Below are 56,322 nucleotides of genomic sequence, written 5' to 3'. Positions count from 1 at the left end.
CACGGGCCGCCCATGCGGCGAATTCGGCGCGGCTCCATTCGAATCGGTGATCCGAGTGCCGGAAAGCGCCGTCCGCCATGCCCTCGTAGAGCGCGTTGTACTCCCCGTTCGGTGTCGTCACGATGACCGCTCCGGGTCCGGCGGCGCCGAATACCGCCTGCTCCAACGCGTTCAGCCGGGTCAGGTCGACGTGCTCGATCACCTCCATGAGCACCGCCGCGTCATATCCGCGCAGCGAGGCGTCGGTATAGGTGAGCGCACCCTGCCGGGTGGTGACCCGCTGCGTCTGCCACAGCGGGAGCCGCCGCATCCGCCGCTCGGCGATCCGCAGCGATCGCACCGAAACATCAATGCCCACAATCTCGTCGAAGGATCGATCCGCGATCAGCTCGCGCAGCAGCGCACCCTCCCCGCAGCCCAGATCCAGCACCCGCCGCGCCCCGACGGAGTGCAGCGCACCCACGACAGCGGATCGCCGCATCACCGCAAGCGACAGCACCGGCGCGTCGGCCTCCGAGGTGGCCGTGCTCTCCGAAGTCGCCTCGCCCTGCGCGAGAGCACTACCTGCGGCGGCTTCCGATTCGGATTCCCTTGCCGCGGTGGAGTTCGCGTCCTGCGCCATACCTTCCCGCTCGGCGGCTTCCACCTCCGCGGCGGCGGCCGCGACATCCCGGGCCAGCTCGTCGATATTCAGATCGACCGCCCCGAACTGCTCGGGCTCGAGATCATCCAGTTCGGCCAGTCGTGCCAGCGCGGTCCGCACCAGCGAATGTCGCCGCGCCAGATACCGCCGCGTGATCCAATCCCGCGCCGGATGCGTATTCAGCCACCCCGCCCCGAATCGCAACAGCTTGTCGACCTCACCCGCATCCAGGAAGTAGTGCTTGTTCCCATCGAGCACGGGCAGCAGCACATACAGATGTGACAGCGCGTCCGACAGTCGCATGGCGCCGGTGAGCGCCAGCCGCAGATAGTGCGAATTCCCCCACTCGGGAAAGGCGGGGTCCAGTGGCAGGGGAGTGGCCTCGACCGCCCACCCCAGCGGACCGAAGATCTGCTCGGCGGCGTCCGCCCCACCCTTGCAGGGCACCGCGGGCAGCTCGACGCACAGCGGCAACGAGCTCTCCACCAGCTCCGGTCGTTGCGCACAACGCCCGTGCAGCGCGGACCCGAATACCGTCGAAATGGCTACCGACAGCAGCGAGGACGCTGCGTACGGCCGATCGTTCACATACTGTCCGAGACTGAATTCCATTGCGCCCTTGGTCTTTCCGCGCACCAGTCGCACCGGATCGATCTCCAGCAGCAGCGCCGCCGTGCACCGTTCCTCGCCCGCCTCCGGGTACAGCACATGCGCCACCCCGTACGACTGCTCGAAGGTCTGCGCCTTGCCGGGGTTCTTGTGCAGCAGGTATCCCAGTTCACTCGCCGCCCAGGCGGCGCCATCGGGTCGGGTACAGGTAATTGTCAGCAGCACCCGGTCGATGCTCCCGTACCCCCGCAAACCCGGCAAACGCATTTCCGCACGACCGTGTAGTTTCGGCGCGGTGCCGCAAGGCTTGCGGCGTCCGGTGACTGGGCAGGAGCGGGTATGCGCGTGGTGGGCAAGGTCGGTGCGATCGGCGCGGTGGCGGCCGCGGTGCTGGTGATGGCGGGCTGCGGGAGCGGTGACGACTCCGAGGCGGATACGACGACCACGGCCAAGGCCACGACTTCGGCTGCGGCACAGCCGCAGTCGGCGGCGCAGACCCAGTCCAAGGGCCGCGAGTGCACCGCCGACGACATCAAGGTCGACGGCGCCTTCGGCAAGGCTCCGACCATCACGATTCCGGACGACTGCGATGCGCCCAAGACGCTGATCACCAAGGACCTGACCCCGGGCAGCGGGCCGGGCGCGCAGGCCGGTCAGAAGCTGACCATGAACTACTCCCTGATCACCTGGTCCGATAAGAAGAAGCTGGACAGCTCCTTCGACCGGGGTGAGCCGTTCACGCTCACCCTCGGCGCGGGCGAGGTCATCAAGGGCTGGGATCAGGGTCTGGTCGGCGTGCAGCAGGGCGCGCGCCGACTGCTGATCGTCCCGCCGGACCTGGGCTACGGCGCGGGCGGCCGCGGGATGAAGCCGTACGAGACCCTGGTCTTCGTGACCGACGCCGTCAAGGTCGGTTAGCTGTCACCAGGCCGTCCACCTGCGGGGGATGAGACGGCCGACCCGCCGCGCCGGTGTGGCGCGGCGGACTTGCCATGACCGGTTATCAGGGCACATCGACCGTCGACTACCCTGGTCGGGATGCCTGTGGGGGGAATGAACATCATTCCACGAACGAACAAGGAGCATGTCCGTGAAGAGCACCGTCGAGCAGCTGAGCCCGACCCGGGTCCGGATTAACGTCGAGGTGCCCTTCGAGGAGCTGAAGCCGGATTTCGACAAGGCATATAAGGCGCTCGCAGGGCAGATCCGCATCCCCGGCTTCCGTCCGGGCAAGGCGCCCGCGAAGCTGATCGAGGCTCGTGTGGGCCGCGGCGCGGTGCTGGAGCAGGTCGTCAATGACGTCCTCCCCAAGCGCTACAGCGACGCTGTGATCGCCACCGAGGTCAAGGTCATCGGCCAGCCGGAGATCGAGATCACCAAGATCGAAGACGGCGAAGAGCTGGCGTTCACCGCCGAGGTCGACGTCCGCCCGGAGATCACCCTCCCCGACTTCTCGACCATCGCCGTCACCGTCGATCCGATCGAGATCAAGGACGAGGACATCGAGGAGCAGCTGAGCTCGCTGCGTCAGCGCTTCGGCACCCTGACCTCGGTCGACCGCGCCATCGCGGACGGCGACTTCGTCTCCATCGACCTGTCGGCCACCGTCGACGGCGTCGAGGTCGAAGAGGCCAGCACCACCGGCCTGTCGCACGAGGTCGGTTCGGGCCAGCTCATCGAGGGCCTCGACGAGACCCTGATCGGTCTCAAGGCGGAGGAGTCCAAGGATTTCACCTCCAAGCTGGTCGCCGGCGAGCACGCGGGCAAGGAAGCCGTCATCACCGTGACCGTGCAGTCGGTCAAGGAGCGCGAGCTGCCCGAGGCGGATGATGAGTTCGCCCAGCTGGCAAGCGAATTCGACACGATCGACGAGCTGAAGGAAGACCTGAAGGGTCGCGTCGAGCGCACCAAGAAGGTCGAGCAGGCCGGCGCCATCCGCGACAAGGTCCTCGAGACCCTGCTGGAGACCGTCGAGATCCCGCTGCCGGAGAAGGTCGTCCAGGCCGAGATCGACGCCGTGCTGCACGACGCCGTGCACGGTTTCGACCACGACGAGGCCAAGCTGGCCGAGGCGCTCGAGGCGCAGGGCTCCTCCCGCGAGGAGTTCGACAAGGACACCAAGGAGTCGGCCGAGAAGTCGGTCAAGACCCAGCTGCTCCTGGACGCCGTCGCCGAGGCGGAGAACACCCAGGTCGGCCAGGACGAGCTGTACGAGCGGATCATCTTCCAGGCGCAGCGCTACGGCATGTCGCCCGATCAGTTCATCCAGCAGATCCAGCAGGCCGGTCAGCTGGGCGCGGTCTTCGCGGACGTGCGTCGCGGTAAGGCCCTGGCCGGTGTGGTGGTGCAGGCCGCCGTCACCGATACCGCGGGCAACACCGTGGACACCACGGAGATGTTCGGCAACCCGGCCGAAGAGGCCGAAGAGGTCTCCGCCGAGGAGCTGGCCGAGGTCGCCGACGCGACCGAAGCCGCCGAGGTCGAGGCCAAGTAAAGACCGAGGTCAGTGCCGGGCAACCGGATTCGGCTCAGGCCGGGTAGGTTGCGGAGGCGAAGACCCCGTAAGTTTTGCGCTGTGAGCGAAGCAGGGTGGTACCGGGAGTTCGGTGCCGCCCTGTTTCGTTAGGGTCAGTGTCAGCGAATCAGTAGGGGCTTGGTGGGACCGAGCCGGTGAGAGAGGGCAGGTATCCGTGACAATCAATCAGGCAGGGGTGCACATGACATCCGCGACTGCTGGTCTGAACCTCAGTGATTCGGTCTACGAGCGCCTGCTGCGCGAGCGAATCATCTTCCTGGGCACTCAGGTCGACGACGACATCGCCAACAAGCTGTGCGCGCAGATCCTGTTGCTCTCGGCCGAGGATCCGACCAAGGACATCTCGCTCTACATCAATTCGCCGGGTGGTTCGGTGACGGCCGGTATGGCCATCTACGACACCATGCAGTTCGCCGAATGCGATATCCGCACGGTCGGAATGGGTTTGGCCGCGTCGATGGGTCAGTTCCTGCTCGCCGCGGGCACCAAGGGCAAGCGTTTCGCCCTGCCGCACGCCCGGATCATGATGCACCAGCCGTCCGCCGGTATCGGTGGTTCGGCCGCGGACATCGCCATTCAGGCCGAGCAGTTCGCGTACACCAAGCGTGAGATGAACGAGCTCCAGGCGCAGTTCACCGGCAAGTCCATCGAGCAGGTTACTGCCGACGCCGACCGCGACCGCTGGTTCACCGCCGCCGAGGCGCTCGAGTACGGATTCATCGACCGAGTGATCTCCAGCGCCGCGCAGACCAACAACTGAGTCGCCCACCGACCTGACTTTTTTGGAGACGCATATGTCGAACATGATGGATCCGCGCTCCGCGGGCATCACCTTCGCTGCTGCCGGTTCTCAGATGCCGCAGTCGCGCTACATCCTGCCGTCGTTCGTCGAGCACTCGAGCTTCGGTGTCAAGGAGTCCAACCCGTACAACAAGCTGTTCGAGGAGCGCATCATCTTCCTCGGCGCGCAGGTGGACGACACCTCCGCGAACGACATCATGGCGCAGCTGCTGGTGCTGGAATCCCTTGACCCGGACCGGGATATCACGATGTACATCAACTCGCCCGGTGGCTCGTTCACCGCGCTGATGGCCATCTACGACACCATGCAGTACGTGCGCGCCGATGTCGCGACCGTCTGCCTGGGCCAGGCCGCTTCGGCCGCCGCGGTGCTGCTGGCCGCCGGCGCGCCGGGTAAGCGCGCCGCGCTGCCGAACGCCCGTGTGCTGATCCACCAGCCGTCCACCTCGGGCGGTATCCAGGGTCAGGTCTCGGATCTGGAGATCCAGGCCGCCGAGATCGAGCGCATGCGCCGTCTCATGGAGACCACGCTGGCGCACCACACCGGCCGGGACGCGGATGTCATCCGTAAGGACACCGATCGCGACAAGATCCTCACCGCCGCGGAGGCGAAGGACTACGGGATCATCGATCAGGTCTTCGAGTACCGCAAGCTCAGCGCGCAAAAGTGAGGCGGGCGGGTGGCGAGGTTCGGTGCGTCTCGCCACCCGGACAGGGGTGAGTCCACGCACATGTCCGATGAGAAACGTGCCCAAGTTGTCGACCTCGGTCGCGGATAACGGGTACGGTCACTCTAGGGACCTTTGCTCGTGGTTGTCGGCACCCGCCGCACCGGCCGTACCCGCAATCACTGGGGACGGCATACGCTTTATAGGTGGCACTTCGCCGACAACCGAGACAGATGGTTGCACGCGGACAAGGAAGTAGGGACCCAGGAGATGGCGCGCATCGGTGATGGCGGCGATCTGCTCAAGTGCTCTTTCTGCGGGAAGAGCCAGAAGCAGGTCAAAAAGCTCATTGCGGGACCAGGGGTGTACATCTGCGACGAGTGCATCGATCTGTGCAACGAGATCATCGAGGAGGAGCTCGCTGAAAGCAGCGAGGTCAAACTCGATGAGCTGCCGAAGCCCGCGGAGATCCGCGACTTCCTCGAGCAGTACGTGATCGGGCAGGACGCCGCGAAGAGAACCCTGGCAGTGGCTGTTTACAACCACTACAAGCGAATTCAGGCCGGGGACAAGGGCCGCGACTCCCGAGGCGAATCGGTCGAGTTGATGAAGTCCAATATCCTCATGCTCGGCCCGACGGGCTGTGGCAAGACCTATCTGGCGCAGACGCTGGCCAAGATGTTGAACGTTCCGTTCGCCATCGCCGACGCCACCGCCCTCACCGAGGCCGGTTATGTCGGTGAGGATGTCGAGAACATCCTGCTCAAGCTGATCCAGGCCGCCGATTACGATGTGAAGCGCGCCGAGACGGGCATCATCTACATCGACGAGGTCGACAAGATCGCCCGCAAGTCGGAGAACCCGTCCATCACCCGTGACGTCTCTGGTGAAGGTGTGCAGCAGGCGCTGCTGAAGATTCTGGAGGGTACGCAGGCTTCGGTGCCGCCGCAGGGTGGTCGTAAGCATCCGCACCAGGAGTTCATCCAGATCGACACCACGAATGTGCTCTTCATCGTGGCGGGCGCGTTCGCGGGCCTGGAGCGCATCGTGCAGGACCGAGTCGGTAAGCGCGGCATCGGTTTCGGCGCGGAGGTCCGCTCCAAGTCCGAGATCGACACCGCCGATCACTTCGCCGATGTGATGCCGGAGGATCTGATCAAGTTCGGGCTCATCCCCGAATTCATCGGTCGTCTGCCGATCGTCGCCTCGGTCACCAACCTGGACAAGGAATCCCTCGTCCGGATTCTGGCCCAGCCGAAGAACGCACTGGTCAAGCAGTACGTGCGCCTCTTCGAAATGGATGGCGTGGACCTGGAATTCACCCAGGACGCCCTGGAAGCCGTTGCGGATCAGGCGATTCTGCGCGGTACCGGCGCCCGTGGCCTGCGCGCCATCATGGAGGAGGTCCTCCTCCCGGTCATGTACGACATCCCCAGCCGCGACGATGTCGCCAAGGTCGTCGTCAACGAGGCCACCGTAAACGACAACGTCCTGCCGACGATCGTTCCCCGTAAGCGTCAGTCGCCCGAGCGCCGCGAGAAGTCCGCGTAGTTCGAGCCCTGCGAGCGGCCCCGCGAGAATCCTTCTCGCGGGGCCGTTTTGCGTTGCACGGGTTTTCGCCCAGGTTAACGGTGATTGCCGCGCTGCGCGCCCTGGATCTGGTTGGTACGGGGAGTATTACGCTCGAACGCGGGTTCGGCGGTGGTGGCCGCCATCGCGGGCAAATGGCGTGTGACCGCGAGTTCGCTCGCACAGTTGGGGATCAATCTGACCGGAATCGTGCTGGCCGGAGTGGCGGTATCGCTACTCCGGCCGCGAGCCGCCGTCAGGCCCAGGGGACTCGGCAGGAATCCTGGCTGAAGCCCTGATCGGTGATCCCGAGCGCGTGATAGCCGCGAGCGCGGGAGTTCTCCAGCGCGATCTGATAGGTCAGCTCCATGACGCCCTTGCTGCCGAACCGCCGCTTCAGATCGGTGACCTGCTCATCGGTGACGGTCGGCGGGGTCGCGGTGACCGCATCGGCGTAGGCGATGGCGGCCCGCTCATCCTCGCTGTACGCCGGATGTGTTCGGTAATCGTCGATGAACCGCAGCTTGTCGATATCCAGATCGTCCAGGCGCATGAGCATGGTCCCGAAATCCACGCACCAGGAGCAGCCGACGGTTCGTGCCACCTGATAGACCGCGATCTCGCGAATATTGGCGGGCAATACGGTGGATGCCCGCTCGACCAGGCCCTCATGAATCGAGGAGGCCAGGAAAATGCCGGGATGATTGGCGGCGACGGCGAACGGCTCGGGCACCACGCCGAAGCGGCGCTTCATGTACCAGTACAGGATCCGGGTCAGCGGTCCGGCCTTATCGGGGCCGACGGCGGGGATGCGGGTGACGCCCATGATGGTCTCCTTCGATCCGAGGGTGCTGCCCCTTGGACGAGGCAGCCCCGCGAAACGTGACGGGGCGTGGAGATGGGCTGTGTCACACCGGGTGTGGAGTTGTGCGTGGAAACGGTGACGATCGAGCGGATCGATCGCGCCCGGGCCGGGAATCGCCTTTGACTCCCCGTGGTTCGCCATTGAACCTTTATCCCTTTGCTATGAAAATCGGCGCCTGTGCTTCACCTGTTACGACGGTGTGGGGCAGCGAAATTCATCGCGGTGGTCGCGACCCCGACCTGCCGCGACGCGGAAATCTCAGGGTGAACGGGGCGGGTTCGGGAATCGGCCTGCGCTCACGCGGGGCGACCAGTACGCAGGCCACGCCGAGCGCGGGTAGCGCGAAGGCGGCGATCACGCTGAGCGTGAAGCTCACGGTGCTCATGGCCTCGGGCCGGTGGAAGGTGTGATAGAGCAGGTGCGGGATGCCGAAGACCAGCCAGCCCGCGCCCGCCGCCCGCGCCAGCAGGCTGTCCATGAACCACAGCGCGACCCCCGTCACCGCGGCCATGGCCAGGAAGAACGCCCCGACATCGGAGGCGAGGTGATGGTTGTATGGACCGTCCATACCGACCCAGCGCATACCGAAGCCCGGGAAACTGGTGTACCAGGAGTGCGGGGCGAACACCGCCCACGCGCCCACGATCAACCCCTGTAGCGCGAGTATCGCCAGCATGATCTGTAGTGCCAGCCAGCGGCGTCGATTCACCTCGAGGCGCACACGCACCCGGATGCCATCCCCCGTGCCGTGCAAGGAGATTCGCATCGGCCCTCCCGTTCCGTTGCCGAATCTTGCGGTGCGCCCACCGTAATTCGGCAATCGGAAGGGGGCAATAGGCCGCCGCCGACTAGGCCGGACCCATCACCATATTGTCCGGACCCCAGTACGCCTTCATGGAGACGATCTTGCCTTCGTCATCGAACTCCATGATGTCGATGGGCGAGAGCGTCATCTTCTGATCGCCGAAGTGCCCGACCAGGGTGAAGGAGACCGCGGCGTGCTTACCCGCGACCTTGATCGAGTGCACCTCGGTCTCGCGGCCCTGCATATGCTCCAGCGCGGCGTACATCTCGCGGATGGCGTCGTGGCCCTTGCGCGGTTCGCTGCCGATCGGGTCTTCCACCACGGCATCGGCGGTGTAGAGGTTCACCACGTCATCGGTGGGGCCGCTGGCCACCAATTTCACATACTGCTCGACCACATCGCGGACCTGCGCTGCCATGGCATCTCCCGTAAGAATTGAAACGTGTTCTAGCTCGGAGCGTAGCAGCCGACCCCGGCCCGGCACCCCCGTCTGCCCCGCTCTCCGAGACCCTTTCCGGGAGACCCCCTCGGGGTGGCGTCTACACCGAGATGCGATGGGTCGCGGAGTAGACATTCATCGATTCACCGCGCAGGAATCCCACCAGGGTCAGATCCGAGTCGGCAGCCAGATCGACGGCCAGGGAGCTGGGGGCGGAGACCGCGCCGAGCAGGGGAATGCCCGCCATGACGGCCTTCTGGACGAGTTCGAAGGAGGCGCGGCCGGAGACCATGAGAATGAGATCGTGTGCGGGGATACGGTTTTCGCGCAGTGCCCAGCCGATCACCTTGTCGACGGCATTGTGGCGGCCCACGTCCTCGCGCACCACCACGGCCTCGCCGTCGAGGGTGAACAGTCCCGCGCCGTGCAGTCCGCCGGTGGCGTCGAAAAGGTCCTGGCGGGAACGGAGTTCGGTCGGGAGCGTGGCCAGCACGCTCGGCTTCACCTCGATACCCGTGCCGGGGATGGGATGGCGGGTGCGGGTACGGACCTCGTCCAGCGCGGTCTTACCGCAGAGCCCACACGCGCTGTTGGTGAGGAAATTGCGCGGCCGCACCGGAATCGGGTTGCGGAACCGCACATCCAGCACGTTGTAGGTGTTCTGGCCGTTCTCGTCGGTGCCCGCGCAGTAGCGCGCGGTGTGGATATCCTCGGCGGTTTCGATGATCCCCTCGGTGAACAGGAAACCGTGGATGAGGTCGATATCCGCACCGGGCGTGCGCATGGTGACGGTCAATGCCTCACCACCGGTACGGATTTCGAGCGGCTCCTCCACCGCGAGGGTGTCGGGGCGCTCGACCGTACCGGTGGGGGAGATGCGCAGGGTGCGGCGGCGGGCGGTTACTCGGCTCACGACGTCCTATGGATGTGACGCTCCAGGCGTACGGTGACCGCCTTGGAGACAGGGGTATTCGAGCGCCGCGCGACATGGTCGAGGGGGACCAGGGGATTGGTCTCCGGATAGTAGGCCGCGGCATTTCCGCGCGGGGTGGCGTAACCGACCAGCCGGAAGCCCTCCACCCGGCGTTCGGTGCCATCGGTCCATTCGGAGATCACATCCACGAGATCGTCCTCGGCGAAACCGAATTCGGCGATGTCCTCCGGGTGCAGCAGTACCACCCGGCGGCCATTGTGGATACCGCGGTAGCGGTCGTCCAGACCGTAGATGGTGGTGTTGTACTGGTCGTGACTGCGCAGGGTCTGCAGGATCAGTCGCCCCGCGGGGACCGGCAGCCAGTGCAGCTCGTTGACCGCGAAATTGGCCTTACCGGTGGTGGTCCGGAATTCGCGGGAGTCGCGCGGCGGGTGCGGGAGCTGGAAGCCATTGCGGCCCCGGACTTTCGCGTTGTAGTCTGCGCAACCCGGCACCACGGCGGCGATGGCGTCGCGGATCTTGTCGTAGTCCCGCTGGAACTCCGCCCACGGCACCGGATGTGAGGGGCCGAACAGGGCCCGGGCGAGTTCGCAGACGATCGCGACCTCACTGCGCAGTTCACCGCTGACCGGCTTCAGCCGGCCCGTGGACAGGTGCACCATGGACATCGAGTCCTCGACCGAAACCTGCTGGCGCGCACCGGCTTGCATATCCTCATCGGTGCGGCCGAGGGTCGGCAGGATGAGCGCGGTTCGCCCGTGTACGACATGGCTGCGATTGAGCTTGGTCGAAACCTGCACGGTGAGCGCGCAATTGCGCAGCGCGGTCTCGGTGACCTCGGTATCGGGGGTGGCCGAGACGAAATTACCGCCCATACCGAAGAAGACCTTGCCGCGCCCGTCCCGCATGGCGCGAATGGAATCGACCGTATCCATACCGTGGGCACGTGGGCTGGTGATGCCGAATCGCGCGTCCAGGGCATCGAGGAAGGCGTCCGGCATCTTCTCCCAGATGCCCATGGTGCGGTCACCCTGTACATTCGAATGCCCGCGTACCGGGCATACGCCCGCGCCGGGCTTGCCGATCATGCCGCGCATGAGCAGCAGATTGGTGGCCTCCTCGATGGTGGCGACTCCGTGTACCTGCTGCGTCAAACCCATTGCCCAGCAGATGATCACGGCCTTGGATTCGGCCAGCAGCGCCGCGGTGCGATCCAGGTCGGCCCGGGTCAGGCCGGTGGCCTCCTCGACCACGCCGAGATCGACCGCGCGCGTCTGCTTCTCGTATTCGGCGAATCCGGCGGTGTGCGCGGTCACGAATTCGTGGTCCACGACCGTGCCCGGGCGGCGGTCCTCGGCCTCGAAGAGCAGTTTGCCCAGCCCCTGGAAGAGCGCCATATCGCCGCCGAGGCGAATCTGCAGGAAGTCGTCGGCGATGGTGATGCCGGAGGTGAAGCCCTTGATGGTCTGCGGATCGCGGAAACCGATCAACCCGGTCTCGGGGAGCGGATTGACCGCGATCACCTTCGCGCCGTGCGCCTTCGCCTCACCGAGCGCCGACAGCATGCGCGGATGATTGGTGCCCGGATTCTGCCCGGCCACGATAATCAGATCGGCCTTCTTGAAATCGTCGATCGTCACCGAACCCTTGCCGATGCCGATCGAGGAGGTCAGCGCCGCGCCCGAGGACTCGTGGCACATATTCGAGCAGTCCGGCAGGTTGTTCGTGCCGAAGCCGCGCACCAGCAGCTGATACAGGAATGCCGTCTCATTGGCGGTGCGGCCGGAGGTGTAGAACACCGCCTCGTCGGGGGAGTCCAGCTCGCGCAGATTCTCGGCGATCAGCTGGTAGGCGTCATCCCACGAGACCGGGGAGTAGTGGGTGTCACCGGGGCGCAACACCATTGGATGGGTGAGGCGGCCCTGCTGTCCGAGCCAGTAACCGGATTTACCCGCCAGCTCGGCGATCGAATGCGCGGCGAAGAACTCCGGTGTGACGGTGCGCAGCGTGGCCTCTTCGGCGACCGCCTTGGCCCCGTTCTCACAGAATTCGGCGGGGCGGCGTATACCGGTCGGCTCCGGCCAGGCACATCCCGGGCAATCGAAGCCGTGGCGTTGATTCACCCGGGTCAGTGTGCGGGCGGTGCGGATGACGCCCATCTCCTCGACGGCGCGTTCCAGGGCCACCGTGACCGCCTTGACGCCCACCGCCTCGGTTTTCGGAGGGGTGACGGTCAGCGCGGCCTCATCGATGTCTTTCTTCGGCGCGGCACGATGCATGACGACCATTCTCCTCTGCGGCGCGAGCGGGTGACCCGAGTGGTCCCATGAATTCTAGGTCGGTGAACGCTCGGCGTCCCCTCCGCGATAACCGGAGGACGGAATCATGTGCGCGACGGGGGGCGCTGGGCCGTACCATCTAACCAGCGAGGTTACGCCGGATGGACACACCTGCGGTATTCGGTCCGCGTGCCGGAGCAGAGCGACGGCGTGCGAAATTTCCACGCGGCGTACGGAATTCGGGCCGCATTCGAGGGCTTTTCGCGGTGTTCTTCGCGGTGCTGGCGCTGGCTCTGACCTCCGGAATCGGTGGTGCGGACCCGATTCTCGCGACATCCGATCCGGTCGGTCTGCTCGCGCCCGCCAAAATACCTCCCGCACTATCGGATTCGCCGGTGACCACGCCCGCGCCCGGACCCACCTCCGATCCGGGGTACAACGGCTGCGATACCTCGGACTGCACCGGTACCCATGACGGCACCGGCTCGACACCCAAGCAGTACTGTCCGGATGGCTCGGAGAAGCCCGCGAACGGCACCTGCGCCCCGGCGGTCCAGTACTGCCCCGACGGTTCGCGGAAACCGGCGCACGGCCACTGCCCGATTACCTACTGCCCGGATGGTTCGGTGAAACCGACGGGTGGGACGTGCCCGACGACCACTCCGATCGAATACTGTCCGGACGGTTCGATCAAACCCACCGGTGGGACATGTCCGACGACCAGACCGGTGCAGCGCTGTCCGGACGGTTCGGTACGGCCCGAGAGCGGCGTCTGCCCGACGACCAAGCCACCGGAGCCGTGTCCGGACGGTTCGGTGAAGCCGGCGAACGGGGTGTGTCCGACCACGAAGCCACCGGAGAAGTGCCCGGACGGCACGGACAAACCGGCGAATGGGGTATGCGCGACGACGAAACCGCCCGAGAAGTGCCCGGATGGCTCCGACAAACCCGCCGGCGGGGTCTGCACGACTACGCCTGCGCCGGAGAAATGCCCCGACGGATCGGTGCAGCCCGCGAGCGGCAAGTGTGAGACCGGCGGCGGTAACCCGAATCCCGGCGGTGGCAATCCGAATCCCGGTGGCGGGAAGCCGAATCCGGGCACCACGAATCCGCCGACCACGAATCCGCCCGACAATCCGAGCGAAACCGTGGTCCCGCAGCCGGATCCGGGTACCGGACAACCCGCGAACCCGAAGTCGAATGACGTGTTCCCGGCGAATACCGGCCTGTCGGTGAATCCGGTCGCGGTATCGCCCGGTTCGACGGTGACGGTGAGCGGGCGCGGCTGTGATCCCAATGCCGAGGTGAAGCTCTCCATCGGCGGTGCGAACGCCATCGATACCCGCGCCCGCGCCGACGGTGGTTTCGATGCCACAATGTCCACGGGCACAACGGATATCGGTCATCATGAGGTGACCGCGGAGTGCGGGCCGAAGCTCGCGGCCGCCCTGGATGTCGTACTGGTCAGCCAGGTCGGCGGCAATGCAGCCACCGCGACCGTGCTGCTGTTCTTCCTGCTCATCGGCGGCTGGTTCTTCGGCCACCGACTGGTATCCCATCTGCCCGCCCGGAGGCCCCGATGAATATCCGTCGCAGCAGCCGCGCCTGCACCGGTGTGATGGCCGTATTACTCGGTGGCACAGTGCTTTTCGGTGCTGGAGCGGGTTCGGCGGCGGGCGGTGTCACGGCCAACGCGACCATCGAGGGGCGCGCCATCTCCGGGGCCGATGCGCGCAATCCCGTTCGCTTCGATCCGGCCGAGGTCAGTCAGGTGGTGGTCGAGGTCGTCAACGGCACCGCCGAGCCGGTGACGGTGCGCCGTGTCGACCTGGCCGGGCACGTGCTGGGGCTGAACTTCTTCTCGTACTCCACCTCGGTCGAATTGACCGTCGCGGCGGGCAAATCCGATAAGTTGACCTACCGTCTGGACCCGGCGGGACTCGATGGCCAGGCCACCGGTCTGATAGGCGCCGATCTGACGCTGATCGGCGCCGACGGTGAACCGCTCACCAGTACACACACCGTGGTGGACGTGCGCGGTTCACTGGCGTCCGTCTATGGACTCTTCGGCATCATCCTCGCCGCCCTGACCGCTCTGGCCATTGCCGATGCGGCCTTGACCGTTGCCAGGCATCGCCTTTCGGTGAACCGCTGGCAACGTGGCCTTCGGCTGCTGGCCCCCGGTATCGGTATCGGTCTCATGATCGGCTTCACCGCCTCGGTGGCCCGCTGGTGGGTTCCGGGCACCGCGCTCTGGCTGGCTTTGGCGGGCGTGACCGCCACCGTGTTCTTCCTCGCGGGATATCTCTCGCCCACCCCGCGCCCACCCGGCGACCTGGACTTGGATGCCGAAGACCTCGCTGCGGCAAGGGAACTCGACGCCCACGGCTACCCCGATTCGAATCCCGAACCGGCCCGGTATCCCACCCCGTACCCGACTCCGTTCAACCCCGGGAGAACTCCCAGCCATCCGATGCCGGTTGTCGGCGGCTATGCGCAGCAGCACCGCTCGGTGGGACCCGCGCCCATCGTGCGCGGTCCCGGCGGCACTCCGATTCTCGCGCCCGACCAACTCGAAACCGTCGTGTCTCAGGGCCCGGGCGGCCCGGTCGTGCGGCCGGAGGGTTCGGTCGAGGAGGAGACGATCGGGCGGGAGCCGGTGGAACGCAAGCCGGTCCCGGCCGCCGAGGATGAGCCGACCATTCGGAATACACCGGGGGAGTGGCGGTTTCGGCCCGGAGGTGCGGGGAGATGAGTGTGCGGGATCTGACGCGGGACGATATCGCGCGGGTGCGCGCGGCCCTGCCCGGATATGTGGTGGACGGGCAGGTGGGGCGGGGCGGCTGCGGGGTGGTGCTGGCCGGGACGCATCGCGGATTGAATCGGCGGGTGGCGATCAAACAGATTCCACCGCAGTTCGCCGACGATACGCAGGTGCGACGACGCTTCGTCGCCGAGGCGAGAGTTATAGCGGCGCTGGATCATCCGCATGTGGTGCCGGTGTACGACTTCATCGAGCACGAGGATATGTGCCTGCTGGTGCTCGAGTACCTGCCCGGCGGAACCGTCGAAAGCCGGTTCGTCACAGCGGGATTCGAGGCGACTGCGGCGGTCGCGGTGGCACTCTCCTGCGCCGCGGGCCTGGACGCGGCGCACCGGAACGGCATTCTGCACCGGGACGTGAAGCCGTCCAACCTCATGTTCTCCGTCAACGGCACCCTCAAACTCACCGACTTCGGTATAGCCAAGATAATCGGCGGCGAGGAAACTCTCGTCACCCGCGCGGGCGAGATCATCGGCACCCCGTCCTATATCGCCCCCGAACAGGTTCGCGGCCAGCAACTCTCACCGTCCACCGACGTCTACGCCCTGGCCGCCATGCTCTACCAACTGCTCTCCGGCACCCTGCCCTTTCCGCCCGGTGCCGACGCCATGGCCATGCTCTTCGCCCACGCCTACGGCGACCCCGTCCCCCTCGACTCGGTCGCCCCCACCGTCCCGCGACCCATAGCCGAAGCGGTCATGCGCGGTCTCGCCCCCGATCCGGCCGAACGCTTCGACACCGCCGAACACTTCGGTATCGCCCTGGCCGAACCCGCCGCCCACTGCTGGGGCGCCAATTGGTTGACGCCCGTCGGTATTCCGCTGATCGGGGCCGACACCATTGTCGCCGCGGCCACCGGTGGCGCTCGGCCCTTCACACCCCAACCCTTCCCCCGCCCCGATCGGCGGCCGGGGTCTGATCCGTACCCCTCGGGCGGGGCCGGGCCGACCCCGAATCCCGCACCGCGCAGGGATAACGGCGTGACCCGCGACTCGCCGCAGCCGTCGGGGACGCCCGCGCCTCATGAACTCCGCCCCGGTTTCGGCCGAGGCTGGCGACCGACACCGAACCCGTCGGGTGGATTCGAGGGCGAACGCCGGACCCCACCCGGACCGAACCGACCGCCGGACCCCACCCTCCGCAATGGCCGGCCGTCATATCCCTCGACCCGGGCATACGGCGGCGAACGATCGGGGCCGCGGCTTCCGACACCGGCTGCGCCGCAGGGCATGCGGCCGCGGGATCGCAGCCGGGAACGGGCTGCCGCGGGGTGGATGAGTGGGTCGATGACGCGGGTGCGGCCGTTGGAACCCCTTCAGCACAACGGGGTTCGACTCGTCGACGTGGATCGCAAGGATCTGGTGCCGGTGCAGCGGGTCGTCACACTGCGCTCGCCTCGGCTGCCGTTCGTGGCGGCGGCGGTGCTGACCGTCATGGTCGGCGGGGCTGCGGTACTGGGGATCGGGTCCGGACCCGGGCGGGAGATTCCGGCCGCGGGGACCGTTCGGATTGCGGGCGTGGACCCGGCCGCGGTGAGCCGCGTGCAGTTGGACCTGTCCAAGCCTGTGCCGCTGACGGTGACCGGGGTGGAGGCGGATTCGGCTCGACTGTCCCTGAATATGTTGGGGGCCAAGGTCGGTGGCGCGACCACCGACTTGCCGCCGGGCACTCAGGTCGAGGTATCCCCACCGGTGAATCCCTATGTACTCGCCGGTGACTTGACCGGCGAACTGACCCTGTCCCGCAATGGTTCCGAGGTAGCGGCCTATCGCATCGGGGTGCACTCCACCCAGCGCGCCACCACGACCGCCACCGCGATCGGCCTGCTGCTCCTGCTCCTGTTCGCGGCCGCCTACGCCGAATCGAACGCCCGCACCCTGCGCCATGGCAGCTCCCGCATCGCCGCCACGGTCGGGTTGACCCTGAGCGCCGGACTGCTCGGGACGGCGATGGTCGGCGCGGCCTGGGTGCTACTCGGTCAGGAACCCGCCCTCGTCACCGTAATCGTCTGTGCCGCAGCGGGAGCCGCCGCCGGCGCCGCCCTCGCCATCGGCTGCCGCCGCGTCGGCAAACGCTTCCGCTACGTCCGTGTACTCCGCATGCGCGAACGGGCCTGATGCGGGGTCGCGGGTCAGTGGCGGGCGGGGTTGGGGCGGTAGGTGAGGATGCGGTCGCCCACGCGCAGGCTCCAGCCGGGCTTCAACTCCATCGGTCGCTGGCCGACGCGGATCCAGTCCTGAGCACCCGGCGCGGCGAGGTAGGTGCCGCCGGGGGTGGCGGCGTCGCGGACCAGGACCGTGCCCTTGTCGATGAAAACGTGGGCGTGGACGCGGGATACGTGGCGGTCGCGGGGGATGACGATGGGTGCGGCGGCGGCGCGGCGGACCGATTCGTCGATCATGGGGTCGCGGCCGATCACGTAGGGGCGGTCGAGCGGGTAGACCGCACCGTCGACGGTGGTGAGAGCGCCGGGGCGGCCACCGAGTTTGTCGGTTTCCGGTTCCGGTTGACCGGTAATCGGTTTCACCTTGGGGGGTGGTTCCTCCTCGGCGGCAGCGGCTTTCGAGTCGTGGGCGGCGGTGGGTGGCTGATCGGCGGCGTCCAGATGTGTCTCCGCCGCGGCCGAATTCGCCGGAGTCCCGTTGTGCCGCACAGCCTTCGTGAGGTTCGGTAGATCCGCCGCGGCCCGCGATTCCTCGGCCTCCAAGGCCGAAATGGCCTGCGTCTCCTCGGGTGGCGGCACCGCGGGTGTGGTGGCTGCCCGCCGCCGATTCCGCTCCGAATCGTCCGGCGTGGGCCGGACCGGCTCGGAGGCGCCCGCCGCGCGGCGGATCGGTTCCGAATCACCGGAGGTGTGGCGCGTCGGGGTCGAGCTCTCGATATCGGCGGCGGAATCGCGTTGCAGCGCTTCGGAACCGCCGGGGGAGGAGAAGCGGGTGTGCGATGGGGTGGGGATGGGGGCGCGTTTGGTCGAGTCGTAGGTCGGAGTGGCGGGATGGGTTTCGGGTGGGGCGGGTTTGGGTGCGGCGGTGGCGCGCGGCTGAGTGGTGATGCCGGACGGTGGGGCGTTCACGATGAATCCGCCCGCCGCCACCACGCCCGAGCGCAGGTCGGTGTGTGCGATGACGGTGCCCGGATCGGTCTCCGCCGCGACCGCGAGTTTGCGCACCGGATCGCGCAGGATCTCGTCGACCCAGGTCATGGCCCGCACTCCGGAGAGCTGTCGCGTCCCCTCCGGTCCGTCCACGACCGCGCGGATCGGTCCGCGCAGCAGCACCAGGATTCCGCCCGCGGTCGGTGCGACCACCCCGAATGACGGTGGTTGCGCCGATCCGCTGCTGAATACGGTCGCCGCCAGCCGCTGCGCGATCGCCACCCCGGGATCGGCCGCGGTCGCCGCGGTCTCGGCCGCACCGAGTATCCGTTCCGTCGACGGACTCGCCCCGGCCAGATAGATGACCACATTGCCGAACCGTGCGACCAGCCCATCCCCGCGCATCAGCCCGACAGCGGTCGGAATCCGCCCCATTCGCGCCTCCTATTCCGGCGCTCGCCAATATCGCAGCCCAGCATAGGTCCGTTCGCGCCGATCCCGCAGCGGTCGCGAATTGTCCCGACCGGTTCGCGCCTCCCAGGTCCGCGTGTGCGCCGGGAGGTCCGGACCGGACTGGTCGCCACCGACACTCCTCGGGAGGCAGCGGACTCGCCAGATTTGCGGCAATACTCCGCGCGGGCGGGTGCGGCGCGCGAGGATCGGAAGATCGTTCCGGTGCATCCGGCTCCGGCACACCCGATGAGGACCGAACCCTATGGGCACGATCACCAGGAACAGGCGCGCCACCCGCCCGGTCGCCGCCACCCACAGCGCGGTCACCCTCCGTGCGAGGGCCAGCCGCGAGAGGGTCACCCACCGCGCGCTGGCAACGCTCCGAACAATGGCCGTCCCCGCGGGTATCGGCGCGGTCGCCCTCACCGTGCTGGCCGCGCCCGCCGCCGCCACCGCCACCCAGGTCGGCGCGGAGCCCGGTCCGAGTTTCGGCTCGGCGACCAATTACGGGACCGGTTGCAGCTATGTGATCAACGGTTATGTGGACGACCCGTCCACACCTGTCGTCTTCTACGACAATGGCATCCAATTCGCGGTGGCCGAACCCACCGGGGCGCATGCGACAGGCCGCTGGACCCCCGCCACCCCGGGGGCGCACCGCATCACCATCGTTCAGCACACGGCCCCTGGTGAGGACGTCATTCCCTGGCTCGACCTCACCGTGGGCACCGGCCTGCCCACCGGCTCCGGCTGCAACGTCTTCTTCTGAGAGCGGCTGGTTCTCTGTCAGGTGTGGATCCCGGCCAAACCCATGCCGGGATGACGGGGGCGAGGCGGTCTCGAAGGTGACCGGGTGGCGGCCCCCGGATGGCCGTGTGCGCGTGGTTTGGTTCCGGGGGCGCGGATTCAGTCGGGGTGAGGGAAAGCGGCTTCGGCGGCGGGGGTGGCGGCTTTGCGGTCGGAGTCGACCAGGCCGATGCGGGTGCGGCGGTCCAGCAGGTCGTCGATGTCCAACGCGCCCTCGTGGGTGGTGGCGAAGACGAATTCGGCTGCGGTGACGTCGATTCCGGGGGCGACCGGTTCGGCCAGGGCCGGATTCTCCTCGATGAGTTCGAGAATGGCGGTCGCCTCGCTGCCGTAGCGCTCCACCAGCAGGTTCGGGGCTTCGATACCGTCGCGGGCCCTACCCGAGACCGCGCCGACCAGGGGCAGATCGCGGGTGCGGCAGGGGGCGGCGGTGAGGTGGGCGTGCGCGATGGCGGCGTCGACGGTGTCCTGCGCCATCTTCCGGTAGGTGGTGAGTTTGCCGCCGACGACGGTGATCACCCCGGTGGGGGAGGTGAGGACCGCGTGCTCACGGGAGATATCGGCGGTGCTGTCGCCGCCGGTGCGCAGCAGCGGGCGCAGACCCGCGTAGGTGCCGCGAATATCGTTGCGGGTGAGGGGTTCTCGCAGCACCGTATTGACGGTATCGAGCAGGAAGTCGATTTCGCTCGCGGTGGCGTGCGGGACATCGGGCACCGGTCCGGGTGCCTCTTCATCGGTGAGCCCCAGGTAGACGCGATTGTGCGCGGCCGGGAACGCGAAGACGAAGCGACTGGTACTGCCGGGAATCGGCACCGTCAGCGAGGCGGTGAGTCCACCGAAGGCGGCGGCGTCGAACACCAGATGGGTGCCGCGCGAGGGCCGCAGCTCGATACTCGGGTCCACCTGATCGGCCCAGACCCCGGTGGCATTGATGACCGACCGCGCTGTGACGGAGAGGGTTTCACCGGTCAGCTGATCGGTGAGGATGGCCGAGGTCCCGGTGACCTCGGTCGCCGCCACCCGGGTGAGAATCGAAGCCCCGTGCAGAGCGGCCGTGCGCGCGATGCCCACCACCAGGCGGGCGTCATCCACGAGCTGTCCATCCCAGGCGAGCAGTCCACCGCGCAATCCGGACCGTCGCACGGTCGGCGCGAGCCGCAGCGCCTCGGCGGCCGCCACCCGTCGCGACCGCGGCAGCACCGCGGCCGCGGTCCCCGCTGTCCGGCGCAGCACGTCCCCGGCCAGGAATCCGATCCGCACCAAAGTCTTCTGTGCCACACCGATATTCGGCAGCAGCGGCACCACCTGCGGCAGCGCCCGGGTCAGATGGGGCGCGGTGCGGGTGAGCAGGATATCCCGCTCCACCGCGCTCTCATGCGCGATACCCACCCCGCCGCTGGCCAGATACCGCAGCCCGCCGTGTACGAGCTTGGAGCTCCACCGGCTGGTCCCGAACGCCAGGTCGTGCTTCTCCACCAGCACCGTACGCAGCCCGCGTGCCGCGGCGTCCAATGCCACACCGGCCCCGGTGATTCCGCCGCCGATAACCAGCACGTCGATGGTCTCGCCCGCGCCGAGCTCGGCCCATTCCCGTTGCCGCCGAGCGGCATTGAGCGCCGAATCGGACCGAGTCGAAGTGCCGTTCATCAGAAGCCCTTTCGCTGTTCGACCGGTGCCAGGTACCCGTCGATGGCCCGGGTGAGCTCGCGGTCGAGTTGATCGGAGTCGAGGAAATCGGTGACGGTGCCCGCGGATTGGACCGCGGACTGCGCCAACAGCAGCAGCATGGCCGCGAGCTGTTCGGGCTCGCCGTCGCGAACGGACCCGTCCCGCTGGCCTTCTCGAATGGATTCGGCGAACAGCGCGATCAGCGCGCGCTGATTACGCCCCAGTCGTTCGAAGACATAGGTGAGCATGACATCGGCGTCGGTGCGGAAGATCTTGGCGAACAGCGGATTCCGCCGCATCATCGATCCGCCGCCGACAATCGCGCCGACCAGCCGGGCGCGCGCAGTGCCGCCCGCGGGTATGGCCTCGGCGATGATCTCGCGCAATTCGCGCACCAGCAGATCCGCCACCAGCGACCCGGTATCGGCCCAGCGCCGATAGACGGTCGGCCTGCTCACACCCGCACGCCGCGCGACCTCGGTGAGCGTGGTGCGGCGCACCCCGAACTCGGCCACACAGGCGCGCGCCGCATCGAGGATGGCCCGATCGACGGCGGTGGCTGGTTCGGTCGAGGCCATGGCTGCCACCATCCTTGGGAGGGTTTCGTTACTGCTTGACATTCTATGTCAGACTGTAACGCATGGTCGACACACGAGCAGCCTCCGCATCGACGGAAAACCCGGGCGAGCCCCAAGCCCGCGCGAGTATGGTGTGGGACGCCTGGGGCTCCCCGTCCGGACATAAACCGTTGCCCGAACAAATTCGGGGACTGCTCGCGCAGGTATTCGGGGTGTCCGGTGAGCCGGCGACCCGTCGCGATGAGGGCGACGTGCCGCTGCGCGCATCGGCTCTCTCCCCGGAACAGCATGCCGGGCTCGGCACGGTGGTCGGTGCGGAGAATATTTCCCTCGACCACCGTGACCGCCTACGCCACGCGGGTGGCAAGAGCACCCCCGATCTGCTGCGCCGCCGCGATACCGCTCCCCAGGACGCCCCCGACGCGGTCGTATTCCCCGCCGACCACGATGAGGTCCTGGCGCTGCTCGAATACTGCAGCGCGAGTGGGATTGCCGTGGTTCCCTTCGGTGGCGGCACCAGCGTCGTCGGCGGATTGGACCCGGCCCGAGGCATTTTCGCCGCCGTCATCGCCCTGGACCTGCGTCGCCTCGACACCATTACCGAGATCGATCCGATCAGCGGCACCGTCACCCTGGGCGCGGGTCTCACCGGACCGCGCGCCGAGGAACTCCTTGCCGAACAGGGACTTTCGCTCGGCCACTACCCGCAGAGCTTCGAATACGCCACCATCGGCGGCTTCGCCGCCACCCGCTCCTCCGGTCAGGCGTCGGCCGGTTACGGCCGCTTCGACGATATGATCCAGCGGCTCCGAATCGCCACCCCCGCGGGCAGTCTCGACCTGGGCCGGGCACCCGCCTCGGCCGCCGGTCCGGATCTGCGCGAACTCTTCTCCGGCTCCGAGGGCGCCCTCGGCATCATCACCGCGGTCACCCTGCGCGTGCACCCGGTCCCGGAAACCACCGCGTACCAGGCCTGGTCGTTCCCGGACTTCGCCACCGGCGCGAACGCGCTGCGCACGGTGATCCAAGCGGGCGCGGCACCCACCGTGATGCGCCTGTCCGATGAGGCCGAGACCGGACTCAACCTGGCCCGCGCCGGGGATATCGGTGGCGCGCCGGTCGGCGGCTGCCTGGCCGTCACCACCTTCGAGGGCACCGCGGCGCATGTCGCCCATCGTGGTACCGAGGCCGCGGATCTGCTCACCGCCGCCGGTGGCACCGCACTCGGCGAGAATCCCGCCCGGGAGTGGGAGCACGGCCGCTTCGCCGCCCCGTATCTGCGAGACGCACTGCTGGACAGCGGAATCCTCTGCGAGACCCTCGAAACCGCTACCGGTTGGTCGAATCTGGCCAACCTGAAGGCGAAAGTCACCGCCGCGCTGACGGACTCGCTCACCGCGCAGGGCACTCCCGCCCTGGTCATGTGCCATATCTCGCACACCTACCCGACCGGGGCGTCGCTCTACTTCACCATTGTGGCCAAGCAGGCGCAGGATCCGATCGCGCAGTGGGCGCAGGCGAAGCATGCCGTCGGCGATGCCATTGTCGCGGCCGGTGGCACCATCACCCACCATCACGCGGTGGGCGCGGACCACCGTCCGTGGATGACCGGCGAAATCGGTGATCTCGGCGTCCAGGTGCTGCGCGCGGTGAAGAATGCCGTGGACCCCGCCGGAATCATGAACCCTGGGAAGCTCATTCCGTGACAGAGATTCGCTCCATCCTGCTGGTGACCAATCCGCTCTCCGGTCACGGCAAGGGCGTGCAGGTCGCGATCAGCGCCGCCAACCTGTTCACCGAGCGTGGGGTACAGGTCACCGAGATCCGTGGCGATTCGGCGGCCGATACCGAGGATCGCGTGCGAAAGGCGCTCGCGGACCCCGCGATTCATGCCGATGCCGTGGTGGCGGCGGGCGGTGACGGCCTGACCTGCGTGGTATTGCAGGCCCTGGTCGGCACCGGCGTACCGCTCGGGCTGGTCCCCGGCGGCACCGGCAATGACCTCGCCCGCGAGGTCGGCATTCCGGATGACACCGTCGCCGCGGTCGATCTGGTGCTGCGCGGCAATAGCCGCACCATCGACCTGGGTACGGTGCAGGCCGAGGCGGCCATGCGGCCCATGTGGTTCGCCACGGTCACCGGCACCGGACTCGACGCCCGAGTCACCCTGCGCGCCAATGAGATGCGCTGGCCGAAGGGGCCGCTGCGGTACACCGTCGCGGCCCTGCTCGAACTGGTCGGCAAGCTCGCGGTGCCGTACCGCATCGAACTGCACGGATCGCCCGATCATCCGGACGGCACCGTGATCGAGCAGGACGCCATCATGGTCGCGGTCGGCAATACCCGCACCTACGGCGGCGGCATGCTCATCGCCCCGGACGCGGTCATCGACGACGGTCTGCTGGACCTCACCGTGGTGGGCGCCATGCCGCGCCGAGATCTGGTGCGGCTCTTGCCCGCACTGTCGGCGGGTAAGCGGATCGAGCATCCCGCCAGCACCCAGTACCGCGCGGCCCGGCTCATCCTCACCGCACCCGATGCCCCCGCCACGGCGGATGGGGATCCGGCGGGCATGCTGCCCGCCACCTTCATCGCCCGTCCGGGCGCCCTGGAGATCCTGGCTCCCTGACCGGAGACCGCCTCGCGCGCGGCCACTTCGGCTGTGCCCCGCACCGGAGAGTGTGGGGCGCGGCCGTTTCGGCGTTCACGCCCGCCGCGCGGCGGTCTCCTCGTAGCGGATGTCGTACTTCGCGGCGATCGGATTGATCTTCACCGGGTCGAGCGCGCCATCGGTGAGCGCGCTGGGACCGGCCTCGAAGAGGTCCTCGAGATAGCACTCCCAGCCACCGGGGGAGGAGATCTGCAACAGGCGCGGGGGTGGGGTGGAGCCGCAGCGCAGGGCCTCGAGGTCGAGTTCGACGATCGCGTCATTCGTGCCACCGCGGGCATGTTCACCCCGTGGCGAAACCCGTTCCCGGCTCGAGGCGGTGATCAGCGAAATCATCGCTCGAGATCAAGCGGCGGGCACCCTGCGCCCGGACTGCACGGTCCGCGATGTCTACATGCTCGTGGGCGCGATCTCGGCGACCATCCGCACCGGCAGCGGGGATTGGGAGCGGCTACTGGACCTCACCTCCTCGGGGTTGCGGCCTCGATGAAACGTGCCGGGATGACGAGTGGCACCCCGGGGTGATGAGGGGGTACGCCGCGATATGCGGAGGAGGCGGATCTCAGGCTGCGAAGGAGACCTCGTCGAGGGCGGTGACGGCCGCACGGTCGAGAATCACCACCGAATCCGGTGCGGGCTCGGGCATTACGCCCGCTCCGGCGCGGTCGATCAAGTGCTGCCAGCGCATGCAGTGCCATTGGAAGCTCAGCCGGCCCACCGTGCGGCCGCGTGAGATCTGGCCCGCGCGAGCGAGTTCGGCGGGGGCGTCGATCATGATCAGGTGAATGGACCGGCCGTTGGCGCGTGCCCAGGCCGTGACGAGGCGGCGCACCCAGTTCCGGGTACCGCAGTCGTGGATGACGACCGGACCGTCCGCGTGTCGCAGTGCGGTACGAATGCGCAGGTAGTGCGTGAAATGCACGATCGGCAGCAGCAGTGGATACGGCACGGCGCGCACCCGGTGCTGCCACCATTTGCGGGACTGCTGGGAATCGACCAGTACCGCGCCCGAGGGGCTGCGGGCGGGCAGATGCGAATCCGGGTAGTCGCCGAACAGTTTTCGCAGGGCGGTGCTCTTCCCGGCGCCCGGCACACCGGTGAAGATCACGGCCGCGCCTGCGGGATAACGCAATTCGCGGATGGTGCGGCCGCGCAGGTCATGCACCCGGTGCGGTGCCATCATGCGCGGCCCGGGATACTCGGGATCGGTATCGGCGGCGGTCGCGGATTCGAGTGGGGGAGTCACTCGTCCAGCATCGGCAGTGGAATCCATTCGGACAACCGGGATTTCCCCCGATATTTCCCCGAATCGAGTATCAGCCGCAGGGTGCGTGCCGCCTCACCAGCACACCGGCAGGGTGCGCAGCCCACCGGTGAAGACCTCGTCCCGCATCAGCAGGGTCTCCTTCTCCACCGCCAGCCGCATCTGCGGAAATCGCGAAACCAGTTGTCCGAAGGCCGCTTGCAGCTCGATTCGTGCCAGCGGCGCACCGATGCAGTAGCGCACCCCGTACCCGAAGGTGAAGTGCGAGCCCTCCTGCCGATCGAAGTTCACCCGGCTCGGTTCGGTGAAGACCGTCGGATCATGATTGGCCGAGGTCAACCCGAGTAGCACCAGATCACCCGCGGCCACCCGCACCCCGTCCAGCTCCAGATCGGTGCGGGCATAACGCGGCAGATCGGTGGGCTCACAGGCCCGCAGCAGCTCCTCGGTGGCGGTGGCCAGCTGTGCCGGATTCTCGTGCAGCCTGCGCCACAGCGCCGGTTCGCCGAGCAGCATGAGCGCCCCGACCCCGATATGCACCACCGAGGTCTCGTGCCCCGCGAACAACAGCATCATCGCGAAGGTGGCGATCTCCTGATCACTCAATTCGGGATCGGCGCACAGCCGCGAGGTGACATCATCGCCTGGATCACGACGCTTGCGCTCCACGGATTTTCGGCAGTACTCGAAGAGTTCGGCCACACCCCATTCGACCTTCGCGCGATCGGAGACATTGCCGACCGCGCTCACCCACTCGCGGAAGCTGTCCCGATCCTCATACGGGACACCGAGCAGTTCGCAGATCACCAGCAACGGTAGCGGAACCGCCAGTGCGGTATGCAGATCCGCCGGTGAACCCTGCGCCTGCATCTCATCGAGCAGCCGCGCGGTGATCGCCTCCACGCGCGGCTGGAACTCCCGCATGCGGCGCACCGAGAAGTGTGGCTGTAAAAGGGATTTCATCCGCAGATGATCGGCGCGCTCACTGGCGAAGTTCCCGACCGGACCACCGAAGAACGCGGATTCACCCATGCGGGAGGCGGTTTCGGGATGCGGATGCGAACGCCCCAGATTCGGTTCGGTGAACAGCTCCCGCACCAGGTGGTATCCGGTGGCCAGCCAGGCCGGATCACCGGTCGGCGTCTGTGTCCGGCTCATACCGGAAGCCGCGGCCGCGGTGTCCGTCACGGGGCAGGACGCGGGCGCGGAGTCGGAGCGGGTCATGCCGCGACCTCCGCCGCGCCCGCGAGGATCGAATACCACTGCGTCATGCCGTAATGCCTTTCATTGCTGAGTAATTCGCGTCCGTCAAGGCGTCCGCATGCGTGTGCACCTTGTGCAAGGCGGTGAGGATGTCGTCGATATCGGTGCGCGCACCGAGCAGCACGCTGTGGTGCATGAGCAGGGTGTGCTCGCGGTAGTGGTCCGCGGCGGGGAACTCGCGCCCGGCCGCTCGCTTGGCATCCCAGAAGCGCGCGAAACCTGGTTTGGATTGCGGGCGCAGGAGATTACCGCGGGGGAGTGGCACGCGTGGCGGATATATCTTGGTGCGCAGCTCCGCGCTCAGGGCCGCGGCGACGCGTTCTATCGGTGCGCCGTCGAAGGCATTCGGATCGAAGCGGACCCCGTATTCGTAGATCGCGCGCCGATCCACCTGTGCGGGAACGGGAATCGGTGAAAGTCCCGGGATCCCGGCCAACCCGTCCTCCAACTGTGCCGCTCGGATCCCGCGCCGCGCGTGCTGACCATCCAGGCGCGGCAATTGATCGAGCAGCACCCCGGCGGTCAGCTCCGACATGCAGTAATTGCCGCCCATGATCTCGCCGAGCTCGACCAACTCGTACTCTCCGGCTCCGGGTGGCCCCTCGGTGTAACCCCGAGAATCCGCGCGCAGCATGAGCATTCGCCGATACAGTTCGAGGCTGTCGGTTATCGCCGCTCCCGCCTCACCCGCCGCCAGCGATTTGGCCGCTCCGAGGCTGAACACCCCGATATCGCCGAAGGTGCCGACCGCGCGCCCCGCCCAGCGCGCGCCGTGCGATTGCGAACAGTCCTCGATCAGCGCGATACCCGCCGCAGTGGTCACCGCGACCAGCTCATCGATGCGGGCCACGGTGCACGCCAGATGAACCGCGATCACCGCCCGGGTGCGCCCGGACAGCGCCGCGCGCACCTGATCCGCTGTCAGGCAGCCGGTTTCAGGGTCGACGTCGACCAGTACCGGAAGCGCCCCGACTCGCAAGACGGCGGTGGCGGGCGCGACCCAGGTCAGCGCGGGCACGATGACCTCGTCACCCGGACCGATACCCAGCGCCTCCAATGCGATGACCAGCGCGCTGGAACCGTGATCGACGCTCACCCCGTACGCCGCCCCGTTGTACCGCGCGAACGCCGCCCCGAACAACCGCTCCCGGGACTTCCCGCCCTCGGGCGCGTACCAACTCACCGACCAGCGCGAAGACCGCAGCGCGGCAAGCAGTTCCGCCTCGGTCCGCTCGTCATACTGTGGCCACTGTGGCCAGGCCGCCGCGCCTCGCACAGGCGTGCCACCGTGAATCGCGAGCATGATTCTCCTAAACGCCGACGGCCGGCGCGGACCCGGACGGGGCAAGCCGGGCGGAGGGCTTGGCGATGATCTCGAGGGCCTCGCGAATCTCGGGTAGTGATACGTGGACCAGCGGAAGCTCACCCGTCATCGCGGGACGGCCGAGTCCGCGCAGCAGGACGAACGGCAGCGCATCGGGGCGCGCGGTGAGATAGCCCTTCTTGTTGTCGTCGTCCACTACCGCGAGCACGTCGGCTATCGAAACCGTGGGCGGCAGGCCAGGTTCCACGCCCAGGCCGGTGATGATCTCGTAGTGGGCGCTCACCTCGTCGTCGGAGAGCCAGCCGCGCGCGTGCGAGATATGCGCCGCCACGAGCATTCCCACGGCTATCGCCGCGCCGTGTGCGATCCCGGCCGCGCCGCGCACCCGATAGTCACAGATTTCGATGGCGTGGCCGACCGTGTGCCCGTATTCCAGCACCAATCCGGAGCGGCGTTCGTAGGTGTCATCCCGGGTGACAGCGGATTTGGCGGCAATGCTGGCATTCAGCAACCACGACAATGCGGCGGGTGTGGCCAATTCATCGGCCGCGATGTACGCCCGCAGCCGATCCAGTTCCACCGGTCGAATGGCCAGGCAATTCTTCGCCATTTCGCAGTAGCCCGAACGTAATTCGTCCTCGGGCAGCGTCGCGAACAGTCGCACATCGACATAGACGGCCGTCGGCGCGTAATAGGTGCCGAGGTGATTCTTGCCGACGGGGGAGTTGATCGCCTGTTTCAGCGACAGCACCGAATCCATGGCGGCAATGGTGGTGGTCGGCACATGCACCAGCCGCACGCCCCGGAACAGCAGATTGGCCATCAGCCCGGCCAGATTTCCGGGGACACCGCCGCCGAATGCCACCACCACCGAGCGCCGGGTCGCTCCAGCCCGCAGCGCGGTCTCCAAATGTTCGGTCAGGCAGGACAGCGTCTTCATGGATTCGCCCGCACGGTGGCTCAGTACCAGCGCCGGAGTATCGCCGGACAACCGCTCGACGACCGTGCGGTACAACCCGAGCACCGTATCGTCGGTGACGAAAATCAGTGTGTCGGCGTGTAATCCGGCAATACCGTCCGCTATTTCGGTGAGGCAGTCCTCACCGAAGGAATACGGATAGGTCCGCTCGCCGATCCGAATGGTGCGCGAAGTGATGCCCATGCTCTAGCTCCTGCCCGGTCTCGCTGCTGCCCCGAGCCAAATATCGATGGGTGAGCCGAGCATCGGCAACCGCTGGGATACCCCAGTCAAGATTCACGCCGCGTACCGGTACCACTCGCCGGGACACCCGCTTGTCCAGGTGCCACTGGCAGGGGTAGCGGCACCACGCCGCATGGGCTGGGAGAGCGCGGCACCGCCCGGTAGGGTGCGATTCGGGGATCGAGCAGGAGCGGAGAACTGTTGTCCGACAATGACATCGCGGTGACGACCGCGGAGCCCCTGCGCGCCCCCACCCTCGCTGAGTTCGTCCGTGAGCGCCGCACCGGTCCCACCCCGAAGCATCCGGCGGGCCTGACCCGCAAACAGCTGGCCGAGGCCACGCACGCCAGCCTCGGCTATATCGCCAAGATCGAACAGGGTGAGGCGCTCAATCCCGGTCCCGCCATTCTGGATTCGCTCGCCGGAGTGCTCTGCCTGGACCCCGCCGAACGCGTGCACCTCTACCATCTGGCCCAGCAGCGCCCCACGCCGCCGATCCCGGAGCCCTTGCGGCCCGACACGACTGCCGCGCGCATTGTTCGCATCACCCTGGACGCGCTGCTACCGCATATGGCCGCCGCACTCGACGACGGCTGGTACGTAGTGGACTGCAACAGCGCCTTCGACGCGGCCTTCCCGGGCCTGGGCCGCGGTGGGCACGTACTGCGCTGGCTCTTCACCGATCCGCGCGCCCGCATAGTGATAGAGGAGTGGGAGCAGGAGGCCCGGCTCATGGTCGGCCGCTTCCGCGCCTACGCCGCCGATGCCGCCGATCGCGACGAAATCGAGCTGCTGCTGGGCGATCTCGGCGAGCATGCCGATTTCCGACGGCTCTGGGCGGACGCGCATGTGCGGATCGGCCGCCCCGAATCCCAGTTCCGACTGCGAAATCCGCAGACCGCCACCGTCTTCGATGTCATCGTGCAGCGGTATCGCAGCACCACACCGCAGTTCGCGCATCAGCTCTTCATCGGCCTGGTCGACACCGACGCGGCCTGATCACTCCGGCAGTCCGTCCAAAAAGCTCCGGAACAATGCGTTCACCTCGGCGGCATGGGTGAGATTGGGGGACATGGCGGCTCCGGCGATGGTGTGCACCGCCGCCGGAATCCCGAAGGACCGCGCCATCCGCAGTACCTCCGCCGCATCGGTGGTCTGATCCCCGACACCGCGCAGAACCAGCGCGGGACAGTCGATCTCGGCGAGCAGCTCCAAGACCGAATCCCGATTGATCAGGCAGTCCGCCGAGAGCCGGACCCGCGTGCGATCACCCGCCAGCCATTTGTCGCGCCACGGTTGTTTATCGTCATCGGTTCCGCCGACGGTCAACGCCGACACCATTTTGATGATCGGCGTCAGCGGCGCGGTGCCGGCCCAGGCGTCCAGGACCTCGCGATAACCGGGCTTGCGGCGAGCGGGCATGGCATCGGCGGTGGAGCCGATCGCGATCACTCCCCGAGATCGCGGCCGAGCCAGCAGCGCCATTCGGACCGCGGTGAACGCACCGTGTCCGACGCCGCCCACCACCGCGCGCTCGATTCCCAGGTGATCGGCGACCGCCCAGGCGTCGCGTGCCAGGTCCCAATAGCTGAACGGGGTGCCATCGTCCTCGGAGAGTCCGTGCCCGCGCGAATCGATACAGACAATGCGGTAGCGCGGTGCCAGCGCCCGCTGCTGCGGGGCGAAGCTCTCCTGATCCATGAAGAAGCTGTGCCCCAGCAGAACCGGTGGTCCATTCCCTCCCGTATCGGTGTAGTGGATCTTCGCTCCCCCACGAGCTACGAACGGCATCTTCGGACCTTACGACAGTCGCCCGACGGGTAAACCCGACTCCGACTGTGAAATGCAATGCAGTCAGACGCCTGGGCTACCTGCGAAAACCGCTGGCCGCCAGTATTATTCGGGGCTTGTTCGGATCTGCCGCACCGCTTACGCAGCTCCGCTGCGGGTAGCGAAGGCCATGCGTGCCACGCAACGCAGTTGCAACGAATTATGGCCTACCCTGGCGCATTTGGTTCCGAACCTGAGAATTGCTTATGGATCCGAGAGGGTCGGTGCAAACGGCGGTAGGCTTACCTACGAAGGCGGGGCCTTCGGTGTCCCTCATCCGCCGAAGGCCCCGCCCTTCGGCTTTCCGGGAAAATTTCCGAGCCTCACACCCGCCGCAGCCGCGCTGTCAAGCCCTGCCGGGGTGTCAATTAGAATCGCACGGTGACCAGCGCAGCCTCTGAGAACCCGCGTAATCGTGCCGATGCCCTCCCCAAAAGCTGGAACCCCGGCGAGGTGGAGGCCGACCTGTACGAGCGCTGGGTAGCCGCCGGTTACTTCACCGCCGACGCGAGCAGCGCCAAACCCGCGTACTCCATCGTGCTGCCGCCGCCGAATGTCACCGGCACCCTGCATATGGGCCACGCCCTCGACCACACCCTGATGGACCTGCTCACCCGCCGCAAGCGCATGCAGGGCTATGAGGTGCTGTGGCTGCCCGGTATGGATCACGCCGGCATCGCCACCCAATCGGTGGTGGAGAAGCAGCTCGCCGTCGACGGTAAGACCAAGGAAGACTTCGGCCGCGAACTCTTCATCGACAAGGTCTGGGACTGGAAGCGCGAATCCGGCGGCCAGATCCAGGGCCAGATGCGCCGCCTCGGCGACGGCGTCGACTGGAGCCGCGACCGCTTCACCATGGACGACGGACTCTCCCGCGCCGTGCAGACCATCTTCAAGCGCCTCTACGAAGCGGGTCTGATCTACCGCGCCGAGCGCCTGGTGAACTGGTCGCCGGTGCTCGAGACCGGTATCTCCGACCTCGAGGTCGACCATAAAGAGGTCGACGGTGAACTCGTCTCGCTGCGCTACGGCTCACTGAACGACAATGAGCCGCATGTGATCGTGGCCACCACCCGTGTGGAGACCATGCTCGGCGATACCGCGGTGGCGGTGCACCCGGACGACGAGCGATACCAGGCGCTCATCGGCACCACGCTTTATCACCCGATCACCGGCCGCCAGATCCCGATCGTCGCCGACGATTACGTCGACCCCGAATTCGGTTCCGGCGCAGTCAAGATCACCCCCGCACACGACCCCAATGACTTCGAGCTCGGCCTGCGGCACAACCTGCCGATGCCGACCATCATGGACAAGACCGGCAAGATCGCCGACAGCGGAACCGAATTCGACGGTATGGACCGCTTCGAGGCCCGGCTCAAGATCCGCGAACGCCTCGAGGCCGAGGGCCGCGTGACCGGCCGCGTCTACCCGTACAAGCATCAGGTCGGCCACTCCGAGCGCTCCGGCGAGCCCATCGAACCGCGCCTGTCCATGCAGTGGTGGGTCAAGGTCGAGGGCATTGCCAAGGCCGCCGGCGACGCCGTCCGCAACGGCGATGTCAAGATCCATCCGGCCAGCCAGGAACCGCGCTGGTTCGACTGGGTCGACAATATGCACGACTGGAACATCTCCCGGCAGCTGTGGTGGGGCCACCGCATTCCGATCTGGTACGGCCCCGCGGGCGAGATCGTCTGCGTCGGCCCGGACGAGCAGGCCCCCGCGGGTTACGTCCAGGACCCGGACGTCCTGGACACCTGGTTCTCGTCGGGCCTGTGGCCCTTCTCCACCATGGGCTGGCCGGACAGCACCGCCGAGCTCGAGAAGTTCTACCCCACCAGCGTGCTCGTCACCGGTTACGACATCCTGTTCTTCTGGGTCGCCCGCATGATGATGTTCGGCATGTTCGTCTCCGACGATCCGGTGCTCACCACCGGTAAGGACGCCGAACAGAAGCAGGTGCCGTTCCAGGATGTGTTCCTGCACGGCCTGATTCGCGACGAACACGGCAAGAAGATGTCCAAGTCACGCGGCAACGGCATCGACCCGCTGGACTGGATCGACGAATTCGGGGCGGACGCGACCCGATTCACCCTGGCCCGCGGCGCCCAGCCCGGCGGCGACCTCTCGGTCGGCACCGCGCATGTGACCGCCTCGCGCAGCTTCGTCACCAAGCTGTTCAATGCCACCAAGTTCGCGCTCATGAACGGTGCGCAGCCGGGTGAACTGCCCGCCCGCGAAACCCTCACCGATACCGATCGCTGGATCCTGGACCGGCTCGAAGAGGTGCGCGCCGAGGTCGACGCCAGCTTCGACCGCTACGAGTTCGGCAAGGCGTGCGAGGCCCTCTACCACTTCGCCTGGGACGAATTCTGCAGCTGGTACCTGGAATTGGCCAAGGTGCAGTTCGCCGAGTCCGAGGAGCGCGCCGCCAGCACCCGCATCGTGCTGGGCAATGTGCTCGATTCGGTGCTGCGCCTGCTGCACCCGGCCATTCCGTTCGTCACCGAACAGCTGTGGCTGGCGCTCACCGGCGGTGAATCCATCGTGGTCGCGGCCTGGCCGCAGGCCGCCGGCATTGCCACCGACCAGCTTTCGGCCGTCCGCATCGCCGACGCCCAGCGCCTGATCACCGAGATCCGCCGCTTCCGCAGCGATCAGGGCCTGTCCGACAGCCAGAAGGTCGCGGCCAAGCTCATCGGCCTGGACACCGCGGATCTGCTCGCCCAGCAGACCGAGATCACCAATCTGGCCCGCCTCACCGCGCCCGGCGACGATTTCGCCGCCACCGCCGCGGTCGAGGTGCGCCTGAGCGGGGCCACCGTCACCGTCGAGATCGACACCTCCGGGACCGTCGACCTCGAGGCCGAGGCGCGCCGCCTGGAGAAGGATCTCGCCGCCGCTCAGAAGGAGCTCGCGGGCACCACCGGCAAGCTCGGCAACCAGGGCTTCCTGGCCAAGGCCCCGGACGATGTGGTCGCGAAGATCAAGGCGCGCAAGGAGATCGCCGAGTCCGAGGTCGAGCGCATCGGCGCGCGGCTCGCCGAGATCGCGAAGCTGGCGGAGCGCAAGTGAACGACGAACCCGAACGCCAGTACGTCGAAGGCCCCATCACCACCTCCCCGGTGGATCTGGCCGAAATGGCGCTGGTCGAAGCCGAACTCGACAAGCGCTGGCCCGAGACCAAGATCGAGCCCTCGCTGACCCGCATCGCCACCCTCATGGATCTGCTGGGTTCGCCGCAGCACGGCTACCCGGCCATCCATATCGCGGGCACCAATGGCAAGACCTCGGTCACTCGCATGATCGACGCGCTGCTGACCGCTCTGCACCGGCGCACCGGGCGGATCACCAGCCCGCACCTGCAATTGGCGACCGAACGCATCGCCATCGACAACGCGCCCATCACGCCCGGCCAATACGTCGAGCTGTATCGCGAACTGCTGCCCTTCCTCGAGATGGTCGACAAACAGTCCATCGCGGCGGGCGGCCCGGCGCTGAGCAAGTTCGAAGTGCTCACCGCCATGGCCTACGCGAAATTCGCCGAAGCGCCCGTCGATGTCGCGGTCGTCGAGACCGGTATGGGCGGCACCTGGGACGCCACCAATGTCATCGACGGTCAGGTCGCGGTGATCACCCCGATCGGCCTGGACCACACCGACTTCCTCGGCCCGGATCTGGAATCCATCGCGGGGGAGAAGGCCGGAATCATCAAGAAGGCCCCGGCCGACGAACTGGTGCCGCGCGACACCGTCGCGGTCATCGCCGAACAGCAGCCCGAGGTCATGGAGGTGCTGCTGCGCCGCGCCGTCGATATGGATGCCGCTGTGGCGCGGGAAGGTTCGGAGTTCCGGGTGCTCACCCGTCGCGTCGCCATCGGCGGCCAGGTCCTGGAGTTGCAGGGCCTCGGCGGTGTGTACGACGACATCTTCCTGCCGCTGCACGGTGAACACCAGGCCCGCAATGCCGTGCTCGCGCTCGCCGCAGTCGAAGCCTTCTTCGGCGCGGGCGCGTCCCGCCAGCTCGATATCGACGCCATCCGAGCCGGATTCGCCTCCGTGCAGAGCCCCGGTCGGATGGAGCGCATGCGCAGCGCGCCGACCATCTTCATCGATGCCGCGCACAACCCGCACGGCGCGCAGGCCCTCGCGGCAACGCTCACCAGCGAATTCGACTTCCGCAAACTGGTCGGCGTGGTCGCGGTGCTCGGCGATAAGGACGCCGCGGGCATCCTGGACGCCCTCGAACCCATCCTCGACGAGATCGTCGTCACCGAGAACGGTTCGCCCCGAGCCCTTCCCGTCGACGATCTCGCCAACCTCGCCGTCCAGCGCTTCGGCGATGAGCGCGTCGCGGTGGCCAGTGATCTGCCCGACGCCATCGAGACCGCCATCGCCCTCGCCGAAGAGGGTGAGAGTGGCGAACTCGTCTCCGGAGCGGGCATCGTGGTCACCGGATCGGTCGTCACCGCCGGGACGGCCCGCTCACTGTTCGGAAAGGATCCCGCATGAGTGACGAGGTGCCCGCGGGCGTGCCCGAACCCACCACCGACCCGTGGAAGGGCTTCCGCGGGGTCATGGCCGGAACCCTCGTCCTCGAGGCCATCACGGTGCTGCTCGCGCTACCCGTGGTCGGCGCGGTCGGCGGCGGCCTGAAATGGTGGTCCGTCCTCTACCTGGTCGGCCTGGCCGTACTCATGTTCCTGGGCGCGGGCGTCCAGCGCCGCCCGTGGGCCATGCCCTTCAACCTCACCCTGCAAGCCGCCCTGCTGGCGGGCGGTTTCATTCATATCTCCATCGCGGTGATCGGAGTCGTCTTCGCCGCCGTCTGGCTCTTCATCCTCTTTCTGCGCGCGGACGTCCGAAAGCGCATCGAGGCCGGTTTGCTACCCAGTCAGCGGATGTCCGGGGCCTGAAATCGCACCTAACCGGTCATAGCCCGCGTACTGGGTTTTTCCGCAGGCCAACAGGCCAGCTACGCTACCGGCGTGACTGAGCAGACGTTGGTACTCATCAAGCCCGACGGCGTGGCCCGTGGCCTGATCGGGGAGATCATCACCCGAATCGAGCGCAAGGGTCTCAAGATCGCCGCGCTCAAGCAGGTGAATGTCTCCGAAGAGATCGCCGTGGCGCACTACGCCGAGCACCGGGACAAGGCGTTCTTCGGATCGCTGATCGAATTCATCACCTCGGGTCCGGTCGTCGCGGCCGTCCTGGAAGGCCCCCGCGCCATCGCCGCCTTCCGTCAGATCGCCGGCGGCACCGATCCGGTCGAGAAGGCCGTCCCCGGCAGCATCCGTGGCGACTACGCCCTGGAAACCCAGTTCAACCTGGTCCACGGCTCGGACGCGCCGGAATCCGCCAAGCGCGAGATCTCGCTCTGGTTCCCCGAATTCACTCACTGATCAAGTCCCGAACTCGGGGACTCTCGTGCGCCGCTGCGGGGGCAGCGGCGTCATGTGGGATACTGGCAATGGAAGTGGTCACTGCCCGTCACAAGCGGCAGGTGAGTGCCACCTCTGATTGACACCACGGCACGACGGACGATCATCGCTGCCGCCGACGGCTTCAAAGACTCGGTTGTCGGCTCGCACGCTGGATGAACGCTCGTGCTGTGGGGTTGAGCCAAACCACCCAGGCGCCACGTGACCAGTTAGCCCGAACGACGAGAACAAGGTGATAACGGGCACGCGGCGCGCAGACCATTGATCTCGCGCCCGCTGAGGGCGCGAGGCGAAGACAGTGCCCCCGCGTCGGCCGCGTCACTCCTCGGAGGGACGCGCCCGGGGGCCCAAGGAGATTTCGTGGCCGAAAAAGAGCCGCAGGAAGCAACACAGGTGAACGCCGACGGGGAGGCCGCGGACACCATCCGGGCCGCCGAACAGTTGCCGGAACGGATCCGAGTGCACGCACTGGCGAAGCTGCTGGGCACCACCAGCAAACGTATCCTGGCCCACCTGACCGAAATGGGCGCCCAAGCCCGCAGCCCGCAGTCCAGCCTGGACCGCACGGTCGCCGAGACCGTTCGGGACGCCTTCGGACCGCGTTCGGTCGAGCCCCCGGCAACCGTCGACGAGGCCATCATCGCCGGTGACGAACTCGCCGCCGATGAACTGGCCGCCGAAGAGGTCGAGGCCGCCGAGGCCGCCCCCGCGCGCAAGCGCGCTCCCAAACTTTTCACCAGCCCGTTCCAGCAGCCGGAGCTGCCGGTCGAGGAGCCGGTGCTCTATCAGCCGTCCGCGCCCGTCGCCGCACCGCTGTTCCTGTCCCCGGATGTGGCCGCCGCCGAGGAGACCCGCCGCAAGCTGCGCTCCGAGCGCAAGCCCAAGGCCGAGGAGAAGCCGCGCGAGGAGCAGGTCCGCGAGGACAAGCCGCGCGCCGAGAAGGCCAAGGTCGAAGAGCAGGTCCGGGTCGAGACCAAGGCTGTCGAGGAGAAGGCCGCCGAGGAGACCGCCGCCGACGACTCCGAGGACGAGCAGGACTGGGACGGTGACGACGCCCGCGAGCAGCGCGGTGACGGCGCCTCGCGCCGTCGTCGTCGTGGCCGTCGTGGTCGTGGCCGGGGTCGCGGCGAACAGCATCCCGATGACGAGAACGGCGAGATCGATCCCGAGATCGAGGATCAGCTGCGCGCCGATGCCGAGGCCGAAGCCGAGGAGTCCGAGGACGACGCCGATGATTCGGCCGTGCCGGAGGGTTCGAGCAGCCGTCGCCGGCGCCGCCGTCGTCGCCGCAAGGGCGGGGACGACACCGATAACGAGCCCGAGGTGGCGGATGACGATCCGCCGAACACCGTCGTGCACGAGCGCGAGCCGCGCAGCAAGCGCCGCGCCGCCGCGAAGGAGAGCAACCCGGACGAGGTCCAGGGCATCAGCGGTTCGACCCGGCTCGAGGCCAAGCGCCAGCGTCGCCGGGACGGTCGCGAGGCCGGTCGCCGTCGCCCGCCCATCCTGACCGAATCCGAATTCCTGGCTCGTCGCGAATCGGTTGACCGGGTGATGGTGGTGCGGGACAAGCACTTCCCCGATCACCCGACCTCCACCACGCAGGTGGCGGTGCTCGAGGACAGCATTCTGGTCGAGCACTTCGTGACCAGCACCGGTTCGGCGTCCATGGTGGGCAATGTCTACCTGGGCAAGGTGCAGAACGTGCTGCCGTCCATGGAGGCCGCGTTCGTCGATATCGGCCGTGGCCGCAATGGGGTGCTGTACGCGGGCGAGGTGAACTGGGAGGCCGCCGGACTCGGTGGCAGGGAGCGCAAGATCGAGCAGGCGCTCAAGCCCGGTGACACCGTGCTGGTGCAGGTCTCCAAGGATCCGGTGGGGCACAAGGGCGCCCGCCTGACCACGCAGATCAGCCTGGCCGGTCGCTTCCTGGTGTATGTGCCCGGCGGTACCTCCACCGGTATCTCGCGCAAGCTGCCCGATACCGAGCGCAAGCGGCTCAAGGAGATTCTGCGCGATATCGTCCCGCAGGACGCCGGGGTCATCATCCGCACCGCGTCCGAGGGCGTCAGCGAGCCCGAGTTGGCGCGCGATGTCGAACGGCTGCAACAGACTTGGCGCACCATCGAGGAGCAGTCCAAGAACGGCTCCGGTGCGCCCAAGACCCTGTACGAAGAGCCCGACCTGCTGGTCAAGGTGGTTCGCGATCTGTTCAACGAGGACTTCTCCAAGTTGATCATCGAGGGTGAGCGCGCCTGGTCGACGGTGGAGAACTACGTCCGCACCGTCGCCCCGGATCTGCTTGTCCGCGTGGAGAAGTACGACAACAACGGTGTCGACGTCTTCGGCAGCCTGCGCATCGACGAGCAGTTGGCCAAGGCCCTGGACCGCAAGGTGTGGTTGCCCTCGGGTGGCACCCTGGTGATCGATCGCACCGAGGCCATGACGGTCATCGACGTCAATACCGGCAAATTCACCGGTGCGGGCGGCTCCAACCTCGAAGAGACCGTCACCCGGAACAACCTGGAGGCGGCCGAGGAGATCGTCCGCCAGATGCGACTGCGCGATATCGGCGGCATGATCGTCGTCGACTTCATCGATATGGTCCTCGAGTCCAATCGGGATCTGGTGCTGCGCAGGCTGACCGAGGCCCTGGGCCGCGATCGCACGCGTCATCAGGTCTCCGAGGTCACCTCGCTGGGCCTGGTCCAGATGACCCGCAAGAAGCTGGGCACCGGTCTGGTCGAGGCGTTCTCCTCCACCTGTGAGCACTGCCACGGTCGCGGTCTGATCGTGCACAACTACCCCGTCGAATCGGCTCCGGCCGAGGAGGGCGTCGGCCGTCGCGAGGGTTCGCGCCGCCGTCGCAAGGATCGCGGCAACGCGGCTCCCGAAGCGGCTCCGGCCGTGGTCGAGCCCGCCGCCCAGGTGGTCGAGGTGGAGACCACGGAGGGCAAGGAGAAGGCCGCCGCCCGGCGCGCTCATCCGGTCGCGCTCGCCATGGCCGCGCACCATGACGACGATCTGCATCACGACGAGGGCCACGACGACGAGCAGCACGATGTCGCCGATGAGGTGGCGTACGCGCAGCAGGCCCTGGCCGATGCCGCCGTCGCCGGTGCGGAAGCGGTCGCGGAGGCGGCCGCCCACGCCGAGCCGGCGAAGTCGTCCACCAACGGAACCGCCAGGCACACCATCGAATCCGAGGCCGCCGCGGACGCCGTGGTCGAGGAGGAGGCCGATGAGGCCGGCGCCGAGGCAGCGGTGCTGGTGCAGGAGGCTCAGGCGGTCGTCGCCGAACCGGAGGTGACCCAAGAGGTCACCGCACCGCCCGCCCGCCGGGCGGGCCGCCGCCGCGTCGCTCGCGCGGTCACCGCACCGGCCTCCGCCAGCGAGGGCGCGGTCTTCGTGCTCTCCAGCGCGGACCAGCCGCAAACCCCGGGCCTGTCCCTGACCGACCTGGCTCCGGTGGAGGTGACGCCGCGGGCTCGCCCCCGTCGTCGCGCCGCCGGGCGCCCTGCGGGCGCGCCGGAGGGCGAGAACTGACGGGCTGGTTCGACAGCTTCGAATAGTCGTGGCCCCGCCGTTCGACCGGTGGGGCCACGACTATGTTCGAGGCCGCTACTTCTTCGAGGCGCGTGCGGCGAGGTAGGTGCTGACAATGACCATGAGCGCGAATATCAGGGCGATGATCACGGCGGCTACGGGCCAGTTCATGATGTCCTCCAAATACGGCGGAAATGCCGTGCTGAGCTGTGTTCTCACCGTAGGTTCCCGGTCGTCGGAATTCCGGAGCCGTAGGTCCTCGACCACCCGGTCCCAAGTCCTCGATCGGCCGGAACCGAGCTCCGGACCCCGGTTTGGAGGGGCTGAGCATGTCCTGTACTCTTGGACAGTCGCTGCCCCCGGCGACAGTGCTCTGCTGTGCAGCATGATTTCAGCAAATGCGCTGTGAGAACGAGGGTCCGGTTCAAATGTGAACCACAGGCCCGAGGCGGCGGTGAATACCAGACCAGTCATTCGGCGGTTCCCGGTGCAATGCCGGTGGATCAGCCGTGTAGTACTACAGGAAGAAGGGCAGCCGACCGATGGCAACGTACGCAATCGTCAAGACCGGCGGAAAGCAGTACAAGGTCGCGGTTGGTGACCTGGTGAAGGTCGAGAAGATCGAGGGTCTGCCGGGCACTTCCGTGTCGCTGGCGCCGGTGCTGCTGGTTGATGGCGCCGAGCTGACCACCGATGCTGACAAGCTGGCGAAGGTCTCCGTGTCCGCCGAGGTGGTCGAGCAGACCAAGGGCCCGAAGATCCGTATCCACAAGTTCAAGAACAAGACCGGCTACCACAAGCGTCAGGGCCACCGTCAGAAGCTGACGGTCCTGAAGGTCACCGGCATCAAGTAATCCGACTTGGGGTTCGTCACCCCCGGCATGAGCGGTCAGGCCCGGAGGCGGCAGCCTGCGTAACCACGTAGGGCCCCGCTCATGTCGTTAAACACACTGCACGAGGAGTTCTGAAATGGCACATAAGAAGGGTGCATCCAGCTCGCGCAATGGTCGCGATTCGAATGCCCAGCGGCTCGGCGTCAAGCGCTTCGGCGGCCAGGTCGTCAAGTCCGGTGAGATCCTGGTTCGCCAGCGCGGCACGCACTTCCACCCCGGTGTGAATGTCGGCCGTGGCGGCGACGACACCCTGTTCGCCCTCGCGGCGGGCTCGGTGCAGTTCGGCACCAAGCGTGGTCGCAAGACCATCAACATCGTGGTTCCGGAGCCGGTGTCGGCCTGACGCCGCGCTGGAGCTGATCCATACGTCTTTTCCTGAGCGGGTCGGGGTTGGAGAACAACCTCGGCTCGCTTTTGGCGTTCACCCGAGTGTTCGCGGCCGTCTCGGTTCTGGACTGACGGAGCGGGGGAGCGAAGCGGAGGAGCGGAGGAGGGAAGAACCGAGACTTCGGGGCCGTGAACCTGCCCGGCGCGAAGCGCAGGGCAATTGGACAGAGCAGGAGGATGATCACCGATATGTCCAAATTCATCGACCGTGTCGTGCTGCACGTGCGTGCGGGCAAGGGTGGGCACGGATGTTCCTCGGTACGCCGAGAGAAGTTCATGCCCCTGGGCGGCCCCGATGGCGGCAATGGCGGTAATGGCGGGGATGTGATCCTCGAGGTCGACGGCAATGTGCATACGCTGCTGGACTTCCACTTCCACCCGCACGCCAAGGGCGGTAACGGTAAGCCGGGCGAGGGCAACAACCGCAATGGCAAGCAGGGCGAGGGCCTGCTGCTGAAGGTGCCGGACGGCACGGTCGTCATGAGCGCCGACGGTGAGGTGCTGGCCGATCTGGTCGGCGTCGGCACCCAGTTCATCGCCGCGCTCGGTGGCCGCGGTGGGCTCGGTAATGCCGCGCTCGTCTCCAAGGCGCGTAAGGCTCCCGGTTTCGCGCTGCTCGGTGAGGACGGTCAGGAGCGCGAGCTGGTGCTCGAGCTCAAGTCGGTGGCGGATGTGGGCCTGGTGGGCTTCCCGTCGGCCGGTAAGTCGTCGCTGGTTTCGGTGCTCTCGGCGGCCAAGCCGAAGATCGCCGATTACCCGTTCACCACGCTGGTGCCGAATCTCGGTGTGGTGCTTTCGGGCGATACGACCTTCACCGTGGCCGATGTGCCCGGTTTGATTCCGGGCGCGAGCGAGGGCCGCGGCCTGGGTCTGGACTTCCTGCGGCATCTGGAGCGCTGTGCGGTGCTCGCGCACGTTGTGGATTGCGCCACAATGGATCCGGGTCGCGATCCGATCTCCGATGTGGACGCGCTCGAGGCCGAACTCGCCGCGTATCAGCCCGCGCTCAAGGGCGATGAGGGGCTGGGCGATCTGGCGGATCGACCGCGCGTTGTCATCCTCAACAAGGCTGACGTGCCCGACGCCGCCGAGTTGGCCGAGATGGTCACCCCGGAGTTCAAGAAGCGTGGCTGGCCGGTCTTCACCATCTCGGCGGTGAGCCGGGAGGGTCTGCGGCCGTTGACCTTCGCGCTGGCGGAGATGATTCAGCAGTACCGCGAGGCGCATCCCAAGGCCGAGGCCAAGCGGGCGGTCATTCGCCCGGTCGCCAAGGGCGAGGTCGGTTTCAAGATCATCAAGGATGGCGAGATCGAGGGCGGCTTCATCGTCATCGGCGAGCGTCCGGAGCGCTGGGTCGCGCAGACCCAGTTCGACAATGACGAGGCCGTCGGCTTCCTCGCGGACCGCCTGGCGCGGCTCGGTGTGGAGGACGCGCTGGTCAAGCTGGGCGCCGAGCCGGGTTGTTCGGTGACCATCGGCGACTACTGCTTCGACTGGGAGCCGCAGATCTCCGCGGGTGCGGAGACGCTGCTCACCCGCCGCGGTGTCGACGCGCGCCTGGATCAGACCGAGCGCATCGGCGCGGCCGAGCGCAAGCACGCCTCGCGCGCGCGGCGGGGCCTGATCGACGACGAGGGCTGACAGTACGACCGCACCGGGATTCGCGCGAATACCGGTGCGGGTGATAGTGATTCGAGGCGGCGGTACCGTACCGCGGGCGAATTGAGGTGTGGTGCAGGTGAGTTCGAGTATCACGCGGGTGGAGTCGGAGCTGAGCGCGGCCCGGCAGGCCATCGCGACGGCGCGCAGTGTGGTCGTCAAGATCGGCTCCTCGGCGCTGACCAGTCTCGAGGGCGGGCTGGAGACCGAGCGGCTGGACCGCCTGGCCGATGCCGTCGAGGCGCGCATGCGCGCCGGATCCGATGTGGTGGTGGTCTCCTCCGGGGCCATCGGCGCGGGTATCGCACCGCTCGGATTGTCCAGGCGGCCCAAGGATCTGGCCACCAAACAGGCGGCCGCCAGCGTCGGGCAGCTGGCCCTCGCGCACGCCTGGGGCACCTCGTTCTCCCGGTATGACCGCGTGGTCGGTCAGGTCCTGCTCAGCGCGGGCGATTTCGGCCGGCGTGAACATCATCGCAATGCCCAGCGCACCCTGGATCGGCTGCGCTCGCTGCACGCCATCGCCGTGGTGAACGAAAACGACACCGTCGCAACGGAAGAGATCCGCTTCGGCGATAACGACCGCCTGGCCGCGCTGGTAGCGCATCTGGTCGGCGCGGACGCGCTGATCCTGCTGTCGGATGTCGACGGCCTCTACGACGGCGACCCCCGCAAGGGCGCCGCCAACTTCATCCCCGAGGTCCGCAGCAGCGCCGACCTCGACGGTGTGATCGCCGGTAGCGGAGGCGCTTTGGGTACCGGCGGAATGGCCTCCAAGCTCTCCGCCGCCCGCCTGGCCGCCGACGCGGGTGTGCCCGTCCTGCTGGCCGCGGCCTCCGATGCCGCCGCGGCGCTCTCCGGCGCGACCGTGGGTACGGCCTTCGCCGCCCGCCCGGTCCGCCTGTCCGCCCGCAAGTTCTGGGTTCGCCACGCCGCCGACAGCCGCGGCGCGGTCCATATCGACGCGGGCGCGGTCGCGGCGGTGGCCGAACGCCGCCGCTCTCTCCTGGCCGCCGGAATAACCAAGGTCGCGGGCCGCTTCTACGGCGGCGATGTCATCGACCTGATCTCCCCGGACGGTACCGTCGTGGCCCGCGGTGTCGCGGCTTACGACAGTGAAGAACTCGAATCCATGAAAGGCCGTTCCACCGGCGACCTCCCGGAGAACTCCCAGCGCCCCGTCGTCCACGCCGACGACCTGGTCAAGATCTGACGGTCAGGTTCAGGCGGCGGCGGTGCGCAGGCTTTCGGCCAGTTCCAGGAAGATGAAGACGTTCGGGATGGCGTTGGTCGTCGTCTTCGCCAGCGAGAACCATTCTCCGGCAACGCGAATCGAGATGTAGCCCTTGTCCACCCGGATCTCCTGGACTTCGCTCCAGGAGACCGAGCGGCCGTGTGCTCGAATATGGCTGCGGCTCAGGGCGATCGACGCGAACTCCAGGGTCTTACCGGCTTCGATATCGGCGACGGCGCGGGGGAGTTGGGCGGCGGCGACCCGGCGCTGGATCTCCGGTCCCCATTGTTCCGGGCCGGTGAAGTCGCCGGTGACCAGGTAGCTGGTGCCGGAGGGATCGGTGAGTTGGTAGCGGTGGATCCAGGAGACGCCCGTCTCCGTGCCGTACATCTTGTGCGAGACGCGGGTGAGGTCCTGCAATACCGATACCGTGTCCCAACGGAATACGTGCGTCTCGTCACCGCTCTGCACCACGGTCCCGGGCTCGTACAGGCTCAATTGCGCGTCGCGGAATCGCGAACCGGTGTTCTGGCTGCCGACGTACTTGACCCGTGCCGCCGTATGCCGTGGCGAACTGATGAACTTCCGCAGCCACACCAGTCCGGCGACGCCGAGGAAGAGCACCGCGACCGCCAGCGCGCTCCCCGCGCCGTCGGTGATGAAGCTGGCAGTAACGATGACCCCGAGAATGGCCAGCGGTATCCCGTAGAGCAGTGAAACGCTGAAAGTGCCTGCGCCGAGGTCGAGTACGAGGGTGGTCTCGTCGGCGGGGCGGGTCTGCATGGCGTAGGCGAATCCGGCCAGGTTGGTCTCGCCGACGAGTCGCCGGACTCGCAATCCCGCCAGCTCCGCGGCTTCGAGGGTGGCCCGGCGTTCGGCCTCGCCGTAGTGGGCGGGCATGGACAGCACCACATCGGTGACCTCCGCACCGAGTGCGGCCTGGGCATCGCGTTTGAGTTTGCGAAGTACGCAGGCGGTGATTTGCGGTGCGGTGTAGGTCGTTCCGTGGTTGGTGAAGCGCCAGTCGGTGCCGAGGTGGCGGCGCACGGCGGTGGCGGTTCGCTCGGGATGCCGGATGGCGCGATCGGCGGCCTTTTGCCCGACGATCACCGAGCCGTCGTCATTGAATCCCACGACGGACGGGGTGTATTGCGCGCCTTGGGCGTTGGCCGGTATGCGGGTCGCCCGTTCTCCAGCACGCAGACGACGGACTTCGAGGTCTCCAGATCGATCCCCACCACGCGCGTCATCCAACTACCCCCTGTGCGGTGGGAAAGCGCGCGCCCTCCCACCGGTCCTGCCGGTGATCATGTGCGAAAGCGACTGTGCCATAGATCCGAATCGGCCGACAGCGCGAGTGGTGAGGGCGTTATTCACCGACCGGTTGGTCGCATATACCGCATTTTCGAGCGTGTCGGCACGGCGCGGCGACCGAGGGGCACCGGAAGGCCATGGAAAGGGCAGTGGGCGGGACAGCTTTGCGGAGCATCCTGGAACTTGCACCCGGCGCCGCATCGTAGATGTGCCCTTCGCCGATAGCGGTCGCCAGGATCCGGCGCGGTCCGCCCTTGCCGCGCCGGGCTCGCGGTCCGGTGACCGCCCGCGGCGCCGGGTGCGCCCGCACCGCCGTGGAGGTAGGTATGTACATACCGCAACCGGACGACACCCAGTTGTCGTGGGCGAGTGGCCGTGACAATGTCTTCGTACACCGCCCCCTATTACCCGACTGGCACGAATTGCTGGCCGCCTTCTGCGGTCACATCGGTGACCAGTCCGATGACCATCCGGTCACCCGCTGGGCTCGTGGCCTGGCCGAATTGCATTTGGAGCGCCGTGCGGAGCGTGGCGATCCGGGCGCGGCCGATACGCGCGCGGTGGATGAGCGCCGCGCCCAGACGGTCACTTTCATCGACGAGTGGGTGGCGAGACGGGCGCGTCGGAGGGGAACGCGCGCCGAATCCCTCGGTTCCCTCATCGATTCGATGGCCGCCGCGCACGTGCACGCGATACATCTACTGCGAACGGTGGACCGGGTATCGGATGAACAGGTACACGCGGCCTGGTACGACCTGGCCGAACTGGCCGCCGGATGGACGGATCGTGCCGCGAACGTCCTAGGCGCACAGCAACGAAGAGCTCCCGCCGCCTCTCCGGGCATTCAGCGCCCGGCCTGAGGAGGTGGACAGTCCCATTCGCGTAGTGCGGTCAGGTTCGCGGACAGTTTCGGGGGTACCCCAGGAGTTACCCGGAGCTCACGAAATCTGTCGTTGCGAGGATGGGGTAATCACCCCGGTGGCAAATGGGTGCGCCGGGTCGGGTTGGTGAAGTGGTGCTGGAAGCCTTTGGTGCGGCGGTTGTCCGAGGATTCCGGTGTTGCGGCACGTACCCGTGCTGGCGGTGATCGGTGCAAGGGGGCCGATCACCGCCGGGGGAGTCAGCGTGTCGGGCGGGCTTCCAGGATGCTGTCGGGGGCTGCGGTGTGCACGGTGCGGGTGAGAGTGAATCCGCTGCGGGCCAACAGGTCCCGGAACTCCTGTTCGCTGCGTTCGCGCCCGGTGGCATTGACGAGCATCTCCAGGTCGATGAATTTTCCGGCGTGTGGGCGTCGATGGCCGGGCAGCACGATATCGATGATGAGCACGCACGCATCGGGTTCCATGGCCGCGCGTACCGTCCGCAGAATGCTTTCGGCCTCCGCATCGGACCAGTCGTGAATGATGTGTTTGAGAAGGTAGGCGTCCCCGCCCTTGGGCACGGATTCGAAGAATGATCCCCCCTGTACCGAAAGGCGTTCCGTCAGACCGAGTTTCGCGATCTGTTCGGGCAGTTCGGCGACGACGTCGGGCAGATCGAAGATGATCCCGCGCGCGGCGGCGGTGCGCTCCAGTATCTCGGTGAGCAGACTCCCGTGTCCGCCGCCCACATCGACGAGGGTGCCGAAGCGGCCGAAATCGTATGCGGCGAGCTGGGGTTCGGTGCTGAGGGTGCTGATACTGGTCATGGCCCGGTCGAACATATCCCCGATATCGCGGTGTGCGGCGGCGTATTCGAAGAAGGGCATACCGTCCAGCGCGGGGCCGACCGAATGTCCGGTGCGCACCGCATCGGCGAGGTGTGTCCAGTGGCCGCGATGGAATTCGGATCCGAAGAACAGGAACACATCTCGCAGCGTGACGTCCGCGTCACTGCGCAGCGCCTGCGCTATGCCATTGAGCGCGTATGCCCCGTTGCGGCGCTGGGTGAAGATATCGAAGCTGATCAGGAGCCGCATGAGCCGCCGCAGCCCGTCCTCGTTCACGTCGAGGGCGCGGGCCAGGTCCGCGGGTTGCCGTGGCCCGTCGCGGAGTTCGTCGGCGATCCCGAGTTCGGCGGCGGCGTTGATGGCCTGGGTGAGGAACCCGGTCATATTCAATTCCAGTAGTGCCACATGGCCTGGGACGAGTCGCCGGTGCAGCGCCGCGAGGCCATCGCGGAACCATCCGAGTGCGCGCAGTAGTGGCAGCGGCGGAACTGTTGCGGACGCCATGATCAACTCCAACCGGTTCGACAGCGGAATGCTCGGCTACGGATTGGTTCGAGCCTACGCGCGGGATTCGAGATTGCCGGTCATGCGTTCGAGAACCGAGACTGCGGTGCGGTATTCGGCATCGGTGACGCCCGCGAGGGAGATCTCGCGGAAGGTATTGATGTGTTCGCCGACCTTGACGAGCCGTTCGCGGCCGGTATCGGTGAGCGCGAGGTGTTCGTGGGCCGGGCGGGATGCCCAGCCGCCGGTGAGTACCAGGGTGATGGCGGTGTCGAGCTCGGCGGTGTCGGCATTGGCGACCAGGATGGCGCGCACCTCGTCGTCGGTGACATCGCCGCCGTCGCGCACGACATTGAGGACCTGCCAGGCGAGCCGGGTGATGCCGAATTCGGCGAGCGTGTTATTCATGTAGGTGGTGATGGCGCGATCGGTGCGATTGAGCCAGTAGCCGATGGGCTTCATGAGAATCGTTGTCCTTCAGTGAGATTCGGCGGCGGCATGTTCGGGCAGCAGCCGGTAGACGAGACAGCAGGCGAGGGTGAGGCCGGCGATGAGCAGCAGGCTGGTGGGCGCACCGCCGGAGGTGTGGAAGTAGACGGTGGTGACGGCGGCCGCGCCGATACTGTTGGCGAGCTGCTGGACTGCGGAGAGGGTGCCGCTGGCACTGCCGGATTCGGCCGGATCGATATCGCCGAGGGTGACCCGGAAGATGGTGCCGAAGCAGGCGCCGAGGCCGAGACCGGTGAGCAGGATGGGCGCGATGAGCAGCCATCCGGACAGGTCCGCGCCGTAGTGGTCGGTGAGCGCGTAGAGGATCAGACTGCCGGTCAGGGTGAGCAGCAGGCCGATGAGAACCAGCCTGCGGCCCAGGCGTTCGAGCAGTTGATGAGTGGCGATGGAGGCCACGATAATGCCGACCGCGAGCGGGGCGAGGGCGATCGCGGCCTGAGTTGGTGTGCGGCCCAGCACATTCTGCAGGAACAGCGAGAGTACGTAGAGCAGTCCGGAGGTGGCGGCGAAGTAGATCAGGCCGAGCAGCAGGCCGGAGGTGAAGCCGCGATTGCGCAGCAGCGAGGGTTCGATGAGCGGTGCGGCGGCCCGCCGCTGGCGCAGGCAGAATCCGGCGAAGAAGAGGAATCCGGCGGTGAGCGCCAGGATCGGGCGGCCGGTCCAGCCGTTGGCGGGGCCGTCGATGAGTCCGTAGAGCACGCCGAGCATGGCGGCGGCGAGCAGGGTGGAGCCGAGACCGTCCACGGTGACCGTGCGATCACCGGCGTCGCGGGGCAGCAGTTTGATCGCGAGGACGGTGGCCAGACCGCCCAGGACGATATTGATCAGGAACATGGAGCGCCAGCCGAGGCCGAAAATGTCGGCGTCGATGAGGAATCCGGCGAGAATGGGGCCGCAGATGGCGGAGAGTCCGAGGGCGGGGGCGAAGACGCCGAACGCCTTGCCGAGTTCGTCGCGGGGGAAGATCGCGCCGAGGATGCCGAAGCCCTGCGGTATGAGCAGTGCGCCGAAAGCGCCCTGGAGCAGGCGGAAGACAATGATCGCGGCCGGACCGAAGGCGAGTCCGCAGGCGACCGAGGCGAGGGTGAAGCCGATAATGCCGATCAGGAACAGGCGGCGGCGACCGAATTTGTCACCGAGTCGGCCGCCGACCACCAGCAGGACGCCCATGGCGAGCGCATAGGTCGCGCCGAGCCATTGGACCAGGGATTCCCCACCGCCCAGGTCGGCGGCGATGGTCGGGGCGGCGATGGTGGTGATGGTGGAGTCGAGCAGATCGAGGATCTCGGCGAAGAGGATGACGGCGAGTACGGCCCAGCGGGCGCGGATCGCGGAGCGTGGCGTGGCGGCCAGCGGGGTGGACATGAGATGCCTTGGGGGGAGCGGGGTCTCGCTGATGCGAGACCGGAATCAATTGCGCGAGAACGCGGATGCGTGCTCGTGGACCCACTGGGTGAAGGTGCGGGCGGGGGTGCCGAGCAGGGAATGGGTGGTATCGGCAATGGGGGCCGGGCGCTGGGTGGCCGCAGCCCAGAAGGCCAGCAGTGAATCGGCCATCTCGGTGGGCATGTGCTGGATGAGCTGGGCGCGAGCGGCCTCGGGGGTGATATCGGCGACCGGGATGTCGCGGTCGAGCACCTCGGCGAGAACGGCAAGCTGGGCGCGGAAGGTGAGCGCCTCGGCGCCGGTCAAATGGTACGTGCCGCCACGCAATTCGTGGCCGGTGAGGGCGGCGAAGGCGATATCGGCGATGTCGTCGGTGTGGATGGGCGCGACTTCGGCATCGGCGTAGGCGTGCTCGATGGGCATGCCGTTGCTGATGAACCAGGCCCAGCCGAGGGCATTGCTGGCGAAGGCGTCGGGGCGCAGCACGGTCGTGGGGATGCCGGAGGCGGCGAGGGCATGCTCGACCTCGAGGTGGTGTGCGCCGAGGGAGTCCTCGGCGGCGTTCGGGCCGAGCACCGAGGAGGAGGAGATGAGCACGATGTGCTCGACCCCGGCGGTGCGGGCGGACTTGACGAAGGAGTCGATACCGGCGGGCTCGGCGTAAAGCAGCACCTGCGTGATGCCGTTGAGCGCGGCGTCGAAGGTTTCGGGGGCGTCGAGGCGCAGCTCGGCGGTCTGGACACCGGCGGGGACGGTGAGGGTGCTCGGGTCGGCGCTGGCGGCGCGGACCGGGAGACCGGCGGTGTGCAGCTGGGCGATGAGCGACTGGCCGATCTTGCCGCGAGCGCCGGTGACGAGGGTGGTCATGAGGTTCTCCATCGGATGGCGATTCTGTGTTTGTGTACATATGCATGTTGTCATGCATGCAAATGTAAGTCAACACATGTCTTCGATTGGGCATGGATATACGATGTGCATATGAGTGCACAGGACCCCCGTACCCCCGATGAGCTGCTCAATGCCGTCGGCCCGGCCTTCGGTAAACTGCGGCGGACCTCCCTGCTCGAGGTCGAGAACCCCATCTCCGCAAAGGATTTGAGCCGCACCCTGGTGCTGAATCTGGTGCTGGAGAACAGTCGAGAACCCGGTGCGGAGGTGACGGTCGGCAAGGTCGCCGAACTACTCGGCACCGATCCTTCGGTGGCCAGCCGCATGGTCAGCGACAACATCAAGGCCGGGTTCCTGGTGCGCGCCGCATCGCAGCAGGACGGGCGCCGCACGGTGCTGGAGCTGAGCCCGCAGGGGGTGGAGTTGATGACGCGGTTCCGCAAGCATCAGCGCGACGCCTACGACTACATCACCGCGGAGTGGACCGAGCAGGAGCGGCTCACCTTCGCTCGGTTGATGTTGAAGTACGTCGATTCCCTCGACGCCCTCAAGGATCGCGGGCTCGCCAAGGACGCCTAAGGTCGGCGACTGCCGTTGCGGCGCAGCCGGATGAGACGTGGTGGCGGCCTGCTACGAGGGTGTGGCCAGGGCGAAGGGCAGGACGGCGTCCGCGCCCGCGGCGCGCAGGGTGCGTGCGGCCATGGTGAGGGTCCAGCCGGTATCGGTGAGGGTGTCCACCAGCAGGACGGGACCGTCGACATCGGTGAGATCCGGTGTCTCCCAGGCATTGTGCAGTGCCGCGACCCGGTGTGCGGAGTTGACCGCGGAGACCGGCGGCATATCCGGGCGCAGGTACAGGGTGCCCAGATCGCGCAGTCGGCCCACCTCGGCCAGGCGCGCCGCGAGCGAGGCGGTCAGCAGTGGGCGGTGGGGTGATTCCAGGGCGATGACCGTGGTGGGGCGCTGCGCCCAATCCCATTCGCGCAGTACGGTGGTGCAGGCGCGGAAGACCTCATCGGAGATCGGCGCGTCGGGTGCGTCCAGCAGGGCGCGGAGCCGCTGACCCCAGCCGAGATCGCTGAGGCGGCCCAGTACGCGTCCGGTCTCCGCCCCTTGGGTGATCTTGCCGGACAACGGGATTCCGAGTTTGGCCATACCGGTGGGCCACTGTTTGCGGGGTGCGAGGTCGATACCGGGGCGATCCAGGCGGGCGCGAATGGCGGCCAGATCGGTGGCGTCCACCGCGGTGTCCTGGCGGGTGCCGGTGCAGTTGTCGCAGCGACCGCAGCCGGGCGTGTCGGCTTCCAGGCCGGGATCGTCGAGTTGTCCGCGCAGGAAGTTCATCCGGCAGGCGTCGGTGGACTGGTAGTCGATCATGGCCTGCTGCTCGGCATTTCGGGCAATGCTCAGGCGCTCATAGCGTTCGGTGTCGTACTCCCACGGCTGACCGGTATTGATCCAGCCGCCGCGCACCCGCTGGACCGCGCCGTCCACATCGAGCACCTTGAGCACCATCTCCAGCCGGGAGCGGTTCAGCTCCACCAGGGGTTCGAGGGCCGCGGTCGAGAGCGCCCGATCGGAGTTCAGGGCCGCCAGCACCGAGCGGACGATATGTTCGCGCGGGAAGGCCACCGAGGCGAAGTAACTCCAGATCTGACGGTCCTCCGGTCCGGGCAGCAGTACCACCTCGGCGCGTTCGGTACCGCGGCCCGCACGGCCGACCTGCTGGTAGTACGAGATGGGGGAGGAGGGCGCACCGACATGGACGACGAAGCCGAGATCGGGCTTGTCGAAGCCCATTCCCAGGGCGGAGGTGGCGATGAGCGCCTTGACCTCATTGCCCAGCAGCGCGGCTTCCAGGGCCTCACGCTCGGTGGGATCGGTCTGGCCGGTGTAGGCGGCGACGTGATGTCCGTGTGAGTTCAGTACGTCGGCCAGATCGTGTGCCGCCGCCACGGTGAGCGCGTAAACGATTCCGCTGCCGGGCAATTCGTGCAGTCTGCGACTGAGCCAGGCGGTGCGCTCCACGGCGTCGGGAATGCGCACCACGGACAGGTGCAGCGATTCGCGATCCAGGCCGCCGCGCAGCACCAGGGTGTCGTGGCCGATCTGCGTCGCCACATCGGTGACCACGCGGTCATTGGCGGTGGCGGTGGTGGCCAGCACCGGCACATCGGAGCCGAGATCGGCTATGAGCGTACGGATTCGGCGATAGTCGGGCCGGAAATCATGCCCCCAGTCCGAGACGCAGTGCGCCTCGTCGATCACCACCAGCCCGGCGTCGGCGGCCAGTTTGGGTAGCACCGCATCGCGGAAATCCGGATTGTTGAGCCGCTCCGGGCTCACCAGCAGGACATCCACCTCGCCCGCCGCGACCTGGGCGTGGATCTCGTCCCACTCGGTGACATTGCCCGAATTGATGGTCGCGGCAACAACCCCCGCGCGCTCGGCGGAGGAGACCTGATTGCGCATGAGCGCGAGCAGTGGTGACACGATAACCGTCGGCCCGCGCCCCGCCGCCCGCAGCAGTTTGGCGGCAATGAAGTACACCGCCGATTTACCCCAGCCCGTGCGCTGCACCACCAGTGCCCGCCGCCGCTGCACCACCAGTGCCTCGATGGCCACCCACTGATCCTCGCGCAGCCGCGCAGCCGGCCCGGCGAGCTCGCGCAACAACCGCTCGGCATCCTCTCGCAGGTCGCTGGAGGTTCCGGTTCGGTTCGCGTCGGTCGAGGTCACGCGCTCCATCGTGCCTCACCGCACCGACACGACCCAGCCTGACCGCAACCTCGCACCCCGGCACGCCGTGGGCGTGGGGTGTGTCGAGGAATCGCGGATGCCATCCGCCCCGGTCGAGGGCTCGACTGAGCCCCTTCGCCCAAGCCGACCTGGCGGGCAAGGCGGATCGTCTACTATCGGCCTCGTTCGTCAGTTTCTGAAACGTCAGGAATTCTCTTGTCGGTTGCTCGTATCACCGCCATTGCCGCGGCCGTGACCATGTCCTGCGCCGCGGTCGCCGCCGGAAGCGCGAATGCCGCCGCCCAGTCCTACGGCACCATCGCGGTCTCCAAGCTCAAGAACTCCGGTGTCGTCACCGCCGGCAATAGCAAGGTCACCGCCGATGCCGCCGCTATTCGCGACTGCGCCAACTATGACTGCGATATCGTCTTCCGCTTCACCGACGGTTGCGGTGCGCTCGCCCGGGGAGCGGATGGCACATTCGGTTGGGCCGCAGCGGGTTCCCGCGAGGAGGCCGAGGCCGCGGCGGTCGCCGGACTCGGCCAGAGCAATCCGCCCTTCCCCGACTTGGGCAGTGCCAGTCCGCAGGCCGCCAAGGTCGTGGCCTCGACCTGTACCGGCAACATTCAGTAGATGTGGACAGCGGCGGTCGAATTACCTTCGACCGCCGCCGGTTTCGGCTACCGCCCGTAGCGGGCCTGGTAGGCCGCCCGTTCGGCGGCACGCTGTGAAGCCCTGGTGGGATTCTCCAGATCGGCTGGGAGTCCATGCTTTTCGAGGCGATGTGCTCGATTCATCGGCATGTACGCGATGATGTAGAAGCCCGCCAGCAGTACGGCCAGCAGAATCATCGCCCCGCGCAGCCATAGTTCGCCGGGGAAGAGCAGGAAGGCCGCGAAGATCGGCAGCAGCGGGAACAGCCCGCGCACCAGATGTCGTGGTACCGCGAACTTTCCGGTCAGATCATTGCGGACCCACTCCTCGAGCGAGTCCGGCAGCCGCATGCCGCAGGAGTAGCCGACCCACTGGATGGGGTTGGGGTGCTTCATCTCCGGGTTCCCTTCGCCGTCTCCGTCGTGCCGGACAGCACCGACCGCCGGGCCGCATCGTTCACGCGGGTGAGCACCGCGCGCAGATCCTCCAGATCGGCCAGGCTCACACCGAGTCGCTCGACCACCGCGGGCGGAATCCGCTCCGCCTCGTTGCGCAGTTCGCGCCCGGCCGCGGTGAGATCGACGACCAGATTGCGCTCATCGTGGCTGTCCCGCCGCCTGGTGATGAGCCCGGCGGCTTCGAGTCGCTTGAGCAGCGGTGACAGCGTCGGGGAATCGAGTTGGATGGCCTCGCCGATATCCTTGACCGACATCGGAGCCTCACCCCACAGCGCCAGCATCACCAGATACTGCGGATGGGTGAGCCCCATCGGTTCGAGTAGCGGCCGGTAGACGGCCAGCACCGCGCGATTGGCGACCGCCAGCGCGAAGCAGACCTGCCGGTCCAAGCGCAGCGGATCCTCGACGTCCTCCACGAACCCTCCTCGGTCGATACCGTTAGGGCAATAATACTTAACGCACTAACTATTGGCACGCGATCGAGTGGGTTGTTCGGATCACACCTGGTTCATCTGTTGGACCATGGCGACGACCCGGTTCGTATCCATGTAGTCGCGGAAGAGCGTGACCTGACCGTCGTGAACCCGGACCACATTGACCGAGGTGCGCACTCGGGCCCGCTCCGCACCGGGCCGGGTCAGGTCGACATCGTTCTCCACCCAAAGGGTTTCGGGATCGGAGGTCTGGTAGACGGTCGGGTGGATGCCGTGGATCACGACACCGGAGAGTCGCTGTGGCGACCACCAGCGCTCCAGATGTGCGCGGATCTCCTCGCGGCCCTGGAATCGGCTCGGGAAGCCGGGGATGACGAAGGGGATCTCGAAGACGGCCTCGGGGGCGAAGAGGGCGACGAAGGCTTCGGCGTCGCGTTCGGGCAGTACTCGAAAGAGTCGTTCAACCAGTTCGCGAGGGGTTTCTGCGGTAGTGGTCATGAGGTCTCCACGGTGTCGGAATTAAACGGAACGTGCGACCCGGTTAGTATTCGGGGCGCTCGCCCCGCTTGTCAATGGGTAGGCTGCGGGAGATGACCGAACGCCCGCTCCGCGCCGACGCCCGCCGCAATCGCGAACGGGTGCTCGCCGCCGCGCAGGAAGCCTTTGCGGCGGAGGGTATTTCGGTACCCCTGGACGAGATCGCGCGGCGAGCCGGGGTCGGCGCGGGCACCGTGTATCGCCACTTCCCCACCAAGGAAGCGCTTTTCGCGGCGGCGATCGTGGATCGGGTCGATCGGATGACCGGGCGCGCACGGGAGGGACTGGCCGGCGCGGATCCGGGCGCGGCCTTCTTCGCCTTCCTGAGGCAGATGGATTCCGGCGGTGGGGTCAAGCGTGATCTCGCCGATGCGCTCGGACCCCAGGGCGCGCATACCTACGAGGGCCCGACCCGAGAGTTGCAGGCCGCGATCGGCGAATTGCTCTCCCGCGCACAGCGGGCCGGTGCGGTTCGTCCGGATATCGGGATCGACGATCTCCTGTCGATCCTGAAGGGTTTCTTCATCGCCGTCCATATGGACGGTATGGATTCGGCGCGACGTGAACGCACCTTTGCCGTGATCCTGGATGGTCTGCGCATTTGAAACGCGGTCAACGGCTGTGCTGTCGTTGAATTGGGCGAATCGCTGACGGACTTATTCGGCTTTCCGTGGTTTTCGCTTGTCCGGATGCTTGGATGCACTTTGTGCTGAATGGTTGCCACTCTTCGGACTGACAGGAGATTCGGACCCGATGAAGCGTGTGTTCCGCACCGGTGCGATTGCGACCGGTCTCGTTCTCGCCGCCTGCGCACAACAGGCGCCCGCTGTTCAGGAGCTCCAACTCCCGCCGCGCGGTATGACCATCGGCATCAAATTCGATCAACCCGGACTCTCCACCCGGACC

Annotated in this window: 53 protein-coding genes (2 of these 53 running past the window's edge); 27 read left to right on the top strand and 26 right to left on the bottom strand. The window is 67.2% G+C overall.

Annotated features, from left to right (window positions below):
- A protein-coding gene (locus OHB26_RS02825) for a 3' terminal RNA ribose 2'-O-methyltransferase Hen1 (protein ID WP_330182673.1) crosses the window boundary here: on the bottom strand, positions 1–1,477 show its 5' portion. Its footprint begins 125 nt before the window's first position; only the first 1,477 of its 1,602 coding nucleotides appear in the window; the start codon lies at positions 1,475–1,477; its stop codon lies beyond the left edge, outside the window.
- A gap of 114 nt (positions 1,478–1,591) precedes the next feature.
- On the opposite strand from OHB26_RS02825, the gene OHB26_RS02820 reads away from it, so the two are divergent.
- The 5 genes from OHB26_RS02820 to clpX all read left to right on the top strand — a co-directional run bounded on the left by OHB26_RS02820 (position 1,592) and on the right by clpX (position 6,808).
- Positions 1,592–2,170 (top strand): FKBP-type peptidyl-prolyl cis-trans isomerase, encoded by a 579-nt coding sequence (locus OHB26_RS02820; protein ID WP_330182672.1) that lies wholly within the window; start codon positions 1,592–1,594, stop codon positions 2,168–2,170.
- A gap of 172 nt (positions 2,171–2,342) precedes the next feature.
- Complete coding sequence (tig, locus tag OHB26_RS02815) at positions 2,343–3,746, top strand: trigger factor (protein ID WP_330182671.1); 1,404 nt, start codon at positions 2,343–2,345, stop codon at positions 3,744–3,746.
- A 223-nt stretch (positions 3,747–3,969) separates the two neighbouring features.
- The gene (locus OHB26_RS02810) at positions 3,970–4,548 is read left to right on the top strand and encodes an ATP-dependent Clp protease proteolytic subunit (RefSeq protein WP_330182670.1); all 579 of its coding nucleotides are present in this window, start codon (positions 3,970–3,972) and stop codon (positions 4,546–4,548) included.
- 94 nt (positions 4,549–4,642) lie between these two features.
- A complete protein-coding gene (locus OHB26_RS02805; RefSeq protein WP_442942980.1) occupies positions 4,643–5,260 on the top strand; it encodes an ATP-dependent Clp protease proteolytic subunit in 618 nt (205 codons plus the stop codon).
- Positions 5,261–5,527: 267 nt separating this feature from the next.
- Positions 5,528–6,808, top strand: coding sequence for an ATP-dependent Clp protease ATP-binding subunit ClpX (clpX, locus tag OHB26_RS02800; protein ID WP_153806076.1), 1,281 nt, complete (start codon positions 5,528–5,530; stop codon positions 6,806–6,808).
- Positions 6,809–7,082: 274 nt separating this feature from the next.
- Here the strand turns inward: clpX and OHB26_RS02795 are convergent, their stop codons facing one another.
- The 6 genes from OHB26_RS02795 to OHB26_RS02770 form a co-directional block, all read right to left on the bottom strand.
- The gene (locus tag OHB26_RS02795) at positions 7,083–7,652 is read right to left on the bottom strand and encodes a carboxymuconolactone decarboxylase family protein (RefSeq protein WP_330182668.1); all 570 of its coding nucleotides are present in this window, start codon (positions 7,650–7,652) and stop codon (positions 7,083–7,085) included.
- A 253-nt stretch (positions 7,653–7,905) separates the two neighbouring features.
- Positions 7,906–8,457 carry a hypothetical protein gene (locus tag OHB26_RS02790; protein WP_330182667.1) on the bottom strand — a complete coding sequence of 184 codons (552 nt, stop codon included), beginning with the start codon at positions 8,455–8,457 and terminating at the stop codon, positions 7,906–7,908.
- A gap of 82 nt (positions 8,458–8,539) precedes the next feature.
- Entirely contained in the window at positions 8,540–8,914 is a 375-nt protein-coding gene (locus tag OHB26_RS02785; RefSeq protein WP_330182666.1) for a nuclear transport factor 2 family protein, read from the bottom strand.
- 121 nt (positions 8,915–9,035) lie between these two features.
- Complete coding sequence (gene fdhD / locus OHB26_RS02780) at positions 9,036–9,848, bottom strand: formate dehydrogenase accessory sulfurtransferase FdhD (protein WP_330182665.1); 813 nt, start codon at positions 9,846–9,848, stop codon at positions 9,036–9,038.
- Positions 9,845–12,148, bottom strand: coding sequence for an FdhF/YdeP family oxidoreductase (locus tag OHB26_RS02775; RefSeq protein ID WP_330182664.1), 2,304 nt, complete (start codon positions 12,146–12,148; stop codon positions 9,845–9,847). The genes fdhD and OHB26_RS02775 overlap by 4 nt, the downstream gene beginning before the upstream one ends.
- 607 nt (positions 12,149–12,755) lie before the next feature.
- Positions 12,756–13,115 (bottom strand): hypothetical protein, encoded by a 360-nt coding sequence (locus OHB26_RS02770; RefSeq protein ID WP_330182663.1) that lies wholly within the window; start codon positions 13,113–13,115, stop codon positions 12,756–12,758.
- Positions 13,116–13,152: 37 nt separating this feature from the next.
- Here OHB26_RS02770 and OHB26_RS02765 point away from each other — a divergent pair, with 37 nt between their 5' ends.
- Genes OHB26_RS02765 through OHB26_RS02755 form a run of 3 tightly spaced genes read left to right on the top strand, consistent with a single transcriptional unit; the run spans position 13,153 to position 17,089 of the window.
- On the top strand, positions 13,153–13,731 hold the full coding sequence (locus OHB26_RS02765) for a hypothetical protein (RefSeq protein WP_330182662.1): 579 nt from the start codon (positions 13,153–13,155) through the stop codon (positions 13,729–13,731).
- On the top strand, positions 13,728–14,903 hold the full coding sequence (locus OHB26_RS02760) for a hypothetical protein (RefSeq protein WP_330182661.1): 1,176 nt from the start codon (positions 13,728–13,730) through the stop codon (positions 14,901–14,903). Before OHB26_RS02765 ends, OHB26_RS02760 begins: the two co-directional genes overlap by 4 nt.
- Positions 14,900–17,089, top strand: coding sequence for a serine/threonine-protein kinase (locus OHB26_RS02755; protein ID WP_330182660.1), 2,190 nt, complete (start codon positions 14,900–14,902; stop codon positions 17,087–17,089). Before OHB26_RS02760 ends, OHB26_RS02755 begins: the two co-directional genes overlap by 4 nt.
- A gap of 14 nt (positions 17,090–17,103) precedes the next feature.
- On the opposite strand, the gene OHB26_RS02750 is transcribed toward OHB26_RS02755, so the two are convergent.
- The gene (locus OHB26_RS02750) at positions 17,104–18,501 is read right to left on the bottom strand and encodes an FHA domain-containing protein (protein WP_330182659.1); all 1,398 of its coding nucleotides are present in this window, start codon (positions 18,499–18,501) and stop codon (positions 17,104–17,106) included.
- Between the two features lie 406 nt (positions 18,502–18,907).
- On the opposite strand from OHB26_RS02750, the gene OHB26_RS02745 reads away from it, so the two are divergent.
- Positions 18,908–19,288, top strand: coding sequence for a hypothetical protein (locus OHB26_RS02745; protein WP_330182658.1), 381 nt, complete (start codon positions 18,908–18,910; stop codon positions 19,286–19,288).
- Between the two features lie 137 nt (positions 19,289–19,425).
- Here OHB26_RS02745 and OHB26_RS02740 read toward each other — a convergent pair whose 3' ends face one another.
- Positions 19,426–20,973 (bottom strand): glycerol-3-phosphate dehydrogenase/oxidase, encoded by a 1,548-nt coding sequence (locus tag OHB26_RS02740; RefSeq protein ID WP_330182657.1) that lies wholly within the window; start codon positions 20,971–20,973, stop codon positions 19,426–19,428.
- The gene (locus OHB26_RS02735; protein ID WP_330182656.1) at positions 20,973–21,572 is read right to left on the bottom strand and encodes a TetR/AcrR family transcriptional regulator; all 600 of its coding nucleotides are present in this window, start codon (positions 21,570–21,572) and stop codon (positions 20,973–20,975) included. Before OHB26_RS02735 ends, OHB26_RS02740 begins: the two co-directional genes overlap by 1 nt.
- A 128-nt stretch (positions 21,573–21,700) precedes the next feature.
- Here OHB26_RS02735 and OHB26_RS02730 point away from each other — a divergent pair, with 128 nt between their 5' ends.
- A complete protein-coding gene (locus tag OHB26_RS02730; protein WP_330185473.1) occupies positions 21,701–23,278 on the top strand; it encodes an FAD-binding oxidoreductase in 1,578 nt (525 codons plus the stop codon).
- Positions 23,275–24,201 (top strand): YegS/Rv2252/BmrU family lipid kinase, encoded by a 927-nt coding sequence (locus OHB26_RS02725; RefSeq protein WP_330182655.1) that lies wholly within the window; start codon positions 23,275–23,277, stop codon positions 24,199–24,201. The genes OHB26_RS02730 and OHB26_RS02725 overlap by 4 nt, the downstream gene beginning before the upstream one ends.
- Positions 24,202–24,276: 75 nt before the next feature.
- Here OHB26_RS02725 and OHB26_RS02720 read toward each other — a convergent pair whose 3' ends face one another.
- The gene (locus OHB26_RS02720) at positions 24,277–24,576 is read right to left on the bottom strand and encodes a hypothetical protein (protein ID WP_330182654.1); all 300 of its coding nucleotides are present in this window, start codon (positions 24,574–24,576) and stop codon (positions 24,277–24,279) included.
- On the opposite strand from OHB26_RS02720, the gene OHB26_RS02715 reads away from it, so the two are divergent.
- Positions 24,560–24,730, top strand: coding sequence for an SbtR family transcriptional regulator (locus OHB26_RS02715; RefSeq protein ID WP_330182653.1), 171 nt, complete (start codon positions 24,560–24,562; stop codon positions 24,728–24,730). The two genes, OHB26_RS02720 and OHB26_RS02715, sit on opposite strands and share 17 nt — an antisense overlap.
- A gap of 72 nt (positions 24,731–24,802) precedes the next feature.
- On the opposite strand, the gene OHB26_RS02710 is transcribed toward OHB26_RS02715, so the two are convergent.
- From OHB26_RS02710 to OHB26_RS02695, 4 genes are all read right to left on the bottom strand, one after another.
- The gene (locus tag OHB26_RS02710) at positions 24,803–25,486 is read right to left on the bottom strand and encodes an AAA family ATPase (protein ID WP_330182652.1); all 684 of its coding nucleotides are present in this window, start codon (positions 25,484–25,486) and stop codon (positions 24,803–24,805) included.
- A 93-nt stretch (positions 25,487–25,579) separates the two neighbouring features.
- Positions 25,580–26,728 (bottom strand): cytochrome P450, encoded by a 1,149-nt coding sequence (locus OHB26_RS02705; RefSeq protein ID WP_330182651.1) that lies wholly within the window; start codon positions 26,726–26,728, stop codon positions 25,580–25,582.
- 43 nt (positions 26,729–26,771) lie between these two features.
- Positions 26,772–28,070, bottom strand: a complete 1,299-nt coding sequence (locus tag OHB26_RS02700) for a DegT/DnrJ/EryC1/StrS family aminotransferase (protein ID WP_330182650.1) — start codon at positions 28,068–28,070, stop codon at positions 26,772–26,774.
- Positions 28,071–28,077: 7 nt separating this feature from the next.
- Entirely contained in the window at positions 28,078–29,253 is a 1,176-nt protein-coding gene (locus OHB26_RS02695) for a 2-deoxy-scyllo-inosose synthase (protein ID WP_330182649.1), read from the bottom strand.
- 240 nt (positions 29,254–29,493) lie between these two features.
- On the opposite strand from OHB26_RS02695, the gene OHB26_RS02690 reads away from it, so the two are divergent.
- Positions 29,494–30,291, top strand: a complete 798-nt coding sequence (locus OHB26_RS02690) for an MmyB family transcriptional regulator (protein WP_330182648.1) — start codon at positions 29,494–29,496, stop codon at positions 30,289–30,291.
- Here the strand turns inward: OHB26_RS02690 and OHB26_RS02685 are convergent, their stop codons facing one another.
- Positions 30,292–31,083 carry an alpha/beta fold hydrolase gene (locus tag OHB26_RS02685; RefSeq protein WP_330182647.1) on the bottom strand — a complete coding sequence of 264 codons (792 nt, stop codon included), beginning with the start codon at positions 31,081–31,083 and terminating at the stop codon, positions 30,292–30,294. It abuts the gene before it with no gap.
- Positions 31,084–31,503: 420 nt separating this feature from the next.
- On the opposite strand from OHB26_RS02685, the gene OHB26_RS02680 reads away from it, so the two are divergent.
- The 5 genes from OHB26_RS02680 to OHB26_RS02660 all read left to right on the top strand — a co-directional run bounded on the left by OHB26_RS02680 (position 31,504) and on the right by OHB26_RS02660 (position 40,111).
- Positions 31,504–34,197: a valine--tRNA ligase gene (locus OHB26_RS02680; RefSeq protein WP_330182646.1), complete on the top strand. Its 2,694-nt coding sequence runs from the start codon at positions 31,504–31,506 to the stop codon at positions 34,195–34,197.
- 65 nt (positions 34,198–34,262) lie between these two features.
- On the top strand, positions 34,263–35,633 hold the full coding sequence (gene folC / locus OHB26_RS02675) for a bifunctional tetrahydrofolate synthase/dihydrofolate synthase (protein ID WP_330185472.1): 1,371 nt from the start codon (positions 34,263–34,265) through the stop codon (positions 35,631–35,633).
- On the top strand, positions 35,630–36,037 hold the full coding sequence (locus tag OHB26_RS02670) for a DUF4233 domain-containing protein (protein ID WP_330182645.1): 408 nt from the start codon (positions 35,630–35,632) through the stop codon (positions 36,035–36,037). The genes folC and OHB26_RS02670 overlap by 4 nt, the downstream gene beginning before the upstream one ends.
- Before the next feature lie 72 nt (positions 36,038–36,109).
- Positions 36,110–36,526 carry a nucleoside-diphosphate kinase gene (gene ndk, locus OHB26_RS02665; RefSeq protein WP_330182644.1) on the top strand — a complete coding sequence of 139 codons (417 nt, stop codon included), beginning with the start codon at positions 36,110–36,112 and terminating at the stop codon, positions 36,524–36,526.
- Positions 36,527–36,925: 399 nt separating this feature from the next.
- On the top strand, positions 36,926–40,111 hold the full coding sequence (locus OHB26_RS02660; RefSeq protein ID WP_442942843.1) for a translation initiation factor IF-2 N-terminal domain-containing protein: 3,186 nt from the start codon (positions 36,926–36,928) through the stop codon (positions 40,109–40,111).
- Between the two features lie 75 nt (positions 40,112–40,186).
- Here the strand turns inward: OHB26_RS02660 and OHB26_RS02655 are convergent, their stop codons facing one another.
- Positions 40,187–40,330 (bottom strand): hypothetical protein, encoded by a 144-nt coding sequence (locus OHB26_RS02655; RefSeq protein WP_330182643.1) that lies wholly within the window; start codon positions 40,328–40,330, stop codon positions 40,187–40,189.
- Between the two features lie 323 nt (positions 40,331–40,653).
- Here OHB26_RS02655 and rplU point away from each other — a divergent pair, with 323 nt between their 5' ends.
- The 4 genes from rplU to proB all read left to right on the top strand — a co-directional run bounded on the left by rplU (position 40,654) and on the right by proB (position 44,263).
- Entirely contained in the window at positions 40,654–40,965 is a 312-nt protein-coding gene (gene rplU / locus OHB26_RS02650; protein ID WP_067568881.1) for a 50S ribosomal protein L21, read from the top strand.
- 115 nt (positions 40,966–41,080) lie between these two features.
- Complete coding sequence (rpmA, locus tag OHB26_RS02645; RefSeq protein WP_153806057.1) at positions 41,081–41,347, top strand: 50S ribosomal protein L27; 267 nt, start codon at positions 41,081–41,083, stop codon at positions 41,345–41,347.
- A gap of 233 nt (positions 41,348–41,580) precedes the next feature.
- A complete protein-coding gene (gene obgE / locus OHB26_RS02640) occupies positions 41,581–43,032 on the top strand; it encodes a GTPase ObgE (protein ID WP_330182642.1) in 1,452 nt (483 codons plus the stop codon).
- A gap of 130 nt (positions 43,033–43,162) precedes the next feature.
- Entirely contained in the window at positions 43,163–44,263 is a 1,101-nt protein-coding gene (gene proB / locus OHB26_RS02635) for a glutamate 5-kinase (protein WP_330185470.1), read from the top strand.
- Positions 44,264–44,272: 9 nt separating this feature from the next.
- Here proB and OHB26_RS02630 read toward each other — a convergent pair whose 3' ends face one another.
- Positions 44,273–45,538 carry a DUF6585 family protein gene (locus tag OHB26_RS02630; RefSeq protein WP_330182641.1) on the bottom strand — a complete coding sequence of 422 codons (1,266 nt, stop codon included), beginning with the start codon at positions 45,536–45,538 and terminating at the stop codon, positions 44,273–44,275.
- A gap of 386 nt (positions 45,539–45,924) precedes the next feature.
- On the opposite strand from OHB26_RS02630, the gene OHB26_RS02625 reads away from it, so the two are divergent.
- Entirely contained in the window at positions 45,925–46,458 is a 534-nt protein-coding gene (locus tag OHB26_RS02625) for a DUF4254 domain-containing protein (RefSeq protein ID WP_330182640.1), read from the top strand.
- Between the two features lie 260 nt (positions 46,459–46,718).
- Here OHB26_RS02625 and OHB26_RS02620 read toward each other — a convergent pair whose 3' ends face one another.
- From OHB26_RS02620 to OHB26_RS02605, 4 genes are read right to left on the bottom strand one after another with little or no spacing between them, the layout of a single operon-like run.
- Positions 46,719–47,810 carry a methyltransferase gene (locus OHB26_RS02620; protein ID WP_330182639.1) on the bottom strand — a complete coding sequence of 364 codons (1,092 nt, stop codon included), beginning with the start codon at positions 47,808–47,810 and terminating at the stop codon, positions 46,719–46,721.
- A gap of 54 nt (positions 47,811–47,864) precedes the next feature.
- Positions 47,865–48,272 carry a MarR family winged helix-turn-helix transcriptional regulator gene (locus OHB26_RS02615; protein WP_330182638.1) on the bottom strand — a complete coding sequence of 136 codons (408 nt, stop codon included), beginning with the start codon at positions 48,270–48,272 and terminating at the stop codon, positions 47,865–47,867.
- Between the two features lie 15 nt (positions 48,273–48,287).
- Positions 48,288–49,685, bottom strand: a complete 1,398-nt coding sequence (locus OHB26_RS02610; RefSeq protein WP_330182637.1) for a DHA2 family efflux MFS transporter permease subunit — start codon at positions 49,683–49,685, stop codon at positions 48,288–48,290.
- A 45-nt stretch (positions 49,686–49,730) separates the two neighbouring features.
- The gene (locus OHB26_RS02605; protein WP_330182636.1) at positions 49,731–50,573 is read right to left on the bottom strand and encodes an NAD(P)H-binding protein; all 843 of its coding nucleotides are present in this window, start codon (positions 50,571–50,573) and stop codon (positions 49,731–49,733) included.
- A gap of 111 nt (positions 50,574–50,684) precedes the next feature.
- Between OHB26_RS02605 and OHB26_RS02600 the strand changes: the two genes are divergently transcribed.
- Positions 50,685–51,173, top strand: coding sequence for a MarR family winged helix-turn-helix transcriptional regulator (locus tag OHB26_RS02600; protein ID WP_330182635.1), 489 nt, complete (start codon positions 50,685–50,687; stop codon positions 51,171–51,173).
- A gap of 51 nt (positions 51,174–51,224) precedes the next feature.
- Here OHB26_RS02600 and OHB26_RS02595 read toward each other — a convergent pair whose 3' ends face one another.
- The gene (locus tag OHB26_RS02595; protein WP_330182634.1) at positions 51,225–53,342 is read right to left on the bottom strand and encodes a RecQ family ATP-dependent DNA helicase; all 2,118 of its coding nucleotides are present in this window, start codon (positions 53,340–53,342) and stop codon (positions 51,225–51,227) included.
- 207 nt (positions 53,343–53,549) lie between these two features.
- Between OHB26_RS02595 and OHB26_RS02590 the strand changes: the two genes are divergently transcribed.
- Entirely contained in the window at positions 53,550–53,966 is a 417-nt protein-coding gene (locus OHB26_RS02590) for a DUF4189 domain-containing protein (protein ID WP_330182633.1), read from the top strand.
- A gap of 47 nt (positions 53,967–54,013) precedes the next feature.
- On the opposite strand, the gene OHB26_RS02585 is transcribed toward OHB26_RS02590, so the two are convergent.
- The 3 genes from OHB26_RS02585 to OHB26_RS02575 all read right to left on the bottom strand — a co-directional run bounded on the left by OHB26_RS02585 (position 54,014) and on the right by OHB26_RS02575 (position 55,377).
- Positions 54,014–54,382: a DUF5313 family protein gene (locus OHB26_RS02585; protein WP_330182632.1), complete on the bottom strand. Its 369-nt coding sequence runs from the start codon at positions 54,380–54,382 to the stop codon at positions 54,014–54,016.
- Positions 54,379–54,861 (bottom strand): MarR family winged helix-turn-helix transcriptional regulator, encoded by a 483-nt coding sequence (locus tag OHB26_RS02580; protein ID WP_330182631.1) that lies wholly within the window; start codon positions 54,859–54,861, stop codon positions 54,379–54,381. Before OHB26_RS02580 ends, OHB26_RS02585 begins: the two co-directional genes overlap by 4 nt.
- Positions 54,862–54,942: 81 nt before the next feature.
- Positions 54,943–55,377 (bottom strand): nuclear transport factor 2 family protein, encoded by a 435-nt coding sequence (locus OHB26_RS02575; RefSeq protein ID WP_330182630.1) that lies wholly within the window; start codon positions 55,375–55,377, stop codon positions 54,943–54,945.
- Positions 55,378–55,469: 92 nt separating this feature from the next.
- Between OHB26_RS02575 and OHB26_RS02570 the strand changes: the two genes are divergently transcribed.
- Together OHB26_RS02570 and OHB26_RS02565 are read left to right on the top strand one after the other, a co-directional pair.
- Complete coding sequence (locus tag OHB26_RS02570) at positions 55,470–56,021, top strand: TetR/AcrR family transcriptional regulator (RefSeq protein WP_330182629.1); 552 nt, start codon at positions 55,470–55,472, stop codon at positions 56,019–56,021.
- Between the two features lie 148 nt (positions 56,022–56,169).
- On the top strand, positions 56,170–56,322 hold the start of the coding sequence (locus OHB26_RS02565; RefSeq protein ID WP_330182628.1) for a glutamate ABC transporter substrate-binding protein. Its footprint extends 1,068 nt past the window's final position; 153 of the gene's 1,221 nt are visible here — the first part of the coding sequence; it begins with the start codon at positions 56,170–56,172; the stop codon falls past the right edge of the window.

It is taken from the genome of Nocardia sp. NBC_01503 (genome assembly GCF_036327755.1).
GTDB lineage: Bacteria > Actinomycetota > Actinomycetes > Mycobacteriales > Mycobacteriaceae > Nocardia.
The sequence above is the reverse complement of the archived record's forward strand: the minus strand, read 5'-3'. Positions and strand labels throughout refer to the sequence as shown.

What these genes read in the sequence shown, in the direction of transcription:
- OHB26_RS02820 (WP_330182672.1), top strand. Translation starts at nt 1,592, where the DNA reads ATGCGCGTGGTGGGCAAGGTCGGTGCGATCGGCGCGGTGGCGGCCGCG.
- OHB26_RS02810 (WP_330182670.1), top strand. Translation starts at nt 3,970, where the DNA reads ATGACATCCGCGACTGCTGGTCTGAACCTCAGTGATTCGGTCTACGAG.
- OHB26_RS02805 (WP_442942980.1), top strand. Translation starts at nt 4,643, where the DNA reads ATGCCGCAGTCGCGCTACATCCTGCCGTCGTTCGTCGAGCACTCGAGC.
- clpX (WP_153806076.1), top strand. Translation starts at nt 5,528, where the DNA reads ATGGCGCGCATCGGTGATGGCGGCGATCTGCTCAAGTGCTCTTTCTGC.
- OHB26_RS02795 (WP_330182668.1), bottom strand. Translation starts at nt 7,652, where the DNA reads ATGGGCGTCACCCGCATCCCCGCCGTCGGCCCCGATAAGGCCGGACCG.
- OHB26_RS02790 (WP_330182667.1), bottom strand. Translation starts at nt 8,457, where the DNA reads ATGCGAATCTCCTTGCACGGCACGGGGGATGGCATCCGGGTGCGTGTG.
- OHB26_RS02785 (WP_330182666.1), bottom strand. Translation starts at nt 8,914, where the DNA reads ATGGCAGCGCAGGTCCGCGATGTGGTCGAGCAGTATGTGAAATTGGTG.
- OHB26_RS02775 (WP_330182664.1), bottom strand. Translation starts at nt 12,148, where the DNA reads ATGCATCGTGCCGCGCCGAAGAAAGACATCGATGAGGCCGCGCTGACC.
- OHB26_RS02760 (WP_330182661.1), top strand. Translation starts at nt 13,728, where the DNA reads ATGAATATCCGTCGCAGCAGCCGCGCCTGCACCGGTGTGATGGCCGTA.
- OHB26_RS02755 (WP_330182660.1), top strand. Translation starts at nt 14,900, where the DNA reads ATGAGTGTGCGGGATCTGACGCGGGACGATATCGCGCGGGTGCGCGCG.
- OHB26_RS02750 (WP_330182659.1), bottom strand. Translation starts at nt 18,501, where the DNA reads ATGGGGCGGATTCCGACCGCTGTCGGGCTGATGCGCGGGGATGGGCTG.
- OHB26_RS02745 (WP_330182658.1), top strand. Translation starts at nt 18,908, where the DNA reads ATGGCCGTCCCCGCGGGTATCGGCGCGGTCGCCCTCACCGTGCTGGCC.
- OHB26_RS02740 (WP_330182657.1), bottom strand. Translation starts at nt 20,973, where the DNA reads ATGAACGGCACTTCGACTCGGTCCGATTCGGCGCTCAATGCCGCTCGG.
- OHB26_RS02735 (WP_330182656.1), bottom strand. Translation starts at nt 21,572, where the DNA reads ATGGCCTCGACCGAACCAGCCACCGCCGTCGATCGGGCCATCCTCGAT.
- OHB26_RS02730 (WP_330185473.1), top strand. Translation starts at nt 21,701, where the DNA reads ATGGTGTGGGACGCCTGGGGCTCCCCGTCCGGACATAAACCGTTGCCC.
- OHB26_RS02720 (WP_330182654.1), bottom strand. Translation starts at nt 24,576, where the DNA reads ATGATTTCGCTGATCACCGCCTCGAGCCGGGAACGGGTTTCGCCACGG.
- OHB26_RS02705 (WP_330182651.1), bottom strand. Translation starts at nt 26,728, where the DNA reads ATGACCCGCTCCGACTCCGCGCCCGCGTCCTGCCCCGTGACGGACACC.
- OHB26_RS02700 (WP_330182650.1), bottom strand. Translation starts at nt 28,070, where the DNA reads ATGCTCGCGATTCACGGTGGCACGCCTGTGCGAGGCGCGGCGGCCTGG.
- OHB26_RS02695 (WP_330182649.1), bottom strand. Translation starts at nt 29,253, where the DNA reads ATGGGCATCACTTCGCGCACCATTCGGATCGGCGAGCGGACCTATCCG.
- OHB26_RS02685 (WP_330182647.1), bottom strand. Translation starts at nt 31,083, where the DNA reads ATGCCGTTCGTAGCTCGTGGGGGAGCGAAGATCCACTACACCGATACG.
- folC (WP_330185472.1), top strand. Translation starts at nt 34,263, where the DNA reads ATGGCGCTGGTCGAAGCCGAACTCGACAAGCGCTGGCCCGAGACCAAG.
- OHB26_RS02670 (WP_330182645.1), top strand. Translation starts at nt 35,630, where the DNA reads ATGAGTGACGAGGTGCCCGCGGGCGTGCCCGAACCCACCACCGACCCG.
- rplU (WP_067568881.1), top strand. Translation starts at nt 40,654, where the DNA reads ATGGCAACGTACGCAATCGTCAAGACCGGCGGAAAGCAGTACAAGGTC.
- rpmA (WP_153806057.1), top strand. Translation starts at nt 41,081, where the DNA reads ATGGCACATAAGAAGGGTGCATCCAGCTCGCGCAATGGTCGCGATTCG.
- obgE (WP_330182642.1), top strand. Translation starts at nt 41,581, where the DNA reads ATGTCCAAATTCATCGACCGTGTCGTGCTGCACGTGCGTGCGGGCAAG.
- OHB26_RS02625 (WP_330182640.1), top strand. Translation starts at nt 45,925, where the DNA reads ATGTACATACCGCAACCGGACGACACCCAGTTGTCGTGGGCGAGTGGC.
- OHB26_RS02620 (WP_330182639.1), bottom strand. Translation starts at nt 47,810, where the DNA reads ATGGCGTCCGCAACAGTTCCGCCGCTGCCACTACTGCGCGCACTCGGA.
- OHB26_RS02615 (WP_330182638.1), bottom strand. Translation starts at nt 48,272, where the DNA reads ATGAAGCCCATCGGCTACTGGCTCAATCGCACCGATCGCGCCATCACC.
- OHB26_RS02610 (WP_330182637.1), bottom strand. Translation starts at nt 49,685, where the DNA reads ATGTCCACCCCGCTGGCCGCCACGCCACGCTCCGCGATCCGCGCCCGC.
- OHB26_RS02605 (WP_330182636.1), bottom strand. Translation starts at nt 50,573, where the DNA reads ATGACCACCCTCGTCACCGGCGCTCGCGGCAAGATCGGCCAGTCGCTC.
- OHB26_RS02600 (WP_330182635.1), top strand. Translation starts at nt 50,685, where the DNA reads ATGAGTGCACAGGACCCCCGTACCCCCGATGAGCTGCTCAATGCCGTC.
- OHB26_RS02595 (WP_330182634.1), bottom strand. Translation starts at nt 53,342, where the DNA reads ATGGAGCGCGTGACCTCGACCGACGCGAACCGAACCGGAACCTCCAGC.
- OHB26_RS02585 (WP_330182632.1), bottom strand. Translation starts at nt 54,382, where the DNA reads ATGAAGCACCCCAACCCCATCCAGTGGGTCGGCTACTCCTGCGGCATG.
- OHB26_RS02575 (WP_330182630.1), bottom strand. Translation starts at nt 55,377, where the DNA reads ATGACCACTACCGCAGAAACCCCTCGCGAACTGGTTGAACGACTCTTT.
- OHB26_RS02570 (WP_330182629.1), top strand. Translation starts at nt 55,470, where the DNA reads ATGACCGAACGCCCGCTCCGCGCCGACGCCCGCCGCAATCGCGAACGG.